Below are 56,735 nucleotides of genomic sequence, written 5' to 3'. Positions count from 1 at the left end.
CCCCCTCACCCAGCAGGAAACGGGGGCTGCCGCCCGGCTTCCATGGAAGCAGCGGGCGGCAGCCGGTGGCGCTAAGGGTTAGGCCTCGGTGGCGAACTCGAAGCTGGCGCCGGGGATCGCCTCAAGCAGGCGTTGCGTGTACTCCTCACGCGGGTTGTCGAAGAGCTCGTCAGTCGTGCCCCGCTCGACGATCTGGCCCTGGCGCATCACGCAGACGTTGTCGGCCACCAGGCGCACAACCGCGAGGTCGTGCGTGATGAACAGGTACGTCAAGCCGAGCTCGTGTTGGAGCTTCGTGAGCAGCTGCAGAATCTGCCCCTGCACGAGCACGTCGAGCGCCGAAACGGCCTCGTCGAGCACGAGTACCTCGGGCTGCAGCGCCAGCGCACGCGCGACGGCGACACGCTGTCGCTGACCGCCCGAAAGCTCGCTCGGGTAGCGGTCGCGGAGCTCGGTCGGCAGCGCCACCTGCTCGAGCAGCTCTTCGACGCGCTCGCGGCGCGACTTCGGAGTGCCGACGCCGTGAATCGCCATCGGCTCGGCAATCGTGTTGCCGACGCTGTACTGCGGGTCGAGCGTGCCGTATGGGTCCTGGAACACCGGCTGCACGCGGCGACGGAACGCGAGCAGCTCCTTGCGGCTCAGTCGCGTCATGTCGCGACCGTCGAACTCGATGCTGCCCGAGGTCAGCGGCTCGAGCTGCAGGAACAGCTTCGCAAGCGTCGATTTGCCCGAACCCGACTCGCCCACGATCGCCGTGGTCGTGCCACGCGCGACGTCGACGCTCACACTGTCAACGGCGCGCACTTCCTTCTTCGCGAGGCCGCGGGTGCGCAGCTTGTAGATCTTCTGCGCATCCTTGATCTGAATCAGCGGCGGCTCGCTCGCGGGCACCTCATCGGCCTGCTCCTCGCGCTCGGCCGCGCGCTCGAGCATGGGGGCCTCGATGGCGCCCGTCGGCGACACGTCAATGTCGTCCTGACGCGCGACCTCGAGCCGCTTCGAGGCGAGGCTCGGCGCAGCGCTCACGAGGCGCTTCGTGTACGGATGCCGCGGGTCGGTGAGAATCTCGCGCGACGGCCCGGACTCGACGACCTGCCCCTTGTACATAACGACGAGGTGCTCGGCACGGTCGGCCGCGAGGCCGAGGTCGTGGGTGATGAACAGCACCGAGGTGCCGTGCGTGGCCGTCAGGCTCTCGAGGTNCCGAGGTCGGCTCGTCGGCGATGAGAAGCTTGGGCCGCGCCGACATGCCAATACCGATCAGCGCGCGCTGGCGCATGCCGCCCGAGAACTCGTGCGGGTACTGGCGAAGGCGAGCCTGCGCATCCGGCAAACCGGCCTCGGTGAGCACCTCGATCGCGCGCTGGCGCACCGCCTTGCGGCCGTGCGCGACGTTGTTCGCGCGAATCGTCTCCTCGACCTGGAACCCGATAGTCCATACCGGGTTGAGGTTCGACATCGGGTCCTGCGGCACGTAGCCGATCTGCTCGCCGCGCAGCTCGGTGATTTCGCGCGAGCTCAGCTTCGTGAGGTCGCGCCCCTCGAAGAGAATCTCACCACCGGTCACGTGACCGGTGCCGGGCAGCAGCTGAATAATCGACTGCGCCGTGGTCGACTTACCCGAGCCCGACTCGCCCACGATCGCGACGGACTGGCCGGGGAAGATCGTGAGGTCGACGCCGCGTACGGCGGGCACCGAGCCCGACTTCGTCTCGAAGTTCACCTGCAAGTTGCGGATCTCGAGCAGCGGCGTCTCGGCCTCGCCCGTCGTCTCTGGCGTAGTTGCTGGGCTGGTGGTCATCGGCGTGCACGCTCCTTCGGGTCGAGCGCGTCGGTGACCACGTCACCGAGCATGAGGAACGAGAGCACCGTGAGCGACAGCGCGGCGGCCGGGAACACGAGCACGAGGGGGTTGGTGTTGAGGGAGGCGCGTGCCTGCGAAATGTCGTTACCCCACGACATCGTGCTCGGCGGCAGACCGATACCGAGGAACGACAGGGTCGACTCGGCCACGATGTAGACACCGAGCGACACCGTCGCGACGGCGATGACGGGGCCGATCGCGTTCGGCAGTACGTGACGCAGCAGGATGCGGAACCGCGAGAGCCCCAGCGCGATCGACGCGGTCACGTAGTCGGACTGCTTTGCGGTCATGACCGAGCCGCGCATGATGCGCGCGATCTGTGGCCACGCGAACAGCGAGATCACGAGGGCGACGAGCAGCGGGGTGCGACCCGAGAGGGCCGACATGAGCACGATGGCGCCGAGGACGGTCGGGATCGCGAAGAAGATGTCGCCCACGCGCGAGATGATCGTGTCGAGCCAGCCGCCGTAGTAGCCGGCGAGCGCGCCAACGACACCGCCGAACAGCACGACGATCAGAGTCGCGAGGAAGCCGACGATCACTGAGGCCTGCGCGCCGTAGAGCACGCGGGCGAAGACGTCACAGCCCTGGCGGGTGTAGCCGAATGGGTGGCCGGCGGTGGGCAAGCCGTCGCTGTTCGCGAGCAGGCAGCCCTGGTTCGGCGACTCGTTCGTGAAGACGCCGGGGAAGAAAGCGACGAACAGGATGATGACGATGAGCACCGCCGAGATCCAGAACATCGGGCGACGGCGCATCGACTCCCAGGCGTCGCCCCAGGTGGTGCGTGGCTTGCCGCTCGTGCGCACGGCATCGACCGCCTGCACCGGAGTCTCGGAGACGGGTGCGACGAAGCGTTCTTGCTGCAGACGAGCGTTATTTGGCATAGCGGATCCTTGGGTCAAGCCACGCGTAGAGCAGGTCGACGAGGAGGTTGGCGAGCATGAAGATCAACACCATGATGGCGACGAACGACACGACAGTCGGCCCCTCACCGAGGGTCACGGCGCGGTAGACCGTGCCGCCGACACCGTTGATGTTGAAGATGCCCTCGGTGACGATCGCGCCGACCATGAGCGCACCGAGGTCGATGCCGAGGAACGTGATCACCGGAATGAGCGAGTTGCGCACGACGTGCACCGTGATGACGCGGCGGCTCGAGAGGCCCTTCGCGGTCGCGGTGCGCACGAAGTCCGCCGACATGTTTTCGGCGACGCTCGAGCGCGTGAGCCGCACGATGTAGGCGAAGGATGCGCTCGCGAGCACGATGGCGGGCAGAATCAGCTCGCCCCAGGGCGCTTCGGCGCTCACGGTAGTTCGCGCCCACCCAAGGTTGATGGCGAAGACGAGCTGCAGCACATAACCGATGACGAACGTCGGCACCGAGATGAGCAGCAGGCTGACGACGAGCACGCTCGCGTCGAAGAGCTTGCCCTTGCGCAGGCCAGCGATGAGGCCGATCAGGATGCCCGCGACAGCTTCGAATGCGAGCGAGAGCAGCGCGAGGCGCAGGGTGATGGGGAAGGCGTGGGCCATCACTTCGGTGACAGGGCGACCCGAGAAGGTCGTGCCCCAGTCACCGCGGACGAGGCCCGAAATGTAATAGAAGTACTGGGCGATGAAGGGTTCATCGAGGTGATACTGCGCCCGGATGGCGTCAATGGCCGCTTGTGACGGCTGACGGTCTCCGAACAGCGCGGCGATCGGGTCGCCGGGCAAAAGAAAGACGAGGCTGTAAATCAGGAATGTTGCCCCGAAGAACACGGGGATGAGTTGCAGCAAGCGTCGGCCGAGATACCAAAGCATCGGCGGCTCCTCCTTGACATGTCACGAACGGCGACGGATCGCATCCCCGTTCGCACGGATGGAACCGGGGTTCGGTTGCCGAGCGCACTGGCTCAGCAACCGAACCCCGGTTCACGAATGGCTATTCCTTGGTGATCTGCTCGTAGAGCGGCACCGAGTCCCACCCGAAGGTGACGTTGCTCACGGTCTCGCCCCAGACACCAACAGCGTTGGAGTACCAGAGCGGGATCGACGGGAGGTCCTCAAGAAGAATCTGCTGGGCCTCGGTGTAGAGCGCGGTCGCTTCCTCAGGCGTTGCGGCCGAGAGTGCTGCCTGCACCTTCTTGTCGAACTCTGGGTTCGAGTAGCCCTCGTAGTTCGACGACGCACCGGTCTGGTACTGACCCGAGAGGAAGTTACCCTGCGACGGGTAGTCACCCTGCCAGCCGGCGCGGGTGGCACCGTCGAGCTTCTGCGCCTCGCGGTCCTCAAGGGCCGCGGCGAAGGTCGGGTACGACTCGCCCTCGGCGGTGATGCCGAGCGTGTTCGAGATGCTGTTCGCGGTTGCGTCGACCCAGGCCTGGTGGCCGCCGTCGGCGTTGTACGAGATGTAGAAGGTGCCCTCGTACGGCGAGATCTCGTCGGCCTGCGCCCAGAGTTCCTTCGCCTTCTCGGGGTCGTAGCTCAGCACATCGTTGCCCTCGAGGTTCTCGTCGTAGCCCTCAACGACCGGCGACGTGAAGTCGGTGGCCGGCGTGCGGGTGCCCTGGAAGATCGTGTCGGTGATCTCCTGGCGGTTGATCGACAGCGAGATGGCCTCACGGCGCAGCTTGCCCTCTTCGTCGTCCTTGAAGTGGTCGAGGTAGAAGGGGATGTTGATGCCCTGGTAGATCGCAGCCGCCTGGTTGACGTTGCGGTCCGGGAAGTCGGTCGTGTAGGTGCTGAACGCGGTGTCAGGCACTGCGTCGAGCACGTCGAGGTTGCCACCCTGCGCGTCGGCGTAGGCGGCCTCGAGACCGGTGTAGAAGACGAACTTCACGCCGCCGTTGACCGGCGTGCGGTTGCCCGAGTAGTCGGGGTTGGTGACGAGCGACATGCTCTCGTCGTGGGCCCAAGCGTCCTCGCCATCCGGCATGTAGGGGCCGTTGCCGATCGGGTTCTCACCGAATGCCTCGATGTCGTCGAATGCGACCGAGGGCAGCGGCATGTAGGCGGTGTAGCCGAGGCGGATCGGGAAGTCGGCCTCCGGCTCCTTCAGCGTGACGGTGAAGGTGGTGTCGTCGGTGGCCTCGATGCCGGTCAGCTCGGTGCTGCCGTCTTCGCTGGCGCCTTCAAAGTTACCGAACCAGTAGGCACCCGAAGGGTCCTGTGCCGCGTGGTTCCAGGTGTCCACGTACGTCTGCGCGGTGATCGCCTCACCGTTGGTGAAGGTCCAGTCCGGCTTGATCGTGATCGTCCAGGTAGTCGCGTCGTCGCTCTCGATCGACTCAGCCATCTCGTTCTGGTACTCGCCGGTGGCGTCATAGCTGACAAGACCGGCGTACATCGCGCTCAGAATCTTGCCGCCACCGGTTTCGGTGGTCGCGTAGGTAATCAGCGGGTTCTGGGGCTCGCTACCGTTGGTGGTGATGATCGCGGATGAGTCGCCAGTGGCGGCCTCGGTCGCACCATCGCCGCTGGTATTGCCGCTGGCGCAGCCAGCCAGCATGAGCGCACCTGCAGCTGCGAGGGCGATGGAGCCCCGCAGGAGTCGTGGTCGTCTCGACATGTTTCCTCAATTCTTGGGTGAGGCCGACTTCGTGGTGATGGGCGTGCAACTCTGCCTGCCCGAAGCCGGATCTTTGGATGAATACTTTAGGTGGTTGTTCACCCATTGCACAGATGTCGTTCAGGAAACCTGAAAATCTTTGCAAGTTTGTTGCACGCGAATGCGTGAGATTACGCAAAAGCGACAATTCTTGGTCGGCGTCTCGGTAATTCTGTGCACCCAACAACGACCCAACCTCGGAGTGAATTAGGGTAGCCTTACCTGAGTCGCGACCGACACGGGCTCGCTCGAATGTCCTCGATCGCGTGACTTTCCCCTGAGGTCCCTACGAAAGGATCCCCCATGCGCGCACGCCGCGTGACCACCGTCGCCACGACTCTTGTCGCATCCTTGGCCCTTGCTGCCTGCTCGAGCACCGCATCCGGCACCGACGGCGCCGCGAGCGGCGAGGCGGGCTACCCCATCACCATCGAGCACGCGCTCGGCACCACCACGATCGACGCGAAGCCGACGAGCGTCGCCGCCGTCGGCTGGGCCAACCAAGACACGGCGCTCGCGCTTGGCGTCTCGCCCGTCGGGTTCGGCGCTCAGACCTGGGGCGTTGAGGATGGCAGCGGCATGATGCCCTGGACGAAGGAGAAGGTGGAGGAGCTCGGCGGCGACCCCGTGCTCTTCGACGAGACCGACGGTATCGACTACGAGGCCCTCGCGAACACCGCTCCCGACGTGATCCTCGCCGCCTACTCGGGCATCACCGAGGAGGAATACGGCACGCTGAGCGACATCGCCGACACTGTCGCCTACCCCGAGACCGCATGGGCCACCACGTGGCGCGACCAGATCAAGTACAACTCCGAGGCAATGGGCCTGGCCACCGAGGGCGAAGCACTCACGACCGAGCTCGAGACGCTGCTCGACGAGAAGGTCGCTGAATACCCGCAGATCGACGGCAAGACCGGCGCGTTCATGTACGCCGGCCTCGGCGACGAGTCGCAGATCGGCTTCTACACGTCACTCGACCCGCGCGCAGGCTACCTCGAGGACCTCGGCCTCTCGGTGCCGCAGTCGGTGGCCGATGCGACCGAAACCGCCGACGGCTTCTACGTCGACATCAGCGCGGAGAACATCGACCAGCTCAACGACGTCGACGTGCTCGTCGTCTACGGCGACCAGGCGCTCCTCGACGAGTGGCAGGCCGACCCGCTCATCAGTCAGATTCCCGCCGTGCAGAACGGCTCGGTCGTGCTGCTCGGCAACGACGGCGCGCTCGCCGCTTCGGCGAACCCGTCGCCCCTGTCGATCCCGTGGGGTGTCGACGAGTACGTGCAGCTGATCGCCGACGCGGCCGACAAGGTCAAGTAGTTCCCCGCGTGCACAGCGTGCGAATCGGCCGCCGCCGGAGACTCCTCGGGCTCCTCCTGCTCGTCGGTCTGCTGGCGGTGGCCGCCGCACTTTCCCTCGCCTTCGGTGCCCGCGTGGTGAGCTGGCAGGAATTCCTGGCCGGCGTCACCGGCAGCGCCGGCCCGAGCGACATCGGTGCAATCGCGGTGCAGGAGCGCATCCCCCGCACCGTGTTCACCCTCGTCGCGGGCGCCGCGCTCGGCGTCTCTGGCGCCCTCATGCAGGCACTCACCCGCAATCCCATCGCCGACCCGGGCATCCTCGGCATCAACACTGGCGCCGCGCTCGGCGTCGTGGTGAGCATGTCGGCCTTCGGCCTCTCCACCCTCCCCCAGTACCTCGCGTTCGCCCTGCTCGGCGGGCTCGTCACCGCCGTCGCCGTCTACGCCATCGCCTCACTCGGCTCGGGCGGCGCGACGCCCGTCAAGCTCGCGCTGGCCGGCGTAGCGACCACCGCCGTGCTCACCTCGCTCGTCAGCGTCGTCACGCTGACGCAGAGCGACGTGCTCGACGTGTGGCGGCACTGGACGGTCGGCTCGGTCGGCCGCGGCAGTTGGGAGTCACTCGCGATCATCTCACCGCTGCTCATCATCGCGGCGGCGCTCGCAGCGTTCTCGCTCGGCCCGCTCAACTCGCTCGCGCTCGGCGACGAGGCCGCGACCGGGCTCGGCGTGAACGTGCTGCGCACACGCATCCTCGTCGCCGTATCGGGCGTGCTGCTTTGTGCCTCCGTCACCGCGGTCGCCGGGCCGATCAGCTTCGTCGGGCTCATGGTGCCCCACATCGTGCGGTTCCTCGTCGGCCCGAACCAGGCCTGGGTCGTACCACTCTCGGCCCTCGGCGGCGCGACCCTGCTGCTGCTCGCCGACGTGATCGGCCGCGTCGTCGTGCGCCCCGGCGAGCTTGCGGTCGGTCTCATCACCGCGTTCGTCTGCGCGCCCATGCTCATCGTCATCGCCCGCCGTTCGAAGGTGCGCGAACTATGACCCTCGACCTCGCCTGCCGCGCCCGCACCCGCCGCTACCACCTCGTGGTCGGCGTGCTCGTCGCGCTCCTCCTCGCCCTCGTCGTCGCGTTCGCGATGATCGGCGACGTCGTCTATCCAATCGGCGATGTACTCGCCGTCGTGGCCGGGCAGGATGTGCCGGGCGCGTCGTTCAACGTCGGCCAGCTGCGCCTGCCCGCGGCCACGCTCGCGGTGCTTGCGGGCGTCGCGTTCGGCGTCAGCGGCTGCGTGTTCCAGAACCTGCTGCGCAACGACCTCGCGAGCCCCGACATCATCGGCATCACCTCGGGCTCGAGCACCGCCGCGGTGTTTGGCCTGCTCGTGCTGGGGTGGAGCGGTCCCGCCGTGTCGGCTCTCTCCGTGGTCGCCGGGCTCGTGGTCGCAGCCATAATTGCGGCGCTCGCGGCCGGCCGCGGCGGCTTCGGCGGCCGACTCATTCTTATCGGCATCGGCGTGAGCGCGATGCTCGTGTCGGTGACAAGCTACCTACTCATGTACGGCAACGTGAACAGCGTGCCCGCGGCCCTGCGCTGGCTCAACGGCAGCCTCAACAATGCGAGCTGGGACGACATCCCCGTGCTGCTTATCGCCCTTGTCGTGTGCGGCGGCGGGGTGCTCGCACTGCAGCGCAACCTGCTGCCCATGGAGCTTGGTGACGAGGCCGCGACGGGGCTCGGTGTACGGGTGCAGCGCTCGCGGCTCACCCTCATGCTGCTCGCCGTCGCCCTCACCTCGTTCGCAACCGCCGCATCCGGCCCGATCTCGTTCGTCGCGTTCCTGTCGGGTCCGATCGCGCTGCGCCTCACCGGCCGCAGTAACCACTCGCCCATCGTGTCCGCGGCGCTCGTCGGCGCGGTGCTCGTGCTCGCGGGCGAGCTCATCGGCCAGCACGCGCTCGGCGTGCGCCTGCCGGTCGGCGTCGTCACCGGGCTCATGGGCGCGCCGTTCTTCTTGTACCTCCTCATCCGCTCCAACCGAAAGGGGGCCCAGTGACGAAGCACGCCCTTGTGCTCGAAGCGTCGGGGCTCGACGCGGGCTACGGCCGCACCGCGATCGTCCATGACGCGACCGTGCGCATCCCGCCCGGCGAAATCACGGTGATCCTCGGCGCCAACGCCTGCGGTAAGTCGACCCTGCTCAAGACCTTCGTGCGCGTACTCAAGCCGCTCGCGGGCAGCGTCGTGCTCGACGGCCGCGACGTCGCCGCGACACCGTCGAAAGAGCTGGCGCGCCAGCTCGGGCTGCTCCCCCAACAGCCGATCGCGCCCGAGGGCATCACGGTCTACGACCTCGTCGCGCGCGGCCGGCACCCACATCACCGGGCGTTTCAGACCCACGCGGCCGACGACGACGCGGTGATCGCCGATGCCCTCGCCGCGACCGGCGTCACCGAGCTCGCGGGGCGGGCCGTCGACGAGCTCTCGGGCGGCCAGCGGCAGCGCGTGTGGATCTCGATGGCCCTCGCGCAGCGCACCGACGTGCTGCTGCTCGACGAGCCGACGACATTCCTCGACGTGACACACCAGTACGAGGTGCTCGACCTGCTCACCGACCTCAACCGCGAGCGCGGCACGACCATCGTCATGGTGCTCCACGACGTGAACCTCGCCGCCCGCTACGCCGACCACCTCATCGCCATGCGCGGCGGCAAGATCGTCGCCACCGGCACCCCGCGCGAGGTCGTCACCGAGGCCACCATGGCCGAGGTGTACGACATGACCTCGCGCGTCATCGACGACCCGGTCTCGGGCGCACCGCTCGTGCTGCCCGTCGGTCGCCACCACATCGACCCCACCGGAGGAAGCCATGCCCGTTAGCACCACCGTCGCCCCGTTCGCCCTGTTCCCGGTGCGCGTCACCGCGGTGCGCGACATCTCGCCCGGATTCCGCCGGGTCACGTTCGTCGACGAGTCGCTCGGTCACTTCGGCGACCCGGGCTGGGACCAGCGCATTAAGCTGCTGTTCTCGACGCCGACCGCGGATGCGCGCACGCTGCTCGGCTCGACCGACTGGTATGGCGACTGGCGCGCGCTGCCCGAGGACGCGCGCCCGCCCATCCGCACCTACACGACGCGCTATGTGCGACCCGAGCTGAACGAAGTCGATCTCGACCTCGTCGTGCACCCGGGCGGCACCGGGCCCGCCTCGCGCTGGCTTGAGGGCGCCGCCGAGGGCGACGAGCTCGTGCTGCTCGGCCCGGATGCGCGCTTCGACGGCGAGCCCGGCGGGGTCGACTTCGTGCCGCCGGCGCGCACCGAGCAGTACCTGCTCATCGGCGACGAGACGGCGGCACCCGCGATCGCGGTGATGCTCGAGCAGCTGCCGGCGGATGCTCGGGGTGTCGCGGTCGTCGAGGTCGAGTCGGCCGCCGACGCCGCGTACTTCCCCGCGCATCCCGGCTTCGAGGTGCGCGCCGTAGCGCGGGCCGGGGCCGAGCACGGTGCGGCGCTCGTCCCCGCCGTCGAGCGCGCCGCGGCCGAGCTCGCTCCCGAGGGCACGCCGCAGACCCTCACCGAGATCAACCTCGACACCGACCTGCTCTGGGAAGTGCCGCGCACCGCAAAGGGCGGCGCCGCGCTCGAGCAGACCTCGCTCTACACCTGGCTTGCGGGCGAGTCGAATGCCGTGAAGACGCTGCGCCGGCACCTCGTCGGCGAGCGTGGCATCGACAAGCGCACCGTCGCCTTCATGGGCTACTGGCGCCTCGGCCGCGCCGAAAACTAGCCGCACCCCTCAACAAGGCAGAGGTCGCGGATGCGCGGGGCCAGTCGCGAGTGCGCCGCCAGCCCTGCGCGAGCGCCTACTTCTTGTAGTTCGGGGCCTCCATGACCATCTGCACGTCGTGGGGGTGGCTCTCTTTGAGGCCCGCCGGGGTGATTCGCACGAAGCGGCCGCGCGACTGCAGGTCGGGGATCGTGCGGGCGCCGACGTAGAACATCGACTGGTGCAGGCCGCCGGTGAGCTGGAACACGTTCTGACGCACCGTGCCGCGGTACTGCACCTTGCCCTCGATGCCCTCGGCGATGAGCTCGTCGTCGCTCGGCACGTCGGCCTGGAAGTACCGGTCGCGCGAGTACGAGGTCTTCTTGCCGCGAGTCTGCATCGCGCCGAGCGAGCCCATGCCGCGATACGACTTGTACTGCTTGCCGTTGACGAAGATGAGGTCGCCGGGCGCCTCGTCGGTGCCCGCGAGCAGCGAGCCGAGCATGACGGCGTTCGCGCCAGCGACGAGCGCCTTCGCGATGTCGCCCGAGAACTGCAGGCCACCGTCGGCGATGACCGGCACGCCGGTGCCACGCGTCGCCTTCGAGGCCTCGTAGATCGCGGTGATCTGGGGCACGCCGACGCCCGCGACGATGCGCGTGGTGCAGATCGANCGGGGCCGACGCCGACCTTGACCGCATCCGCGCCCGCCTCGACGAGCGCCGCGGCGCCCTCGCGGGTCGCAACGTTGCCGCCGATAATGTCGACGTCCTTGAACGCCGGATCGTTCTTGAGCTTGCGGATCATGTCGATCTCGCCGCGCGAGTGGCCGTTCGCGGTGTCGACGACGATGACGTCGACACCGGCGTCGAGCAGCGAGCCCGCGCGCTCCCAGGCGTCGCCGAAGAAGCCGATGGCCGCGCCGACGCGCAGGCGGCTGATCGCATCCTTCGTCGCCAGCGGGTACTTGTCGCGCTTGTCGAAGTCCTTCACCGTCACGAGGCCACGCAGAATGCCGGCCTCGTCGACGAGCGGTAGCTTCTCGATGCGGTGCTGGCCGAGCAGGCGGAACGCGTCGTCGCCACTGATACCGACGGGGCCGGTGATGAGGCCCTCCGACGTCATCACCTCGTGCACCTTCGTGGTCGCCTTCTCGCTCTCGGCAACGAAACGCATGTCGCGGTTCGAGATGATGCCGACGAGCTTGCCGGCCTCGTCGACGACGGGCAGGCCCGAGATGCGGAACTGGCCGCAGATCTCGTCAACGTCGGCGACGGTCGCGTCGGCCGAGGTCGTGATGGGGTTCGTGATCATGCCTGACTCCGACCGCTTCACGCGGTCGACCATGTCGGACTGGTCCTGAATCGAGGCATTGCGGTGGATGATGCCGAGACCACCCTGGCGAGCCATCGCAATCGCGAGCCGTGACTCGGTCACGGTGTCCATGGCCGCCGAGACGAGGGGCACCTTAACCGAGATGTTGCGGGTGAGCTGCGTGGTCGTGTCTACCTCAGACGGAATCACATCGGTTTCTTCCGGAAGCAGCAACACATCGTCATAGGTGAGTCCGGTAAAGCCGAAGGGATCGTGCTCAGTCATGTTGCTCCTGCAAACGCGGTAGTGATCGCCCGCCGAGGACGCGGGCGCGTATCTCCATGGTACGACCCAACGTAGGGGCGGCGCGGGGCATTCCCGGGGTCGGGCCCGGGTGGTGCCGGATGCTCAGACGACGTTGATCTCGCCGGTCGGGTCGGGCTCGACCCTGGTGCGTCGGCGGCCTCGCCCAACATCGATCACGAGGTCGATCGTGAAGAACACGAGGCCGAGCCACACCAGGCCGAAACCGAGCCAGCGCTCGGGCGGCATCGGCTCGTGCAGCAGCACGACGCCGAAGATGAATTGCATGGTCGGCGCGACGTACTGCACGATGCCCACTTCGACGAGGCTCAGGCGCGCGGTGGCCGCAGCGAACAGCAGCAGCGGCACGCTCGTCATGACGCCCGCGAGCAGCAGCATCGTGGTGTGGCTGCCCGACACGCGGCCCATCGTCAGCCCGCTGGTCACCTCGATGAAGATGAGGATGCCGATGCCGACCGGCGCGAGCCAGAGTGTCTCCATCGTGAGCCCGGCGATCGGGTCGACGCTCCGACTCACCTGCTTCTTCAGCAGGCCATAGATCGCGAACGAGCACGCGATCGCGAGCGAAAGCCACGGCGGCTCGCCGTAGGCGACCACCATGACGATGAACGATGCCGTCGCGAGCGCGGCCGCGACCCACTGCAGCGGCCGCAGCCGCTCGCGCAGAAACACCATGCCGAGCAGCATCGAGATGAGCGGATTGAGGTAGTACCCGAGCGAGCCCTCGAGCGAGCGCCCGACCTCGACCGTGAGCACGTAGAGCGTCCAGTTCGCGAACACGGCGAGGCTCGCGAGGCCGAGGAAGAGCATCGAACGCCAGTTCTTAACGATGCGCATGAACGCACCCCAGCGGCGTGCAACCAGCAGCACCGCGAAGCAGAAGACGACCGAGAGGACAATGCGCCACGCGATGATCTCAAAGGTGCTCGTCGGCTTCACCGTCTGCAGGTAGAGCGGCAGCAGGCCCCACACTGCGAACGACGAGATGCCGAGAACCAGGCCGGTCGTCTGCGTCGACCCCGATCGCTCCGGTGCGGATGCGGGGCTGGCGGCAGAGTTCGTCACCTCCGCAGCTTACGCCGAAGCAACAACAAAGGCGGGCCCCCGGTATTCCGGGAGCCCGCCTGGTCGTTACGCGAGTAGCCTAGGCGATCTTCGCGAGCACGTCGCGAGCCGAAAGGATGAGGTAGTCCTCACCGGCGTACTTCACCTCGGTGCCACCGTACTTCGAGTAGATGACCTTGTCGCCAACGGCGACATCCATGGGGATGCGCTCGCCGTCTTCGTCGAAGCGGCCGGGGCCGACGGCAACAACCTCACCCTCCTGCGGCTTCTCCTTGGCGGTGTCAGGAATCACGAGACCCGACGCGGTGGTCTGCTCGGCCTGAACCTGCTGGATGACAATGCGATCTTCGAGCGGCTGAATGTTCACCGACACGGCAATCCTCTTTCTCTTGACGAGCTGTGCAAGTTTGAAGTTAGCACTCTCACCCTGAGGGTGCTAACTCGAGTGTATTGGGTGCTCCCTGATGGTGCCACCCAGCCGCCCGAGCGTACGCCCAGAGCGAATGCGCCCGCCTGCAAGTACGGTAGGCAGGGTGAATCGCGACGACCTGGAAGTGCTGCTCACCCCCAAGGCACTGCGCTTGCTCGATGAGTACGCCGAGCTTGACACTGTGAGCGACGCCGTCGGCGCGGTGATGACCCTGCGCAAGGCCGGCGTGGATGCGCACATGAGCTCCGTCGTGCTCACGCAGTTGCAATTGCGGCGGCGGGCACGCGCGAAGTTCGGCAAGTTCGCCACGAACATGCTGTTCACGGATGCCGGGCTCGCGCAGGCGACCCGGCTGCAGGTCGCGGCGCGGCACGCCGACCGGTTTCGCCGGGCCGAGGTGCGCACCCTCGCCGACCTCGGCTGCGGCATCGGCGCCGACTCGCTCGCGTTCGCATCGCTCGGCTTCGACCTGCTCTCGGTCGACACCGACGAGCTGACCGCCGCCATCGCGAGCTTCAACCTCGCGCCGTTCTCGAACGCGCGCGTCGAGCATTCGACGGCCGAGGCCACGAACCTCGATGGCGTCGAGGGCGTGTTCCTCGACCCCGCCCGCCGCACCGAGTCGCGCGGCGGCACCCGGCGCCTCGCTGACCCCGACGACTGGCGCCCGTCGCTCGGCTTCGCCTTCGATGTCGCCGCGAACGGCCGGGCGGCCGGCGTGAAACTCGGCCCCGCGATGCCCCACGAACTGCTCCCGCCGAGCACCGCGTCGAGGCCCGTGGAGACGCAGTGGCTGTCGGTCGAAGGCGAACTCGTCGAGTGCGCGGTATGGCTCGGCGCCACGGCGCGCGCCGGCGTACGCCGCAGCGCGCTCGTCCTGCGCGACGGCGCCCACGAACTCACGTCAGCCGGCGCAGCGAGCGAGGATGCGCCCGTCGGCGAGCTCGACGAGTTTCTCTACGAGCCCGACCCGGCGCTCATCCGCGGCCGGTTCATCGGCGAATTGGCGGGCCTCCTTGGTGGGCACATGATCTCGCCCGAGATCGCCTGGGTGACCGCGCCCGAGTTGCGCGAGACTCCCTTCGCGCAGGTGTTTCGCGTGCGCGAGGTGCTGCCGCTCCACGCGAGCTCGCTGAAGAAGCGGCTGCGCGAGCTCGGCATCGGCCGGCTCGAGATCAAGAAGCGTGGCGTCGACCTCGACCCGGCAAAGTTCCGCAAGGAGCTGCAGCCTCGCGGCGACAACGCCGCGACGCTGATCTGCACGCGCGTCGACGAGCGCCGCGTCGCGATCCTCGCCGACCGCGCCTAGCCCCGCGGGCTAGTTACATCGCGACAACGATCGCGGTCGCGATCGCAATCGCAATCGCAATCGCACTGCCCGCAATGCCGATGCCGGCGAGCGCCTTGCCGTTCGGCTCGCGACTCATCGCAACAACCGACATGACCAGGCCGATGACGCCGAGCGCACCCGCGATGATCCACAGAATGCCGGGGAAGCAAAGCAGAATCAGCGCGATGAGCGCGAGCGCGAGGCCGACGTACGAGAACGTGGGCCGCGCAGCCCCGGCCGCGGGCGCGCCGAACTGCGTCGGCGCAAACTCCTGCTCGCGCGGCTGGCCGTAGCCTTGCTGCTGGGTCGGCGGAGCGCCGTACCCACCCGGCTGCGGCTGGGCCTGCTGGCCCTGCTGGTGCTGGGCCTGCTGCGACACCGGCTGACCGGCGAGTGGCGGCTGCCCACCAGCGTAGTCGCCGTATTCGCGGTGCTCGAGGTGCTGCACCCGGTCGGTGTACTCGTCGTTCGTGAGGCCATCGACGTCGAGGGTGTCGCTGTCGTCGGCCTCACCGTTGTCGCCCGTCTCGCGCGGGTGAATCGGGCCCCGGCCGAAGTCAGAGCGGTCGTCGGTGACGCCAAACGTGCCGCCCGCGGCCGGCACAACCTGTTCTTCCTCACCGTGTGGCCGCTGCGTGTTTGCGCCCCCGCTGTCGGTCATCGACATGCTCCCTTCGCCATCGCGATCATCCTAAATTGTCAGGCTCGAAGATTCCGTGAGTTGTGCCTGGGTCATCGGCAACGTCGAGTCGGCAGCGAAGTCGACCGGCGACGGCGCGTGCCCTGCGGCCACAAGCTGGGCACCGAGCACGGCGATCATGGCGCCGTTGTCGGTGCAGAGCGACAGCGGTGGGATGTGCAGCTGCACGCCCGCCTCGGCGCTCCGCTCTGCGGTGAGCTCGCGCACCCGCGCGTTCGCGGCGACGCCGCCGCCGAGCAGCAACCGCGGAATGCCGAGGTCGCGGCACGCCGCGAGCGCCTTAGTCACGAGCACGTCGGCGACGGCCTCGCGGAACGACGCGGCGATGTCGGCGACGGGCACCTGCTCCCCCGCATCCTCGAAACGCTCGACCTCGCGCGCGACGGCCGTCTTCAGCCCCGAGAACGAGAAGCCGTAGCGGTGCCGCTCGAGGTCGGATGCGCGCGACAGTCCGCGGGGGAAGCGGAACGCCTTCGGGTTGCCCTCGGCCGCGACGCGGTCGATCTGCGGGCCACCGGGGTACGGCAGGCCGAGCACGCGGGCGACCTTGTCAAAGGCCTCGCCGGCGGCGTCGTCGATCGTCTCGCCGAGCAGCTCGGAGTCGCCCGTGAGCGAGTCGACGCGGATCAGCGAAGTGTGGCNCGCCCGAGACGAGCAGCGCGATGGTTGGAAACTCGACGGGGTCGCCGCCCTCGCGCAGCAGGTCGGCCGCGACATGGCCGACGAGGTGGTTCACGCCGTAGAGCGGCTTGCCGGTCGCAACCGCGAGCGCCTTCGCTGCGCCGACGCCGACCATGAGTGCGCCAGCGAGGCCGGGCCCCGCGGTCACGGCGATGGCGTCGAGCTCGTCGAGGGTCACGCCGGCCTCGTCGAGGGCCTGCTGCAGCACGTGCACCATCGAGTCGGCGTGGGCGCGCGCCGCGACCTCGGGCACGACGCCGCCGAACTTCGCGTGCTCGTCCATCGACGAGGCGACCGAGTTCGTGAGCAGCGTCGTGCCGCGCACGATGCCGACGCCGGTTTCGTCGCAGCTCGTCTCGATGCCGAGCACGAGCGGCTCGCGCGCCGGTTCGAGGCGCGCGTCGGCCGCGCTGAGCGCCGTGTCGATGTCGGCTCGCATCACGATCGCGGCCTCCCGTTCCTTGCGGTAGTAGTTGTCGCGCCGCCCGATTTCGGTGAAGCCGAGGGCGGCGTAGAGGGCGCGCGCGGGAGCGCCCGATTCGCGCACTTCCAGAAAGACGCGCTGTGCGCCGCGCGAGCGGGCCCAGGCGAGCAGTTCGCGCAGTAGGCGTGTGCCCCAGCCACCGCGGCGTAGCTCCGGGCGCACGGCGATCGTCTGCACATCCGCCTCGCCCGCCCCTTGCGCGGCGAGCACGCCAGCGGCGCCGACGAGCGCGCCGTCGCGTTCGAGCACGACGTAGTGCGTGTGCTCGCTGCGGAGCTCGTCGTGCATGCCCGACGCGCTCCAGTGGTCGAGCGGAAACATCTCGAGGTCGAGCGCGACCATCCCGTCGAGGTCGTCGACGGTCGCCTCCCGCAGCCGCACGCTCACGCGGTCACCCGCTTCGGCACGGCGCCGGGCTTCGCGTCGGGCGCGCGCAGGTAGAGAATCTCGTCGGCGTCGGCCGGCACACCTTGCTCCTGCCGCGCGAGCCACGCGAGGGCGAGGTACGCGGCCGAGACCTGGCGCGCATCCGCCCTGGCCTCGGCCTCAGGCACGGCGTCGGGCGCGACGAGTTGGAAGCCGCCGTCTGCGAGCACCGAACCCGCCGGGTAGTGGCTCAGGGCGAGCTCGCGGCGGCGGGCATCGGTCGTGACGAGCAGTGAGCCCGTGTTGGCGGGGTGCTCGTGGCGCCACTCGTGAGCGATCGCGTCGTGGCTCGGCATCGGATGCAGGGGCAGGCTGCGCGCGAACGCGAAGGTGCGCGCCGCGGCCACGCCGACGCGCAGGCCGGTGAAGGGGCCTGGGCCCATGCCGCAGACGACGTCGGTAATCTCGGCCGCTGTGATGCCGGCTGTCTCGAGCGCCGTCGCGATTGCCGCGCCGATGACCTCGGCGTGGTGGCGCGAGCTCGGCTCGCGGAACTCACCGATGACGCGGCCCTGGTCACTCACGACGGCGACGTCGGTTCCGGCAGAGGTGTCGATGGCGAGCAGCATGGCGCCAAGTCTACGCGGGCGACGCGGCCCCGCCGTCGGTGAGGAGTGCCTCGACCGAGAGGCCCGCGAAGCGGTCGCCGACCGCGCGCACCGCGACCTCGCGGGGTTCCTCGACCGCCGCATCCGGGTCGTTCGACGCGCCGGGGGCCGGGTCGGTCTGCCCAGCGCGGGGCCGCTCGAGTTCGAGCTCGAGCCACTCGTCGGTGATCGCGCCGACGACCTCCCTGCCCCACTCGATCACCGTGACGGCCGAGNTCGAGGTCGAGGTCGAGGTCGTCGAGTTCGAGCGCCGAGGCGAGGCGGTACGCGTCGACGTGAATGAGCGCGGGGCCGTCGCCGAGCGAGGGATGCGTGCGAGCGATCACGAACGTCGGGCTCGCGACCGCGCCGCGCACGCCGAGCGCCTCGCCGAGGCCGCGCACNAGCGTCGTCTTGCCGGCGCCGAGCGGCCCGTTGAGCACGAGGACGTCGCCGCGGCGCAGCACACTCGCGAGCGCGGCGCCGAGGCGTTCCATGTCGTCGGAGGTCTCGATTCGCGTCATGCCCGCACCCTACACAGCCTCGTTGTCGCGGGCCGAGCGGCGTTGCACGCGCGTGCCGAGGCCGGCGACGAGCCCCTCGACGCACAGGCCGGTCCAGCCGGCCCAATCCTGCAGGCTGAAGTCGCTCGGGCGTGGGCCCCACAGGCGCACCGGTTCGCCCGGGGCGCCGTCGCGGTCGCCGAGGTTCACCACCACTTGGTCCATCGCGACGCGGCCGACGAGCGGCGCGGGTGTCTCGCGCACGAGCAATTCAGCGCGGTGCGCTGCCGAGCGGGGAATCGCATCCGCGTAGCCCACCGGCACGAGGCCGATCGTCGTCGTCTCGCTCGCGTGCCACTCGTAGCCGTAGCTCACGCCCTGGCCCGCGTGCACGCGCTTGATCTGCGCGAGCTCGCTGCGCAGCACGGCGGGCGCACGGGAGTCGTCGGCCAGCCCGTAGGCGGCCCGGGTTGCCGCGGGCGCGAACGGCTCGACCGTCGCCGAGACGCCGAAGTCGCGCAGCGCGGCGAGGTCGTGCGGGCGGCGCACGAGGTACTTGAGACGCAGGCCAGCCGCGAGGCCGAGCACGCGCTCGAGGCCGAAGCCGTAGGCGTCGGCGGTGAGGTCGAGCGCCGTGCCCGCCTCGGCGAGCTGCCGCAACCGGTCGGCGAGCTCGGCGTCGTCGATCACGAACTCGGGCAGCGGCGACGCCGATGCGGGCCGCTCGGGTGTGCGGAGGCGCCGGCCCGAGTGGCTCGGATGCTCGGCCGCCCCGCCCTGGTAGTCGCGGGCGATGCGGCCGCTGAGCCGCGTCGTCACCTCGTAGTTGATGGTGCCCGAGGCAGCCGCCCAGTCATCGGCGCTCGCGGTGCCGCCGATAACGGTGACGCGGCGGTGCGCGCTGCGTTCGACGTCGCCGAGCGGCGTGACCACGCAGTGGCAGGCGTCGACGCGTTCGAGGCGCCAGCGATCCCCCGCCTCGTCCTGCAGCAACAGCTCGCCTTCGGCCACCGGCAGCAGCCCGTCGACCTGGCCGACGTCGAGCAGCCAGCGGGGCATGTCGTCAACGTCGTAGCGGCGCACGTGCGCCGTCAGCGTCAACGCCGGGCGCAGTTCGAGGCCGCAGCGGGCGTCGGGCGCGATCGGGTCGAGGCCGTAGAGCGCGATGCCGAGTCGCGTCGCGTCGTAGCGCGCCTCGGGGAATTTCAGCGCGCCGGCGGTCGCCGCGAGGTGGCGCAGGCTCGGCTGCAGGCCGAACCCCTCGGCGAGGGCGGCGGCGCGGTCGAAGGCGGCGATCTGCTCGGCGTCGTCGGCGTCGCTCGTACCCGAAAAGTGGCTCATGAGTCCGCGCACCTCGAGGTAACCGCGCGCCTCGTAGTCGCTCGCGAGCGTGAACATGGCCGGCCAGTCGGGCTCGCGCACGCCGTTGCGGCCGAGGCCCGTGTCGAGCTTGATGTGCACCCGCACGGGGCCGTCGACGCGGCCCTCGCGCTCGATCCAGTCGGCGAGCATCGCGAGGTGCTGCGGGCTCGAGAACCNAGCTCGACGCCGGCCTCGACGGCCGCCCCGAAGTCGATGCTCGGGGTGTCGAGCCACGCGATGACGGGCGCCGTGATGCCGGCGGCGCGCAGCGCGAGCGCTTCGTCGACGTCGGCGACGCCGAGCGCGCTCGCCCCTGCCGCGAGCGCAGCGCGGCCGACCTCGACCATGCCGTGCCCGTACGCGTTTGCCTTGACGATGGCAATCACGGGCACCTGCACCGCGTGAGAAAAGGCCTGCAGGTTATGGCGCACCGCGTCGAGGTCGACGTGGATACGCGGGGCCGGGGCGCGCTGGGTCACGACGCTGCTCCTTCCGCGACGACAAAAGCCGTCGACACGTCGCGATCGTGCGAGATAGAGAGGTGGAGGCGCCCCACCCCGAGACGAGCGAGGACACCGTCAAGCTTGTCGCCGCCGACGAACGAGGGCGCGCCAAGGTGCGTCCGCCGCACCTCGAGTTCGCGCAGGGTGAGTCCGTGCAAGCCGCCGAGCGCCTTCACCGCCGCCTCGCGCGCCGCCCAGCGAGCGGAAATGCTCGTGAGCGGCAGCGCGAGTTCGGCCTCGGCAAAGATGCGTTCGGCGAAGCGCGGCACGCCCAGCGCGCGCTCGACGCGAACGTGCTCGACGGTGTCGACGCCAATTCCGAAAATCAGCGACATGCGGGCGCCGCTATTCGACGGTGACCGACTTGGCGAGGTTGCGCGGCTGGTCGACGTCGAGGCCCTTCGCGGTCGAGAGCTCAAGCGCGAAGATCTGCAGCGGCAGCACGCGCAGGAACGGCTCGAAGAAGTGCTCGGTCAGCGGCATCGCAAACACCTCGTCGGCGAACGGCAGCACCGCGGCGTCGCCCTCTTCGGCCACCGCGAGCACGCGGGCGCCGCGGGCGCGGATCTCCTGAATGTTCGAGACGACCTTCGGGTGCAGGGTGTTGTCGTGGCGCGGGCTCGGCACGATGACGAACACCGGCTGGCCGGGCTCGATCAGCGCGATCGGGCCGTGCTTCAGCTCGCCGGCGGCGAAGCCCTCGGCGTGAATGTAGGCGATCTCCTTGAGCTTGAGCGCGCCCTCAAGCGCGATCGGGTAGCCCGTCGAGCGGCCGAGGAAGAGCACCGAGCGGGTGTCAGCCATCCAGTTCGCGAGCTCGCGGATGCGGTCGTGCTGCTCGAGCACGTGCTGCATCTTCTCGGGCAGCTGGCGGAACTCCTCGAGGTGGCCCGCGACCTCCTCCTTCGAGAGGGTCTCGCGCGCGCCGGCGACATAGAGGCCGAGCAGGTAGATGGCAGCGACCTGCGCCGTGAACGCCTTCGTCGAGGCCACGGCGACCTCGGGGCCCGCGTGGGTGTAGACGACCGAGTCGGACTCGCGCGGAATCGAGGCGCCCTGCGTGTTGCAGATCGAGATGGTCTTCGCGCCGAGCTCGCGGGCGTAGCGCACGGCCATGAGGGTGTCCATGGTCTCGCCCGACTGCGAGAGCGACACAACGAGGGTGCGCTCGGTGACGACGGGGTTGCGGTAGCGGAACTCGTGGGCGAGTTCGACCGTCACGGGCACGCGGGTCCACTGCTCGAGCGCGTACTGGCCGGTGAGGCCCGAGTAGTACGCGGTGCCGCAGGCGATGAGCAGGATGCGGTCGATCTCGCGGAAGTAGTCGGCGCCGAGCCCCTCGAGGTCGGGCAGCTTGACGTGGTCGNGTCTTCTCGATCGCCTCGGGGTTCTCGGCGATCTCCTTCGCCATGTACGACGGCCAACCGCCCTTGTCGGCGGCCGACGCATCCCAGCTCACCTCGAACTCGTCGCCCGACGCGGGCTCGCCGTCGAAGGTCGTGATCTCGACCGACTCCTTGCGCACGACGACGATCTGTTCCTGGCCCACCGCGATCGCGCGGTCGGTGTGCTCGACGAACGCCGCGACATCAGAGCCGAGGAAGTTCTCGCCGTCGCCGAGGCCGATCACGAGCGGCGAGTTGAGGCGCGCGCCGACGATGACGTCGGGCTGGCTCGCGTGAATCGCGAGCAGCGTGAACGCGCCCTCGAGGCGGGGCACGACGTTGCGGAACGTCTGCACGAGGTCACCCGTCTTCGCGTACTCGCGGCCGAGCAGTTGCGCGGCAACCTCGGTGTCGGTCTCGGAGAGGAACTCGACGCCGTCGGCCTTGAGCTCTTCGCGCAGCTCGTGGAAGTTCTCGATGATGCCGTTGTGAATGACGGCGAGCTTGCCGCCATCCGACAGGTGCGGGTGCGCATTGCTGTCGTTCGCGGGGCCGTGCGTGGCCCAGCGGGTGTGGCCGATGCCGATGTGGCCATCTGCCATGGGGGTCTGCTCGAGGTCATCGAGCAGCGTCTGCAGCTTGCCGGCGCGCTTGCGGGTGTTCAGCGCACCGTGCTCGTCGACCACGGCGATGCCCGCCGAGTCGTAGCCGCGGTATTCGAGTCGGGCCAGACCCGACAAGAGGACCTGCTGACTGGTTTTGTCACCGACGTATCCAACGATTCCACACATAGGGGTAATTCTGCCCCATCCCTCCGACGCGCGCGTTCATCCGCGCGCACGCGTCGGGGGCGTGGGCCGGGCTAGTTCTGCTGCACGCGGGTCACGACCGCCACGAGTTCGTCGAAAAGCTGCTCGCCTGGTTGCACACCCATCACCTCGGGCACGAGGTGGGCGGCCGGGCGTGTCTCGAGCAGCTCGCCGAGCTCGTGCGACTGCTCGTCGTCGTCGCTGCGGAACTGCAGCGCCGCGCCGATCGCCGCGAGCAGCCCGCCGTGTTCGAGGCCGCGCGCCGCGAGGTCCACCGCCGGCTCGACGAACCGCTCGTGCCGGCTCAGCTTGCGCAGCGGCTGGCGGCCGATGCGCGTCGGGGTGTCGGGCAGCTCGGGGTTTTGGAAGCGCTGAATCGTACGCGCGACGTAGGCGGCATGCTCGTCGTGCCCGAAGCCGAACTGCGCGATAAGCAGCTCGCTCGTCTCGCCGAGCACCGTGTCGACGTGCTCGCGCACCTGCGGGTTCGCGAGGGCCGACGCGATCGAGGCCTCGCCGAGCAGCGAGCCCCAGTACGCGGCCGTCGCGTGGCCGGTGTTCACCGTGAACAGCTTGCGGCGGATGTACGGGGCGAGGTCGTCGACGAAATGGGCATCGGGGATGCTCGGCTCGGCGCCGTCGAACGGGCCTCGCTCGATCGCCCACTCGCTGAAGTCCTCGACCACGACGTCGACGCCGTCGGCGTGCACCGCCGGAATGATGCGGTCGACGGCGGTGTTCGCGAAGATCGCGCGGTCGGCGAGCTCCTCGGCGCCCTCGAGCACGAAGTCACGCAGCGTGTCGGTCGCGTTGATCGCGTTCTCGCAGGCGAGCACGACGAGCTTCGGCGCATCCACCGCCCGCTGGCGCAGGCCCTCGCGAATGACGGGCGCGATGAACTTGAGCACGCCCGCGCCGACCGCGCAGGTCGCGATCTCGGCCCCGGCCACGGCCGCCTGCGCGGAGGCCGGGTCGGAGGCCGAGTTCACGGCGCTGAAGCGGTCGACGGTGTGGGTGCGGGCGTTCGCGCCCACCTCGCGCACCTCGTAGCTATCGGCGGCGTTGAGGGTGTCGACGAGCTCGGCGTTGACGTCCGAGAACACGAGGTCGTAGCCCGCCTCGTGCAGGGCGAGGCCGATGAAGCCGCGCCCGATGTTGCCGGCGCCGAAATGTACTGCGGTCTTGGCCATTAGTCGTTTACTCCGCTCAGCAGTTCGTAGAGTTCTTCGTCGGTCTGCGCCGCGAGCAGGCGGTCAACCTGGCTCTGGTCGGCGAAGATCTGGGCGATCTTGGCGAGGATCTCGAGGTGCCCGCCGTCCTTGCCGGCGATGCCGATCACGAAGCGCACCTCGTTGCCATCCCAGTCAACCGGCTGCGGGTAGCGCGCAACCGAAAGCCCCGATGCGAGCACCGCCTGCTTGGCGTCGTTCGTGCCGTGCGGGATCGCGAGGAAGCTGCCCATGAAGGTCGAGACCTCGGCCTCGCGGGCGAACATCGCGTCGACGTAGTCAGGCGTGACCGAGCCGCGGGCGACGAGTCGTTCCCCCGCCTCTCGGATCGCCTCATCACGCGTCGTCGCGGTCGGCGCCGTCGTGATGCTCTCGAGCGTGAGCACGTCGGGGTCGGCCGCCGGGGTGGCCGGTGCGGTCGCGGTGGCCGTTGCCGCGGCAGGGGCGGCGGCCGGGGCCGGCGCATCCGTGCCGTCGCTCGGCGTGTAGGGCGAGGACNTCGGCCGGAGCCGCCTCGGCGGTCGCCGCCGTGAGCTCGCCATCCTGGCGCTGCTTCAGCAGGTCCACGACCTCGTCGTACTTCGGCGAGTTCATGAACTGGCCGACGGACACGTGGATCGCGTCGGGGCGGCGCTGGCGCGCGCGGGGTGTGAGCTCTTCCTGCGTGATGATGAGGTCGGCCGTGCTGTCGAGGTTCGCGATGGCCGCGTTCGTCACGGTCACGCCGGTGATGCCCGCATCCTTCACCTTTTTGCGCATGACGCTCGCACCCATCGCGCTCGAGCCCATCCCCGCATCGCAGGCGAACACGACGCTCGTGATCTCGCGGTTCGGGTTGGCGACCTCGTCGCGCAGCGAACCGGCGGATGCCTGACCGGCGAGGCTCGAGAGCGCCGCCGAGTCCTTGCCCTTGTTGCGCTGGGTCTTCGCGACGGCCGCACTCATGCCGTCCTCGCCGCGCTCAAGCGCCTCAAGGTCACGCTTGCGCGAGGCCCGCAGAATCACCGCGGCGACGACGAAGGTGACGGTGGCCGAGATGACAACCGACAGGATCACGCCGAGGTAGCTGTCACTCGCGGTTTGCAGCAGCACCGCAATGATCGAGCCCGGCGCCGCGGGCGCCCGCAGGCCCGAGTCGAAAATCATGTTCGTGAACACGCCACTCATGCCACCCGCGATCACCGCAAGCAGCAGTGCCGGCTTCATGAGCACGTACGGGAAATAGATCTCGTGGATGCCGCCGAGGAAGTGGATGATCGCGGCGCCCGGTGCCGAGGCCCGGGCCATGCCGACGCCGAAGACCGAGAACGCGAGCAGGATGCCGAGACCGGGGCCCGGGTTCGCCTCGAGCAGGAACAGGATCGACTTGCCGTCGACCGACGCCATCTGCGTGCCGAGCGGCGTCAGCACGCCGTGGTTGATGGCGTTGTTGAGGAAGAAAACCTTCGCGGGCTCGATCAAGATGCTCGTCAACGGCAGCAGGCCGTTGTTGATGAGCCAGCCGACCGCGTTCCCGAGCGCCGTCATGAGGCCGTTAACGACCGGCGCGAGCAAGTAGAAGCCTGCGATCGCCATGATGAACGAGAAGATGCCGGCCGAGAACAGGTTGACGAGCATCTCGAAGCCGGCGCGGATCTTGCCGTCCCAGAGCTTGTCGAGCTGTTTCATGAGCCAGGCCGCGATCGGCGCCATGATCATCGCTCCGATGAACATGTGCACCTGGCCGAGCTCGCTCGCGCCCTCGGGCAGCGAGGCATTGAACTGGTTGACGATGTAGTCGCTACCGACGATGACGCCCATGGTCGCGACCGTGGCGACGACGCCACCGCGCTCCTTGTAGACCATGCGGCCGGCCGTGTTCGCGATGAGCAGCGGCATCAGGTAGTGGATGGTCGGGCCGACGAGCTCCGAGAGGCTCGCGTTCGGCGTCCATCCCTTTTCGATGAAGAACGCCGTGAACAGACCCCACGCGATGAGTGCGGGGATGTTCGGCATGATCATTCCCGAGAGGAATGTGCCGAACTTCTGGACTCCGACGCTGAACTTGTTCTTGCCGCCTGACGCTGAGTCGGTCGACGGCGCGGTAGTTGCGGACACCACTGCCTCCAGATGCTCGTGAGATACGGGCGGAACCGCGACACCGCGGTTCATCCTTTACTAAGCCTACTCTGCGGCTTGTCCCAGGAATACGGCCATCACGGCCAAGCGTTCCGCACTGCCCTACCTGCCAGTAAGCTGGCTTGATGCTCACCACCGCACGGCGCCCGGCCACCGCGAAGTGGTCGACGCCGTTCGATGAGATCGATCGCGCCGACTGGGCCGAGCTCGCCCCGTCGACGCCGCTGACGATCGACGAGGACGACGTCGCGCGCCTGCGCAGCCTCGGCGACCCGATCGACATCGATGAGGTGCGCGAGGTCTATCTGCCGCTCACCCGGCTGCTGAACATCCACGTGAACAACGCGCGCCAGCTGCGCCGCGCCCAGAACTCGTTTCTCGGCGACCGCGGCGACGGCACGCCCTTCGTCATCGGCGTCGCGGGCTCGGTCGCCGTGGGCAAGTCGACGGTGGCACGACTCCTGCGAGAGCTGCTGCGGCGGTGGGAGGACACCCCTCGCGTCGAGCTCATCACGACCGACGGGTTCCTCTACCCGAACGCCGAGCTCGAGCGCCGCGGCCTGATGTCGCGCAAGGGATTCCCGGAGTCGTACGACCGCCGCGCCCTGCTGCGCTTCGTCACGCAGGTGAAGTCGGGCGCTCCCGAAGTGCGCGCGCCGTTCTACTCGCACGTTGTCTACGACATCGTGCGCGACGCCGAGATCGTCGTGAACGCCCCCGACGTGCTCATCGTCGAGGGCCTCAACGTCCTGCAGCCGCCGTCGCGCGGCGGCGGGCTCGCGGTGAGCGACATGTTTGACTTCTCGATCTTCGTGGATGCGCGCACCTCCGACATCGAGAAGTGGTACCTCGACCGCTTTCTGCAACTGCAGCGCGGCGCATTCGCGAACCCGTCCTCGTACTTCCGCAAGTACGCTGACCTCTCCCCGACCGAGGCCGTTGCCACCGCATCCGATATCTGGAACTCGATCAACCTGCCGAACCTCGAGCAGAACGTGCTGCCGACGCGCTCACGCGCGAAGCTCATCCTGCGCAAATCTGCGAACCACGCGATCTCGAAGGTCCTCCTCCGCAAGTCCTAGCGGCGGGTGCCTGGGTGCAGTTTTCTAGGATCGCTGCGGTTACCGCCGCATCTCTCGTAGAAAACCGCATCGGATGCGCGGGCACCGTCGCGAGCGGATGCGCGGGCCGAGCGGATGCGCCAGTCACGACCCCGCACCGGGCGCAAAATATCAGCGACTCGCTATTTGATAACGATTCTTATTAGCAGATAGTCTCGTGCGGTGCCGTTCCGGCGGCATCGAATTTGCTGATCCTTTAGGAAGGACCCGCCTCTATGGCACCGATCCTGTCCCGTCGAGCGCCGCTGCTCGCCTCTGCCGCATCCCTCGCGATTGCCGCGCTCGCCCTCACGGGCTGCGCCGCCGGCTCGCAGCCCGGGAGCACCACATCAACGGAGGCCGACCACGACCACGAAGACGGTCACGAACACGAACACGAGGCGACGGAGTCGTCGGGCCCGCAGCCCCGCCTCGCGCTCACCTACGACGGCGGCATCCTGGTCGTCGACGCGAACTCGCTCGAGGTCATCGCCGATCTGCCCATCGATGGCTTCAACCGCCTCAGCCCCGGCGGTGACAACCGCAACGTGTTCGTCTCGACGACGGGCGGCTGGGCCGTGCTCGACGCCGGCACCTACACCCAGCCACACGGCGACCACACCCACTCGTACGTCTCCGAGCCCGTGCTCAGCGACGTCGTCGCGAGCGCCGAGACACCCGGTCATGTCGTGCACCACGACGGCCAGACCGCACTCTTCGACGACGGCACCGGCGAGGTCACGATCTTCGCCACGGCGACGCTCGAGGAGCAGGTTGACGCCGGCAGCATCACGCCGACCGCGAGCTACGAGTCGGCCGACGCGCACCACGGCGTCGCCGTGCCGCTCGCCGACGGCCAGCTGTTCGTGACGGTGGGCAACGAGTCGGAGCGCAACGGCGCCCAGGTCGTTGACACCGACGGCAACGTCATCGCCGAATCCGACGAGTGCCCCGGCATCCATGGTGAGACCACCGTCGGCGACGACCTTGTTCTCGCCGGCTGCGAGGACGGCGTGCTGCTCTCGCACGGCGACCACTTCCACAAGATCGACGCGCCCGACGACTTCGGCCGCACCGGCAACGCGTTCGCCGACGATGATTCGACCGTCGTGCTCGGCGACTACAAGACCGACCCCGAGGGCGGCATCGACCTGACCCAGATTGCCCTCATTGACACCGTCGACGAGTCGATCAACGTCGTCGACACCGGCAGCCACTACACCTGGCATGGCCTCGCCCGCGGCGAGGACGGCGAGGCCCTCGTCTTTGGCACCGACGGCACCCTGCGCGTCTTCGACCCCGGGTCGGGCGAACTCGTCAACGAGATCGCCGTCACCGACGAGTGGACCGTGCCTGACGAGTGGCAGACCAGCCACCCGGCCATCGTGCAGGACCGCGGCTACGTCTACATCAGCGACCCGAACACCTCGACCATGTACGTGGTCGACTACCTCGGCGGGGAGGTCACCGAGTCGGCCCAACTGCCCCACGAGGTCAACGAGCTGGCCCTCGCCTCGGGCCAGCGCGCAGAGGCCTAATCGGCAGCGCGAACCCTCCAAAAACGGCTGCGGCCCCGACCAGATTCTGGTTGGGGCCGCGGCCGATTGACGTGAAAATTACGCGAGCGCGAGCTCGGCTTTCACGACTTCGGCGAGCGCGTCGGCATGCAGGCGCGCGGCGTCGTCGGTCTCGGCCTCGACCATCACGCGCACGACCGGCTCGGTGCCGGATGGGCGCAGCAGCACGCGGCCAGTGTTGCCGAGCGCGAGTGTCACTTTCTCGACCGCGGCCTGGACGGCCTCGTTCGAAGTGCACTCGTCCTGGCGCACGCCGCGCACGTTGACGAGCACCTGTGGGTAGACCTTCATGACCTGCTTGAGTTCACTGAGGGGCTTGCCCTCGGATGCGACAACGCAGGCGAGCAGCAGGCCGGTGAGCACGCCGTCGCCGGTGGTCGCGTGGCGAGTGACGATGACGTGTCCCGACTGCTCGCCACCGATGGTGAGCTCGCGGCGGTTGAGCTCGGCGAGCACGTAGCGGTCGCCCACCTTCGTTTCGACGAGGGTGATGCCATGCTCGCGCATCGCGATGCGCAGGCCAAGGTTCGACATGACCGTCGCGACGAGCGTGTCGTCCTTGAGCATCCCGCGGCCCTTGAGCCACAGGGCGAGGATCGCGAGGATTTGGTCGCCGTCGATAACTTCGCCGTTCGAGTCGACCGCGAGGCAGCGGTCGGCATCGCCATCGTGCGCGACGCCGAGGTCGGCGCCGAGCGACACGACGGTCTCACGCAACTTGTCGAGGTGCGTCGAGCCGACGCCCTCGTTGATGTTGAGGCCATCGGGCTCGCCACCGATGACGGTGACGTCGGCGCCCGCGTCGGCGAACACCTCGGGCGAAACGCCCGCGGCTGCGCCGTTGGCGCCATCGATGACGATGCGCATGCCGTCGAGCGGCGGGCGGCCGTCGTCGTAGACGACCGGCAGCGACGAGAGCAGGTGCAGCGTGTAGCGATCTTCGGCATCAGCAAAACGCTCGATGCGGCCGACCCCGTCGCCAGTGGGACGAAGCTGCTCAGCGTCAAGCTGGGCCTCGATCTCGTCTTCGAGTTCGTCGGCCAGCTTCCTCCCGCCGCGGGCAAAGAACTTGATGCCGTTGTCGGGAGCAGGGTTGTGAGACGCCGAGATCATGACGCCAAAGTCGGCGTCAACGTCGGCGGTCAGGAACGCCGCTGCGGGCGTAGGGATCACGCCGGCGTCGAAGACATCGACGCCCGCGGAGGCGAGTCCGGCGGCGACTGCCGCGCTGATGAACTGGCCGGAGATACGCGGATCCCGGGCGAGAACCGCGACCGGCCGCTCGCCGCGCTCGCGCGCTTCACGCGCGAGCACGGCGGCGGCCGATTGAGCCAGGCCGACTGCGAGTTCTACGGTCAGGCGTTCGTTGGCGAGGCCACGAACACCATCCGTTCCAAAAAGTCGACCCACGTTGGCCCTTCCGATTAGCGCTTCGAGTACTGCGGAGCCTTGCGGGCCTTCTTGAGACCGGCCTTCTTGCGTTCCTTGACTCGCGGGTCGCGGGTAAGGAAGCCGGCCTTCTTCAGCTCGGGACGGTTGTGCTCTCGGTCAATCTCGTTGAGCGCACGCGCAATGCCGAGGCGAAGCGCGCCAGCCTGACCCGAAGGTCCGCCGCCGTGAATCTTTGCGATTACGTCGTAAGCACCGTTCAACGTCAGCAGGGTGAACGGATCGTTAATGAGCTGCTGGTGCAGCTTGTTGGGGAAGTACTCGTCAAGGGCGCGGCCATTGACGGTGATCTTGCCGGTACCGGGGACAACGCGCACGCGGGCAACAGCCTGCTTGCGACGGCCCACGGCCTGACCCGACACGGTGAGTGCGGGGCGCGGGGTGGTTTCGACAGCTTCCGAGGCCGGGGTCTCGGTGCTGAAGTTGGTGAGCTGCTCCGCGGTGGAGTCTTCGATGGTCGCCACTATCTCAGTCCTTCGTTCTTCGTGCCGCTACTGGGCAACCTGGTCAAAGGTGTAGGGCTTGGGCTGCTGTGCAGCGTGCGGGTGCTCAGGACCCGCGTACACCTTGAGCTTCTTGAGCTGGTCACGGCCGAGCGAGTTCTTCGGCAGCATGCCCCGGATCGCCTTTTCAACGGCGCGCTCCGGGCGCTTCTCGAGGAGCTCGGTGTAGCTCTCGGCGCGGAGGCCACCCGGGTAACCCGAGTGACGGTAGGCCTTCTTCTGCTCCAGCTTCGCACCCGTGAGCGCGACCTTGTCGGCGTTCACGACGACGACGAAGTCGCCGGTGTCGACGTGGGGAGCGAAGATGGCCTTGTGCTTACCGCGCAGGATGGCGGCAGCGTGCGAGGCGAGACGACCCAGGACGATGTCGGTTGCGTCAATGACGAACCATTCGCGGGTGATTTCACCTGCCTTGGGCGTGTAAGTACGCATAGCAATGCATCTTTCGTTCGAAGGGAATGGTCGTGAGTCCCGCTCGGTCGTCGTGTTGGCCCGCCGAATGACGGGTGAACGCGACAGTTGAGGGTCCACTTCGATGCCCGGGTAAGCGGGCAACCTGAATATGTTACTTCACGGCGTGGCAGCGGCGCAATGGTCTGCGGCGGATGCAGCGGCTTAGAAGAGCTGGCGGAAGTTCGCCCGCGCGAGATCGAGCAGTTCGTCGCCACGACCCGAGAGCACGGTGCGGATCGCGTAGAGCGAGAAGCCCTTCACCTGCTCGGCCGTGATCGCCGGGGGCATCGAGAGCTCCTGGCGCTCAACCACGACGTCGACGAGTGCCGGGCCGGGATGCGCGAGGGCCTCGGCGATGGTCGACTCGACGTCCCTTGATTCCTCGACGCGCCAGCCGCGGATGCCCACGGCCTCGGCCACCTTCGCAAAGTTCGGGTTCTCGAGATCAGTCGCGAACGTGACGAAGCCGGCCGCCTTCATCTCAAGCTCGACGAAGTTGAGTGACGAGTTGTTCAGCACGATGAGTTTCACCGGGAGCTGGTTCTGCGTCACGGTGAGCAGCTCCCCCATGAGCATCGACAGGCCTCCGTCGCCTGCGAGCGCGACGATCTGGCGGTCGGGGAACGCCGACTGGGCGCCGATCGCGTGAGGCAGCGCGTTCGCCATTGAGCCGTGGCTGAACGAGCCGATGAGACGTCGGCCGCCGCCGAGGTGCAGGTACCGGGCCGCGTAGACGACGGGCGACCCCACGTCAGGGATAAACACCGCGTCGTCGTCGGCCAGTTCGTCGAGCACGCTGGCGACGTACTGCGGATGGATGGGCCGCTTGCCGCGAGACGGTACGGCGAGTTCGTCGAGGCGCTTGCGCGTGCGCTCGTAGTGCTTCACCGAGTCGTTGAGGTGCGCCCGTTTGCGGTTGCGCTTGAGCAACGGCAGCAGGGCGCGCACGGTGTCGCCGACGTCGCCGACGAGGCCAAGGTCGAGGGGTGTGCGGCGACCGAGCTGCTCGCCGCGAATATCCACCTGCGCGACCTTCGCATCCTTCGGGTAGAACTGCTGATAGGGGAAGTCGGTGCCGAGCATCAGCAGCACGTCGGAATTTTCCATGGCGCGGTAGCCCGAGTTGAAGCCGAGCAGTCCGGTCATGCCGACGTCGAACGGGTTGTCGTGCTCGATGTGCTCCTTGCCGCGCAGCGCGTGCACGATCGGCGCGCCGAGCACGTCGGCGAGTTCGACGACGTCATCGTGTGCGCCCGCGACGCCGGCACCGGCAAGGATGGTGGGGCTCGACGCACCCGCAAGCAGCTTGGCGAGCTCCTGCAGCTCGGCCTCGGACGGCAGCACGCGCGGCTGTGCGGCCCGCACGACGTGTTCACCCTCGTGGCTGGCTTGCTGCAGCGCGACGTCACCGGGCAGCACGACGACGGCGACGCCGCGCCGCTCGATGGCCGCGCGCATCGCGATCTCGAGCACGCGGGGCATCTGTTCGGCAGACGAGACGAGCTCGGTGTAGACACTGCACTCGCGAAAGAGCTCCTGCGGATGCGTCTCTTGGAAGTAGTTCGAGCCGATTTCCTCGCTCGGGATGTGCGCTGCAATCGCGAGCACGGGCACGCGCGAGCGCTGTGCGTCGAAGAGCCCGTTGATGAGGTGCAGGTTGCCCGGGCCACAGCTGCCGGCACAGACCGCCAGCTCGCCGGTGAGCTCGGCATCGGCCGCAGCCGCGAACGCCGCCGCCTCCTCGTGGCGCACGTGCACCCACTCGACCTGCTCGTCTTTGCGAATCGCATCGGTGAAGCCGTTGAGCGAGTCGCCCGGCACCCCATACACGCGGCGCACGCCGTTCACTCGAAGGTTGTCGACCAGATTCTGCGCCACTGTGACCATGGACTGCTCCTTGCCTCGCGTTTAGTACGGCCAGTCTTGCACTTGCGTACGAGAAGTTCTCGAACGCGGCACGGGCAACGGCGACCCCGATCCATATCGAATCTGGGCCGCCGCCGGACTTTCACTGCCGCGAGTCGCTAGCAGCAGCGCGCCGAAGGGTTCGCATCCTCGTCGCGCGCCTTCTGCCGCCAGAACTCACGCTCGGTCATCGGCGTGGCGTCGGGGTGCTCCCGGCGCAGGTGATTCACGTACCGCTCGTACGCGTGCCCGCCCATCATGCCGTTGAGGTACCAGCTCGCGGTCGCGAACCAGGCCCTGATGTGCCCTGGCTTGTTCGAGTGCGTGGGCGCGGTCATTATTCGAGCGTCCGATCGCGCTTGTCCTCGGGCAGCTGCGCCCACTTCTCCATGAGCTCCTTCTCGGGTTGGGTCGCCGAGATACCCGCCGGAGCGAAGGTCAGCGATGGCACCGGCTTCGGCTCCGACGTCGGCAGACCATCGTGCTTCCACGCCTGGATGATCTTCACGAAGGCCGCGCCAACAACGACGAGCGTGAGGATCGCGAACAGTACCGAGAGCGAGCCCTGCACCGCGGTGTTGCGCACGGTGGCCTCGAGCTTCGTAACGTCGGCGTTCGGATCGGCCGCGAGCGCCGTGTCGATGTCGGCGCGGGTGGCGAAGTGGTTGGCCCAGTAACCGACGTTGCGCACCGGCGAGAAAATCTTGTGCCAGGAGCCGACCATCGTGACGACAAGGTCGAACACGAGTGGAACGCCGGGAATCCAGAGGTACTTGAACATCCGGCGTCCGCGCTTCGCGAGGATCGCCGTGACGACCGCGAGCGCGACCGCCGCGAGCAACTGGTTCGCGATACCAAACAACGGGAAGAACGTGTTGATGCCGCCGAGTGGATCGGTGACGCCGAGCAGCAGGATGTAGCCCCAGCCCGCGACCATGAGGGCGGTCGTCAACCACACGCCGAGCCGCCAGTTGTTGTCTTTGATGCGCGGCCAGAAGTTGCCGAGCGCCTCCTGCAGCTGGAAGCGTGCCACGCGGGTACCAGCGTCCACCGCGGTGAGGATGAACAGCGCCTCAAACATGATCGCGAAGTGGTACCAGAAGCCCATGAGGCCCGGCGTGATGTTGTGCATGATGTGCGCGATACCCATGGCGAGCGTTGGCGCACCACCCGTGCGGGAGACGATCGACTCCTCCCCCACCTCATCGGCCATCTGCTGCAGGAACGAACCGTCAACGTGCACGCCGTTGAGGCCGAGCGAGTTCACGAACATCGCCGCGCCCTCGACCGTGCCGCCCGTGGCCGCGACGGACGCGTTCATGGCGAAGTAGAGGCCACGGTCGATCGACACGGCGGCGACGAGCGCCATAATCGCGACGAACGACTCCATGAGCATGCCGCCGTAACCGATGAACTTTGTCTGGCGCTCCTTGTGCACCATCTTTGGAGTCGTGCCCGACGAGATGAGCGCGTGGAAGCCCGAGAGCGCGCCACACGCGATGGTGACGAAGAGGAACGGGAACAGCGCGCCGCTGAACACGGGGCCGTCTGACCGGCTCGCAAACTCGCTGAACGCGGGCGCCGTGATCTCGGGGCGCACGATGACGATCGCCACCGCGAGCACAACGATGACGCCGATCTTCATGAACGTCGACAGGTAGTCGCGGGGCGTGAGCAGCAGCCACACCGGCAGCACGGCCGCGACGAAGCCGTAGATGATGATCGCCCACGCGATGGTCGTGTGGTCGAGCAGGAAGAACGACGAGCCCCACTCGGTCGCGGCGATCTGGCCGCCGCCGATGATCGCGGCCATCAGCAAGATGAAGCCGATCACCGAGACCTCGAGGATCTTGCCAGGGCGCAGATACCGCAGGTAGATGCCCATGAACAACGCGATCGGAATTGTCATGCCGACCGAGAAGACACCCCAGGGGCTCTCGCCGAGCGAGTTCACGACGACGAGCGCGAGGATCGCCACGATGATGATCATGATCGTGAGGGTCGCGAGAATTGCGGCGATGCCGCCGACGCGCCCGAGGTCATCCCGCGCCATCTGGCCGAGCGAGCGGCCGCGGCGACGCGTCGAGATGAAGAGCACGAGGTAGTCCTGTACCGCGCCCGCGAGCACGACGCCGACGATGATCCAGATCGTGCCGGGCAAGTAGCCCATCTGCGCGGCGAGCACGGGGCCGACGAGCGGGCCGGCGCCGGCGATCGCGGCGAAGTGGTGGCCGAACAGCACGCGGCGGTCGGTCGCGACGAAGTCCTTGCCGTTCGCCATGTACTCGGCCGGGGTGGCGCGGTGGTCGTTCGGGCGCAGCAGGTGCTTCTCGATGTAGTTCGCGTAGAAGCGGTAGGCGATGAGGTAGGTGCACACCGCGGCGAACACGAACCAGATGCCGTTGACCGATTCGCCGCGCACGAACGCGAGCATGGTCCAGGCCACGCCACCGAGCAGCGCAATGGCCACCCACGTGATGATCTTGCCGGGCGTCCACTTCCGCGCTCGGTCGAGCGCCTTGGCGTCGGCGCCGGCGACCGGGTACCCCTCGGGGGTGTTGAGCTGGGACTCATCCCATTCGACGGGCGGATTCGCGGCGTCGTCGGCGCGCGATTCGTCGATCTTGGTCATTCTTTCTCGCTCTCACTGGTTCAGCTCTGCGTTGAGTTGACGCGCGCCGTGCGGGTGCGGCGCGTGGCTAAGCATAGTGGCTTTCAGCAAATTGGCGAGATTCTTACAGCTTGGAGGCCTCGCGACGTGGTAGCTCAACGACATTGTCTGGCCGCTTCGCGCGGGTTGCGAGCTGGCGGGATGCGAGGTCGGCGTCGTCGGGGTAGCCCACCTCGGTGAGGGTGAGGCCCTTCGCCGCAAGCACCGTGAACGCGTTCGAGCGGCTGCGCACCTCGAGCAGCTCGGGCACGCGCGCGAGCGGCAGCCTGCCCTGCCCGACCGCGGCGCACATCCCCACGAGCGAGCGCACCATCGAGTGGCAGAACGCGTCGGCGCGCACGTGCGCGCGAAAGACGCCCCGTTCGAGTTCCTCCCAGCGGAACTCCTGCAGGGTGCGAATCGTCGTCGCGCCCTCGCGCGGCTTGCAGAAGCCCGCGAAGTCGTGCAGCCCGACGAGCACCTCGGCGGATGCGTTCATCGCGTCGAGGTCGAGGGCTCGGCGCACGACGGTGGTGCGGTGGCGCTCGAGCGGGTTCGCGACCGAGGTTGAGTCGGCGAGGCGATATTCGTAGCTACGCCAGAGCGCCGAGAAGCGGGCGTCGAACTCCGGGCCGACCTCGCGCGCGCCGGTGATGACGACGTCCGAGTCGGCTCCGAGAATGCCCGCACAGCGGCGCACCAGCGCGGCCGCGGGTTCGTCGTCGGCGCGCCCACGCACGGTCGACGCCCACACCTCGTCGTCGAGGTCGAGGTGCGCGACCTGGCCGGTGGCATGGACGCCAGCATCCGTTCGTCCAGCGACCGTGAGCAGCGGGCCGCTGTCGGGCAGCGGTCGGTACAGGATGCGCAGCGCATCCTCGAGCGTGCCCTGCACGGTGCGCAGCTCGGGCTGCGCGGCCCAGCCGCTGAAGGCCGTGCCGTCGTAGGCGATGTCGAAGCGCACGCGGACATTCATGGCGACCATCTTGCCGTATCCCTGCGCCTGCCGGGCCGAGGCGCTCGCAAGGAAACGAGGAAGGCCCCCACCGATTGGCAGGGGCCTTGCTCTTGGTGCGAGGAGACTACTTGGTTTCTTCCTCGGCAGCGTCGTCGGCAGCAACCTCGTCGGTCGCCTCGGCGGCGGCCTCGTCGGGCTCGACCTCGGCGGCAGCCTCGGCTGCCTCGGTCTCGACGGCGGCCTCGGCCTCAACGTCCTCGGTCACCACGTCGTCCTCGACAACCGGCGCCTCAGCGACGGGGGTCTCGGCAGCGGTGTTCTTCACCTTCGGCGTGACGGGCTCGAGTACGAGCTCAATCACGGCCATCGGCGCGTTGTCACCCTTGCGGTAACCGGTCTTGATGACGCGGGTGTAGCCGCCCGGGCGCTCCGCGACGAGCGGCGCGATCTCGGTGAAGAGCTCGTGCACGACACCGCGGTCGGTGATCGTCTCAAGCACCTTGCGGCGGTTGTGCAGGTCGCCACGCTTGGCCTGCGTGATGAGGCGCTCGGCGACGGGCTGGAGGCGCTTCGCGCGGGTCTCGGTGGTCTGGATGCGCTTGTGCGTGAACAGCTGCGCGGCCATCTGGCCAAGAATCATGCGCTCGTGGGTGGGGCCGGCGCCGATGCGAGGACCCTTTGTAGGCTTAGGCATTCTCGTGATCTCTTTCTGAAACTAGGTATCCGCGTCTGCGCGGTTTAGATGTACTCGCCGCTGTCTTCGCCAGCACCGTAGAAGTGGGTGCCTTCGAAACCGGGCACCGAATCCTTGAGGCTCAGGCCCATGCTCGACAGCTTGTCGCGCACCTCATCTACCGACTTCTGACCGAAGTTGCGGATGTTCATCAGCTGCGTCTCGCTCAGCGCAACGAGCTGCGACACCGTGGTGATGCCCTCGCGCATGAGGCAGTTGTACGAACGAACCGACAGGTCGAGGTCGTTAATGCTCATCGACAGTTCTTCGTTGATGACCTGGTCAACCGGCGCGGGGCCGATCTCGATACCTTCAGCCTCAACGTTGAGCTCGCGTGCAAGCCCGAACAGCTCAACCAGCGTACCGCCAGCCGACGCAACCGCGTCGCGCGGCGACATCGACTGCTTGGTCTCGACGTCGACCACGAGGCGGTCGAAGTCGGTGCGCTCACCCGCACGGGTGGCCTCGACGCGGTAGGTGACCTTGAGCACCGGCGAGTAGATCGAGTCGACCGGAATCTGGCCGGCCTCGGAGTACTCGTTACGGTTCTGCTGGGCCGAAACATAGCCGCGGCCACGCTCGACCGTCAGCTCAAGCTCGAACTTCGCGTCGTCGTTCAGCGTCGCGATGACGAGGTTCGGGTTGTGAATCTCCACACCGGCGGGGGCGGAGATGTCAGCGGCAGTCACTTCACCGGCGCCGGTCTTGCGCAGGTACGCGGTGATCGGCTCGTCGTGCTCGCTCGAAACAACGAGCTGCTTGATGTTGAGGATGATTTCGGTGACATCCTCTTTCACGCCCGAAATGGTCGTGAACTCGTGCTGCACGTTGTCGAGACGAATGCTCGTAACGGCCGCGCCGGGGATCGAGCTGAGCAGGGTGCGACGCAGCGAGTTGCCGAGCGTGTAGCCGAAGCCAGGCTCGAGCGGCTCGATGACGAAGCGCGAACGGTACTCGGAGACGTGCTCCTCGGTGAGGGTGGGGCGCTGTGCAATGAGCACTGTGTGGTTCCTTTCGGCAAAGCGTCCGCTATATGACGCTTGGCGTGTGCGTGAGGGGCGATCTCACGTGAGGTAGGTAGTGGTGCGAAAGACAGGCGGTCCGGCGGGTGCCGGAAAGTCGCCCAACCCTCGAGGTGAGGGCCGGGCGACTGGGGGCGTTAGACGCGACGACGCTTCGGCGGACGAGCACCGTTGTGCGCCTGCGGGGTGACGTCGGTGATCGAACCGACCTCGAGGCCCGCGGCCTGCAGCGAACGGATGGCGGTCTCGCGACCCGAACCGGGGCCCTTCACGAAGACGTCAACCTTCTTCATGCCGTGCTCCTGCGCCTGGCGAGCAGCCGACTCCGCGGCGAGCTGCGCGGCGAACGGGGTCGACTTACGCGAACCCTTGTAGCCAACAGCGCCCGACGAGGCCCAGCTGATCACAGCACCGGTGGTGTCAGTGATCGAAACGATCGTGTTGTTGAACGTCGACTTGATGTGCGCCTGGCCGACGGCGACGTTCTTGTTGCTCTTGCGGCGCGGCTTGCGCGCGGCGGTCTTGGGGGTAGCCAATTCTTCTCTCCTACGAAATTCGGTTCACTCACATCCGCAATGCGGATGGGTTACTTCGCCTTCTTCTTACCGGCGACGGTGCGCTTCGGGCCCTTACGCGAACGCGCGTTGGTCTTGGTGCGCTGACCGTGCACGGGAAGACCGCGACGGTGGCGGATGCCCTGGTAGCTACCGATTTCGACCTTGCGGCGGATGTCGGCTGCGACCTCACGGCGAAGGTCACCTTCAACCTGGTAGGTGCCTTCGATGTGGTCGCGGAGGGCAACGAGCTGCTCGTCGCTGAGGTCCTTGACTCGGGTGTTGCCGTCGACGCCGGTAGCCTCGATCGCCTCGAGGGCGCGGGTGCGGCCGATGCCGTAAATGTAGGTGAGTGCAACCTCGACGCGCTTTTCGCGCGGGAGGTCAACGCCTGCTAGACGTGCCATTGGAGTGTGCTCCTAGATGGTGAGAGGTGTGGTGCAGCAGTTGGGCCCCGGCCTCGTGCCCGGAGGTGTCCCCGACCTTGGTGCGATCGGCTCTTACCGCTGCGATTGCAATATTGAGTTGTGCGCCGCCGAGGCGGCAGATGCGCGTCGGGCGCGGGGCCCGCCAACCGCAACTAGCCCTGGCGCTGCTTGTGACGCGGGTTGTCGCAGATGACCATGACGCGGCCGTGACGACGGATCACGCGGCACTTGTCGCACATCTTCTTAACCGAAGGCTTGACCTTCATGAGTGTTCTTCTTTCTTCGCTGGCCTCGTGCTGACGCGGGTGCGCCAGCCGTTCCTTATCCGGCCGAAACGAACTGCAAGCTACTTGTAGCGGTAGACGATTCGGCCACGCGTGAGGTCGTAGGGGCTGAGCTCTACGATCACTCGGTCTTCGGGAAGGATGCGGATGTAGTGCTGCCGCATCTTGCCGGAGATGTGTGCGAGGACCTTGTGTCCATTGGAAAGTTCGACACGGAACATTGCGTTCGGCAATGCTTCGATGACCGTGCCCTCGATCTCGATGACGCCGTCTTTTTTGGCCATAGCCTCACTGTCGCTTGCTGTAGTTCGCCGCATGCCGGTCATGCGGAAATCGACTTCTCGCAGACATGCCAAAGCAGGCACGACAAGCCGACTTTCAACTATAGGCTGGCGCGCTCGCGAAATGCAAGGGGGAGTTCCGTTCAGATCCCACGGAACTCAGACAGCCCGAGCCTAACAGCCTTGCGTGCAGAACACACTCATCGCTGGCGGTGGGTTTCGGGCGCGCGCCCTTGGGCATGTCGGAGGGTCGTGGTGTTCTTGGTGCAGGTGGACGAGCTGCCGTCGGCGGCGCGGAGGAAATGTCGGAGGCTCATGGTCCACTCCTAGTACCGGTAACGCGACCCAGCAAAAGCGATAGAGGAGGCGAGGCACAATGACCAACACGGAACCCGAGTTCGACGATGACCACGCCGACGAGTCGCTGCGCCTCGCGCTCGAGCAGTTCCACGCCGACCTGCGCGCGCGTGCCGCGGTCGATGCCTCCGACTTCCGCACCTACGCCACCATCTACAACACTGCCGAGACCTATACCGCGCGCGATTGCGGGCCGGCAGTTTCGGCCACGAAGCGCGCCGAGACGTTCCAGTGGCATCTGCGCTCGGTCGCGGGCGAGTTCGCGTGCGACTCGCAGCTCACCGACAACGCGCTGATGAACCGCGCGCGCAACGCGCACAACCTGTTCACGAAGTTCCCGTACTGGCACGACGCGCTCGCCGAGGCGTCGGTGCAGGCGGGGCACGTGGGCGCGATGCTGCGGTACCACTCCCCTGTTCCGGCGCACCACTACGACGCCTACGGCAACGGCGTGCTTCGGTACGCCAAGGCCCACACGGTGCCTCAGACCGAGACCTACGCCAAGAAGCTCGCGGCGAAGCTCGCGAGCGAGGAGTTCGAGGAGGCCCACAAGCAGGCATTCGAACAGCGCCGCGTCATCGTCAACCACGACGACTTTGGCATGGCCTACCTCACTGCCTTTATCCCGTCTGTCATCGCGGCCGCCATCGACGAGCGTCTGTCGCGCGACGCCGAGGCGATGATCGACGCGGCCAAGCAGGAGGGTAAGGACCGTCGGGACGAGCCCGAGTTCGAGGCCGATCTGCGCACGCGCGACCAGCACCGCGCCGATGCCCTCTCCGACACCCTGCTCACGGCAACAGCACAGACGATCCTCGAGGGCCCTGCCGAGGGCGCCGCCCGCGTCAAGGCCACGGTCAGCATCGTCACGCCGGTGCTCGCACTACGTGACCCAAAGTTCGCCGAGGACTTCGCTCAGGCGGGTGGCTCCGACACCAGCGCCGGGGTGGCGATGCTCAACGGCATCCAGCCCATGAGCGCCGACGAGGCCCGGCAGTGGGCGGCCGACGGCGAGCTCGAGCGCATCCTCACGCACCCCATCACAGGGCACGTGATCACCGCCGACACCTACGCGCCGACCGCCTCGCTGCGCCGGTATCTCCGGGCCCGCGACGTCGTCTGCCGCTTCCCAGGTTGTCGCCGACCGGCGCACCGCAGCGAGCTCGACCACACGGTCGCGTGGCAGAACGGCGGCAAGACGCACCCGGGCAATCTCGGGCATCTCTGCCGGGCGCACCACACACAGAAGCACGTGCAGCCTTGGCAGGTTGTCAACCTCGGCGGCGGAGAACTGGCCTGGATCACACCCGTGGGGCGCACCATTCACGTTTCACCCGAACCGCCGGGGCCCCGCTTTGTCGAGGTGCACGATCCGCCACCCTTCTGAGGGTGCGGTCTGCCGACGAACGGGCCAACGCACCCCAGCACCCCAGCGCATCCACAGAGCCCATCAGGGTCACACCGCTCGTCACATCGAGAGCGGTACTCGGGATGCGCTGGGGCGCTTTTGCGCTACGGCACAGGAACGGGAACGACCCCAAGCGGCGCCAGACCCGCAGCCCCACCGTCGGCGGCGGTGGAGACCCAGATACCTTCTTTATGGCGAAGCACGGTGTGCTCCCAGTGGGCGCTCGGAGTGCCGTCGATGGCGCGCACGGCCCAGTGGTCGGGGTCGGTGCGCACGTCGGGGATGCCGGCGGTAAGCATGGGCTCGATGCAGATCGCGAGACCGGCCTTGACGACGGGTCCGCGGCGGCGCACGCGGTAGTTGAAGACCGTCGGCTCCTCGTGCATGTCGCGGCCGATGCCGTGGCCGGTGTAGCCCTCAAGGTTNCCGAGCGGGCCCTCGTCGAGGTGCATATCAATCTCGTCCTCGATGGCGCCGCCGACGTCGTTGAGGTGGCGAGCAGACGCGACCGCGGCGATGCCGGCCCACATGGCGGCCTGCGCCGCGGCGCTCGTGCGGTGCGCATCCAGCAGCCACTGCTCGGCGTTCTCGCGCTGCGGCTCACCCTGCACGATGAACGTGCGGGCCGAGTCGCCGTTCCAGCCGTTGAGCTGGGCGCCGCAGTCGATCGACACGATGTCGCCGGGTTGCAGCGGCGTCTCGTTTGGGATCCCGTGCACGACCACGTCGTTCACCGACGCGCAGACGGTGTGGGCGTAATCCTCTACGAGTTGGAAGTTCGACTCGCCACCGCCGTCGAGAATCACGCGCTCGGCGATGGCGTCGAGTTCAAGGGTCGAAATGCCGGGCCGGATGGCCGCCTCGACCGCATCCAGCGCCTGCGAGGTGAGCAGGCCGGCGGGCACCATGAGGCGTAGCTCCTCGGGGGATTTGTAGATCGACCGCATGGCACCGAGCCTACTCGGCACACCGCGTATCACGGGCGAGTAAAGAGGTATCGCTCAAGCTGTACGTTCCGTGCTAACTTGCTGGAAACTTCACGACGGCATCCGCGCCATACAACGACGGTAGGAACCACGCATGTCCGCCAGCCCAACAACGCTCGAAGATCGCGACCCACCGGAACCAACAGGGCTGAAGCGCACGCTCGGGGTCTGGAGCACCCTCACTCTCGGCGTCGGCGCCATGGTCGGCTTCGGCTGGGTGACGCTCGTCGGAGGATGGATCGAAAGCGCCGGCTCGCTCGGCGCCACCCTCGCGTTCGTCGTCGGTGGCTTCATGATGGCGATCGTGTCGCTGGTCTACGCCGAGCTCGTCGCCGCGATGCCGAAGGCGGGCGGCGAGCACAACTACATCATCCGTGCGATGGGCCCGCGCTGGTCCTTCATCGGTTCGTGGGCGATCACGGGTGGCTATGCCACGGTGGTCGCATTCGAGGCGGTCGCGCTCCCCCGAGCCATCGACTATGTCGTCGACCTCGAGCAGATCCACCTTTGGACGGTCAGCGGCTCCGAGGTCTTCCTCGTCTGGGCCCTCGTCGGCTCGGTCGTCGCGGTGCTCATCACGATCATCAACATCCTCGGCGTCAAGGTCGCGGGTGGCGTGCAGATGTTCGTCGTCATCTTCCTCTTCGCCATCGGCGCGCTGCAGATCTTCGGCTCGGTCACGGGCGGCTCTGGCGCAAACTTCGAGCCCTTCTTCACGGGCGGCTCCGCGGGCTTCTTCGCGGTGCTCATCGTCGTGCCGTTCCTCTTCGTTGGCTTCGATGTGATCCCCCAGGCCGCCGAAGAGGTGGACATCCCGCCGCGCAAGGTGGGCAACATCTCGTTCATCTCGGTGCTCATCGCCGCGGCCTGGTACATCATGATCGTGCTCACGGTCTCGTCGGCGCTCACGCACGAGCAGATGGCGGGCTCGAGCCTGCCGGCGGCGGATGCGATGGGCGCGCTGTTCGGCAACCAGTTCTTCGCGAACCTCATGGTCGCGGCAGGCGTCGCCGGCATCATCACGTCGTGGAACTCGCTGCAGCTCGGTGCCTCGCGCCTCATGTTCTCGCTCGCCCGCGGCGGCATGCTGCCCGCGTGGCTCGGCAAGCTGCACCCGAAGTACGGCACGCCCGCGAACGCGCTCATCGTGCTCGGCGCCATCGCGACGATCGCCCCGTTCTTCGGCGCCTCCGCACTCGGCTGGATCGTCGACGCGGGTTCCCCGATGATCGTCACCGCCTACCTGCTCGTGTCGATCTCGTTCGTGATCCTCCGCGTGCGCGAGCCTCGCATGGAGCGCCCGCTGCGCATCGGCGGCATAGGCAAGTTCGGCGTCGTCATCGGCGGCCTCTCGATCGCGATCACCGCGTTCCTCTGCTCGCTCTACCTGCCCGGCATGCCCGCCGGCATCGGCATCGAGTCGTGGCTCATCTTCGGCGTCTGGTGGATCGTCGGCGCCGTGTTCTTCGTGGCGATCCCGGGCGGCGTGAAGCCGGGCCCGGACGCCGAACAGGAGCTCTACGAAAAGGTGCTGCAGAAGTTCCCGAACCGGCGCGGCTAGCGANGCCCCGGCTCGCGCCCGCACCTGTCGCACGAACTCCCCGAAGAGCACGCGCCGATCGTCAAGATTCGCCGCGAGCTCTTCGGGATGCCACTGCACCCCGAGAATCCAGGTGTTGCCGACGCGCTCGGTCGCCTCGGTGATGCCGTCGCCGGCACGCGCCGCGACGCGCAGCCCCTCGCCGACCCGGTCGACGGCCTGGTGATGCCCGTTGCGCACCGTCAGGCTCGACGATCCATACAGCTCACGAAGGCGACTGCCCTCGACGAGCTCGACCACCTCATCCACGAAGAGCGGGTCGCCCGGCGCACCCTTGTGCAGCTCGAACGGATCGAGATCGGGCACGAGCGAACCCCCGCACGCGACGTTGAGCAACTGCGAGCCACGGCACAGGTGCAGCATGATCGCGTCGTCGGCGATGCCGGCACGAATGAGCTCGAGCTCGCGGTCGTCGGCGCGACGATCCTTGCCGTACTCGTTCGGCACGGGGTCGGTGTGCCCGTACAGCGTCGCGTCGACGTCGCCACCGCCGAGCACGAGGATGCCGTCGGCGCCGCGAATCGCCTCGGCATCGGGCGGCGTCTCGTCGGCCACGTCGTGCAGGCTCGCGCGGGCGCCGGCATCATGCAGCGCGGCCACGGCGACCTGAATCAGATCGCGATTCAACCCGCGCGAGAACGACGACTGCCCCGGCGTATTCAGCTGCACGACGACTGCGATCTCGACGTCGGCATCGGGATGCGCCGAGGTCGTCACCGCCTCGTCCCACGTCAGCGGCGTCACGCCGCGTTCTGTTCGCTCGAGCGTGCGCGGGCCTGGGCCACGACCCAGTCGAACAGCGCCTGATCGCTCGCGACCGAGTCGCTGCGATCCTCGGGATGCCACTGCACCGCAACGATGTTCAGCTCCGGGTCCTCGAGTGCCTCGACAGCGCCGTCGGCGGCCCGCGCCGTGACGCGCATGCCCTCGCCAACGCGCCCAACGGCTTGATGGTGATAACTCGACACCGAGACGACGCCCGCGGCCGCCTCCCCCAGCGCCCCCGCGAGCGCGCTGCCCGGCGCAACCTCGACGTCGTGAATGGTGTCGACATGTTCCTGCGGCTGCTGCGGCCAGTGCTGCACAAGGTCGCCCCCGCGCTCGACGTTCCACAGCTGCATCCCGCGACAGATCAGCAGGGCGGGGATGCCGTGCTCGGCCGCCGCCGCGATGGCCGCCGCGTCGGCGTCATCCTGCCCGTCGTACGAGCACCCGGCGTAGCTTGCCTCGGCGAGCTGACCGTAGCGGAACGGGTCAATGTCGGGCCCGCCCGGCAGCACGAGCCCGTCGACGAGGCCCCAGAACCGAGAGTCGGGGTTCGCCCAGTCGACGAGCGGGCTCAGGACGACCGGGTCGCCGCCCGCGCGCTGGATCGCGCGCAGGACGGCGTTAGCGGCCACCGAGGCATCAAAGCGCAGGCCCTGAATCTTGGCCGAGCTCAGCCCCGGCACGCCGATGATCGGTCGCAAGGCTAGGCGCCCTCCCCGCGCAGGGTCTCACCCGGGAAAGGCAGGTGCGGCATCCATTTGACCCAGACTGCTTCGAGCCGGCCGTCATCGAGCACGCGGCCGATCTCGCCGTTGAGTTCCTCGAGCAGCTCCGTGTTGCCCTTGCGCACCCCGACGCCCCACTTGTTGCGGGTCTGCGCGGTGAACGCGAGGTCGAACTCGGGCTCGTCGCCGAGCGGCACCGTCACCACGTCGTCGTCGATCATCGCGTCGACGAAGCCGCTGCGCACCGCCTCGAGCATGTCGGCGAAGACGTCATCGCTCGCGCCAAACGGCACGAGCTCGGCCTCGGGGAACGTCTCAGCGAGCTTCATGTTCGTCGAGCCGGCGATTGCACCCACGCGGTAGCCGCGCATATCCTCGGGAGCCCGCGCCGGGTCGCCGGCACGCACGAGCACCGACTCGTTGAACACGGTGTAGGGGCGGGTGAAGTCGACGAGCTCCTGACGCGAAGGGATGATGCCCTGGCCGCACCAGACGGCGTCGGCGCGGCCATCCTGCACCGCGGGAATCATGTCGTCCCAGGGCAGAATGACCCACTCGACCTCGGCGCCGAGCTCGCCGGCGACCAGCACCGCGACATCCGGTTCGAAGCCCGGGCGGGTCTTGCCGCCGTCGGTCGAAAGGTCAAAGAGCGGCGGTGCCGCCGAATCGATACATGCAAGTTTGATGGTGCGCATTACGGAATCGCCTGCCAATACTGATTGAATTCCCACTCGGTCACGGCCCCGCAGTAGCGGGCCCATTCGTCCGACTTCATCTCCAAATAGATGCGACGAAGATCCTCAGGCAGGTTCGCCTGATTCCAGTCGGACGACTTGAATGCCTCGATCGCCTCACCGAGCGTCATCGGCAGCTCGGCGCCGCCCGAGCCAGCGGCGGGCGGTTCGATCTCGTTGCCGATGCCGTCGGCCATTGCCGACACGAGCAGTGAGTGCGAGAGGTAGGGGTTGACGGAGGCGTCGGGCACGCGCACCTCGGCGCGTCCGTTCGCCGAGATGCGCACCATCGAGGCGCGGTCGTCGAGGCCCCAGTCGGCGCTGGCGGGCGCGAACTGGCCCGGGTCCCAGAACCGCTTGTACGAGTTGACGGTGCTCGCCATAACGAGCATCATCGACGGCGCGTGTTTGAGCACGCCGCCGATGGCCCAGCGCCCCAGTTGCGACATGTGCAGCTCGGTGACGCCCGGAGTGACGAAGGTGTTCGTGCCTTCGTCGTCCCAGAGCGACAGGTTATGGTGGCAGCCGTTGCCCATCGAGCCGAGGTATGGCTTCGGCATGAACGACGCCTGCACCCCGAACTCACGCGCGACCTGCGAGCAAATCTGGCGGTAGGTGACGAGCCGATCAGCCGTGCGCTCAATGTCGTCAAACATCCAGTTGAGCTCGATCTGGCCCTTGTCCTCGTAGTCGCCCTCGATCATGTCGAAGTCGAGCGCGGTCGCGTATTCCTCGAGCCGCTTATAGATAGGACGCATGACCTCGAGGTTCTCGACCTGGTAGGCGGGGCTGTGCCCTGGGATGAGCGTGGGCTCGATCGAGTCGCCGGTCCAGGTCATCTCGGGCTCAGTCCCCGACTTCATCGTGAGGCTGAAGACATCCTTGAGCAGCTGGTGCGTGCGCTGCATGTTCGCGCGCGAGTCGATCGCGAGCGGGCGGCCGCCGACGCCGGGGAGATGCTCGGGCTCGTAGGCCGCGCAGAAGATCCGGCCGATCTCGCCGTCCCACGGCAACTGCTGGAACGACTCGGGCTCGGGTAGACCGACGAATTCCTTCGCCTCGATGCCGCCGCCGATGAGGTTGCCGAAGATGTCCGACTGGAGATCGCTCAGCGCCGTGCGGTGAAAAGCGATGCCCTTTTCGAGGTTGCGCACGATGTGCTTCGCCGGCACCNATCTTCGCGACGGTGCGCGCGCCGAGCGTCGGCAGCATGTAATAGAGGTACTTCACGCCCGAGCGCTCGATCTTCTCGACGATCTCGGCGACGGTGTCGTCCTCGAGGTTCTGCTCCTGGTGGTGCCCAAACGCGCCGTTGTCGTTGAGCGCCGCCTCGACGCTCTCGCGATAGAAGTCGCCGAGGTTGCGCCCGAGCTCGACCGCCGCGGTCTGGAGTTTCTCGACGTGCGGCTCAACCGTCGTCGTGCTGTGGTTGGTCATTGCCTTGCCTTCCGTGCGCGTGGGCCTAGGCCCGCGCCGTGAACGAGATGGGGAATCGCACCGGGCCGGTATTGCCGGAGTCCGGCAGCCACTCGTCCCCACCCGTCGAGCGGATGTTGGTGAGATTGCGCGCGAGCACCGGCAGTGCCTGGCTCATGTCCGCGCGCGCGATGTAGTGGCCGAGGCAGTGATGCACGCCGCCGCCGAAGGTGAAGTGCGGCTTGCGCTCCTCAGCCGTGATGTCGACCTCGGGGTCGGGATACGCGACCGGGTCGGTGCCCGAGGTCGCCGTGAACAAGTGCACGGTCGTGCCCTTCGCGATCCGCACGCCCTCGTACTCGAAATCGTCGATCGCCTCGCGCGTGACCCAGCGCGTCGTCGGGTTGACGCGCAGCGCCTCCTCGAGCGCGGCGCTCGCGAGCGACTCGTCGGCGGCGAGCTTCTCCCACTCCGCGGCGTTGTGGATGTACGTCTGCAGCGCGAGCCCGAGCTGGTTGCGCGTCGTGTCCATCCCGCCGAAGAGCATGAGCACGAGGGCGTTGCGAAGCTCTTCGCCCGAGAGCTTGTCACCGTCGTCGCTGAACTGCACGAGCCGCGACACGACGTCCTCGCCAGGGTTCGCCTTGCGCTCTTCGATGAGCTGCTCAACGAAGTCATAGAGCTCGTGCACGGCCTCGTCGATCTGCTCGATGTCGTCCTTGATGCTCACGCTGAGCGCGTAGCCAACCGTGTTCGCGCGGCTCGCGATGAACTGCCAGTGCTTGTGGTCGAGGCCCATCATGATGCACAGGGCGCGGGTCGCGAACGGCTCGGCGAAGTCGGCGACAAACTCGCACTCGCCGCGGTCCTTGAAGCTCGTGACGAGCTCCTCCGCCAGCGTGGTGAATTGGGGCTCGAGCCGACGCGCCATCGAGGGCGAGAAGGCGGGGTTGAGCAGGCGGCGGATGCGGTGGTGTTCGTCGCCCTCGAGCACGAGCAGGTTCTTGCTCCACCACTCGTAGAAGAGGCCGGAGTGCACCCCGTTGAGCTCGGGCCAGCGCGCCGACCCCTGCGAGAGCTTCGGATGCTTGAGCAGTTCGGCCACCTCGGCGTACCGCAGCACCGCGTAGCCGTAGTTGGTCTTCGCGATCCACGAGCGTTCGCGCGCATCGCGCACCGCCTCAGACTGCATCGTAAACTTCGGGTCTGCGATGTCGAAATATGGCAGATCGTCGATCACTTGGGTGTGACTCATGACGTTCCCTTCTTGCAAATCTTCGTCGATTTCCGGGGATTCAGGCGATTAAACCTTCATTGGTGAATGAATAGAACCACAGGCCCCGTGGAAGCACAAGAGGGCAATTTCGCCCGATTCTCTGAATGTGTACGGGGTTTGCGCGAACCACTTGCCGGAAGCTCGCGGAGCGGGTAATGATTGAAAACCAGATTTTTATGGAGGACCCAATGTCCGAGATCCTCACAACGGATCACGCAGCGCCGCGCCATATCGCCATCGTCGGCAGTGGCCCGAGCGGCTGCTTTACCGCCCAAGCACTCCACCGCAAGTGGCCGGATGCTGAGGTCACGGTCTTCGACCGGCTCGCCGTGCCGTACGGGCTGATTCGCTACGGCGTCGCCGCCGACCACCAGCACACGAAGGCGATCACGCGGCAGTTCGACCGAAGCTTCGCCGACGGCGGCGTGCGCTTCGCCGGCAACATGGAAGTCGGCACCGACCTCGGCCTCGACCAGTTGCGCCAGAACTACGACATCGTCGTGCTCGCCTCGGGGCGGTGGCGTGACCGCGCGCTCTCGATTCCAGGCGGCAAACTCCCCGGCGTCGTCGTATCGGGCGACATCGTCAACGCGTTCAACGCCGTGCCGCGACCGGCGATCCCCATGCCCCACATCGGCCGCCGAGTCGTCGTGGTCGGCGCGGGCAACGTCGCGCTCGACATGGTGAGGTTTCTCATCAAGACCGATGCCGACTACGAGGGCAGCGACGTCGCTTCCGCCGCGCTGCGGCAGTACCTCGAGGCACCCGCAACCGAGATCACCGTCTTGAGCCGCTCCCCCATCGCCGCCGCCAAGGCCGACGTCGCGATGGTGCGGGAGCTCGGCAAGATCGACGGCGTCAAGTTCAGCTACGCCAACACGAGCCCGGCGACCGACGACAACGCACTCGGCCGCAAGCGCGAGGAGGCCTTCGCCCAGCTCGCCGCGCTGGACGTCGACGCGTGGCGGGCGCGCGTGCACTTCATCTTCGGCNGCCGAGCCCGGGCGCATCCGCGGCACCGAGCACGTCGAGGCCCTGCACCTGCAGGCGGCGCCCGCGGGCGAGCCGAGCGTGCTCGAGTGCGACACCGTCATCAGCGCAATCGGCTTCGACGTGAACGCCCCCGGCCAGTGGCACTACGCCCAGCACCTCGACTTCACGCCCGACGACACCACGGGGCGCATCGAAGACGGGCTCTACCGCGTTGGCTGGCTCAAGCGCGGCCCCCACGGCGCGATCCCCGCGAACCGCGCCGACGCGAACGAGGTGGCGAAGGAGATCATCGCCGACGTCGAGGCGGGTCGATTCCATGCGCACGAAGAGGCGCGGGGTTACGAGGGCCTGCCCGAGCGTGCCCGCGCGAACGCCGTCAGCTTCGACGACTGGCGTCACATCGACGAGGCCGAGGTGCGCGCGNGCCGAGCCCGGGCGCATCCGCCACAAAATCACCGACCACGACACGATGCTCGCAACGGTGCGAGCCGCAACCACTAAGTGAGGACACTCATGACCATCACCGTGCTCTACGGCACCGAGTCGGGCAACTCCGAGCTCATCGCGCAGGACATCAACGGTCGCCTGCAGCAGGACGGCCACGAGTCGGAGGTGTTCGACCTGCAGGACTTCGAGCCCGAGTCGATCACCGCCGACAACGTTTACATCATCGTCTGCTCGACGCACGGCGAGGGCGAGCTGCCGAACACCGCCCTGCCATTCTTCGAGAAGTTCAAGGACTTCGCGGGCGACCTCACCGGCGTGCGCTACGCCATGTTCGGCCTCGGCGACACCTTCTACGAGGAGACCTACAGCCAGGGCAGCGAGCACCTCGACCGCCGCTTCGCCGAGCTCGGCGCGACCCGGGTCGGCGACTACGGGCGCCACGACGCCTCGTCCTGGGACCTCCCGAGCGATGTCGCGCTCGAATGGTTGCCCGGAGTGCTGGGCGCCGAGGCGAAAGGTTCCTAGACTGACACCAAGATGAACACCGCGTCGCTCTTCAGTCCCGTCCGGCCCCGACTGCCGGCGTCGCTGACGTCTGGCGACGAGCTCGCCGACACGATCACCGCCGCGATCTCGCTCGGCTCCATCGCCGTCGGAGATCGCCTCCCCGCCGAGATCGACCTCGCCGCGGAGTTCGGTGTCGCGGTCGCCACCCTGCGCAAGAGCCTCGCAGTGCTGCGCTCGCAACAGGTCGTCGAGACCCGGCGCGGGCGCGACGGCGGCACGTTCGTCATGCGCGTGCCGTTCCCGAGCGACTCGCAGGTGCGCGAGTACCTGCGCTCGCTCAGCATCATCGACCTGCGCGACTACAGCGATGAACACACGGCCGTCGCCGGCGGCATCGCCCGCCTCGTGAGCCAGCGCGCCCTGGATCAAGACCTCGAGGCGCTCGCCGAGCAGGCGCAGCAGCAGGCTGAGAGCGCCGATCTCACGGCGCAGGTCAGCCTCGACAACCGCTTCTACGTGCAGCTCGGCGCCGAGTCGCAGTCGCAGCGGCTCATGCGCGCGCAGATGCGCCTCCAGAGCGAGGTCTCGACGCTGAAATGGTCGCCGGCCGCCGCCGCCACCAGCCCCGAGGCCGCAAAGTATGCGCGCATCCAGGTCGCCGACGCGCTGCGCGCGCGCGACCCGGAACTCGCCGAGTCGACCATCGGCAACCTCATTCGACAAACCACGTACCGGATCATCGACGTCAAGCTCACGCTCGACCGCCCCGACTCCGAAGGGAACGCAGCTTCATGACGACCCCTGCCACCGCCGTCACCGAAATCGCCGACTGGTTCGAGTGCTACTTCCTCGACATCGAGCAACTCCGTGACGAGATCACGGCCGAACTCGCCGCGACATTCACGGATGGGCGGCCCGTGGTCATCACGCCGCCGGTGAGCGAGCGCATCCGTCAGATCTCGGTGGCCTTTCTCGAGCGACACCCGCGCAGCGACGGCGCTGGCATCGTCTTCGAGCTCGCACAACTCGACCCGGCTCGGGCCCGTCTCGAGTGGTGGCTGCGGGACGGCGAGAAGTTTCAGCGCAACAACTTCGTCCTCGACCCGCGCTCGGAGCGCTTCTACGACTACGAGAAGCTCGACTGGTTTCGCAGCGGATTTCACCACGAGTCACGCACGATCGCCGGGCCATACATCGACCACCTCGGCGTCGACTACTACATCAGCACGCTCACGGTGCCGGCGTTCGTCGGCGAGCGCAAGGTTGGCATCGTCGGCTCGGATGTGCGTATGGATGATCTCGAGCGGGTACTGATTCCGATGCTCGCGCCACTTCCCCGCGGGGCCGCGGTGTTGAGCCGGCACAATCAGGTGCTCGTCGGTAACTCGGGCGAGTTCAGCACCGGCGTGCTCGTCGCGGCCGTGCCCCAGGGGTTTTCGTGCGTGAGCATCCCAACCCCTGGGCTCGGCCTACGACTGCTGTATCGCGACTAGCCCCGCGCGTCGTCGCCCGGGCCACGCTCGGGATAGACGTGCGGCTTCTTGCCACTAAGCCGCATAGCGAGGTCTACGGCCTCCTCGGACTGCGCGATCGGCGTCGCGTAGCTGAGGTCGACGACGCCGGTGCCCGCGAGCTGCGCCGGGGCGTTGAGGTGCGGCTTCGCGATGAACAGGTAGAGCAGGCCCACGACGACCACGAGCGTGCCGACAATCAGCACCATCCACGACTGGAACCAGTTCACGTCGGGCACGGGCTGGACGAGCGTGTAGACCGCGAAGGCCTGGTAGATCAACGCGGCGATCGCGACGACCCAGCCCATGTTGCCCATCGTGAATTCGCCCTTCGGCTTCCACCCCCTTGCCCGGGCACGGATCGACGCGATGACGACGCTCGCGAAGGCGAGGTAAATGCCGAAGGCCGCGAACGAGATGATGGCGATGAGCGCGTCGGCGCTGAGCAGCGAGATGACCAGCACGATCGCGGGCAGCAGCGCTGCGCCGAGGAGCGCGTACGGCGGCACCGCGCGCTTGCGGTTGAACTTCGCGAGCGCCTTCGACAGCGGCAGCTGCTTGTCGCGTCCCATCGAGTACATGAGGCGTGAGGCCGCGGCTTGCAACGAGATCGTGCACGAGAGGAACGAGACGAGCACGATGATCATCACAAAGCGGAAGCCGACCGGGCCGAAGGTCGCGAGGAAGATTTCGCTCACGGGGTCGGTCGCCGTACCGTCCATCACCGCGGTGAAGTCGGGCACGGCGAGGATCAGGCCGAGCGCAATGAACATCGAGGCGACACCGCCAACATAGATCGTCATGCGCATGGCGCGCGGGATCACGCGGCCCGGGTTCTTCACCTCTTCGGCGACGTCACCGTTCGCCTCGAAGCCGTAGTAGAGGTAGATGCCGAAGATCGCCGAGCCGATGAAGGCCGCGAGGAACGGCGTCGCCTCCTGCATCTCGGGGGTGCGGAAGTCGGTGAACAGCGCGCTGAGGTCGTGGTGGCGCGAGGCGATGAGCAGCCAGGCGCCGATGAACACCGTCGCGACGATCTCAACCACGAAGCCGATGAACGCGACGTTCGCGAGGAACTTCGTGCCGCCAAAGTTCACGAGGGTCGCGAGCACGAGCAGGAACAGCGCGAGCAGCACGTTGGCGGTCGCGTTCATCTCGATACCGAAGAGGGCGCCGAGGAACGGGCCGGCACCGTAGGCGACGGATGCGATGGTCGCGTTGATCGCGATCATGTAGATCCAGCCCGAGATCCAGCCCCACTTGGGGCCCCAGAGGCGTCGGTTCCAAGGGTAAATGCCGCCAGCGACCGGGTACTGCGAGACGACCTCGCCGAACACGCAGGCGACGAGCAGCTGCCCGAGGCCCGCGATCACGAGCATCCAGAACGCTGGCGGGCCGGCGATCGCGATCGACGCGGCGAAGGTGGTGTAGACGCCGACGACCGGCGAGAGATAGGTAAAGCCGAGGGCAAGGTTGCCCCAGAACCCCATATCGCGCTTGAACTCGCTCTCGATGTGAAGTTCGTCCTCGGCGGTGGGCGGTTGGTTGTGCGTTGAAGTCTCCATGGAGGGCTCCGACCTCTCTGAGCAGGTGATTCAGTTCACTTTTAGAGGTTTAAGCCGTCGTGGCCGCCTCGTGCGTGACGAATCAGATCTTGGGACTAACCCCGGCCGACTACAGTGTCGCCCGGATGCGGGCAATACTAGCAATCCTGCAGGTTTCGACAAGGGGGATGGGGAGAGCAGTTTTCACCTCCTGGGGCGATCTTCCTTGACAGACGTCGTTGGAAGCTCCGAGATTCGCCGTTAATTTGCCAGATATTGCACGTATTGCAAACATACATCTTCGAATCGCATCCGACCACTGCAGATTAAACGAATGAGTTTCAGTTGAGGATTGGAACTGACCCGGTCGAACTGCCTACGATGACAACGGGGATCGCGCGCAACGATGCGCGGCCCCGGGGAGCAATATGACGACACCACAGCAGCCGGCCGGACCCCTCGCGGGCCTGCGCGTGCTTGATCTTTCGCGGATTCTCGCCGGCCCGATGGCCGCAATGACGCTCGCCGACCTCGGCGCCGAGGTGGTCAAGGTCGAGCGCGCGGGCGCGGGCGACGACACCCGCACCTGGGGCCCTCCCTACGCCGAGGACGGCACGGCCACCTACTTCCAGACGGCGAACCGCAATAAACAATCGGTTGCGCTGGATTTCACGAACGAGGACGACCTGCGCGTCGTGCGCGGGCTCATCCGCGACGCCGACATCGCCGTCGACAACTTCCTGCCGGGCGCGCTCGACCGCCTCGGCATCGGCCACGACGCGATGCGCGAACTCAACCCCCGCATAGTCACCGCCACGATCTCGGGCTTCGGCTCGGCCGGCGGCGCGAGCCGCCCCGGCTACGACTTCGTCGTGCAGGCACTCAGCGGCCTCATGCACGTCACCGGCGAGCGCGACGGCGCGGCCATGAAGGTCGGCGTCGCGCTCGTCGACATCCTCGCCGCGAAGGATCTCACCATCGGCGTGCTCGCGGCACTCCGGCACCGCGACGCGACCGGCACGGGCCTGCACGTCGAGGTCAATCTGCTCTCGAGCATCCAGCAGGCCCTCGCCAACCAGTCGCAGGCCGTCGTCGGCGCCGGCGCCTCGCCCACCCGCCTGGGGAACATGCATCCGTCGATCTGCCCCTACGAGTCGCTGCCGTGTGCTGAGGGCGAGCTCGCCGTGGCGGTCGGCAACGATAAGCAGTTCCGTGTGTTCGCGCGCGAGCTCGGCGTGCCGCACCTCGCCGACGACGAGCGCTTTGCGACGAACCCGCTGCGCGTCGAGCACCGCGAAGCGCTGCGACCGCTGCTCAGCGAGGCCCTCGCCGCGAAGCCGGCGGCCGAGTGGCAAGACCAGCTCGTGCCCGCGGGCCTCGCCGTCGGCAAGGTGAACACGATCGCCGAGGGCATCGCCCTCGCGCAGGAGCTCGGCATCGACCCCGTCGTGCCGCTCGAGCGCGACGGCGTTGCGTCGAGCGGCCTGCGCCACCCCATCCGCTACACCCCCGAGTTCCCCCTGCCCCTCGTCGGCCCGCCCGCCCTCGACGCCGACGGCGACGAGATCCGCGCGCGCTACTGACACACTGACGCACCGACCACCGAAAGGCCCAACATTGTCTGAACTGACCGACCTGCTCAACCTCGACGCCGAGTTCACCGAAGAGGAGCTCGCGCTGCGCGGCCGCGTCCGCGAGTTTGTCGACCGCCGCATCCGCCCGAACATCGAGCAGTGGTACGAGGACGCGGTGTTCCCGACCGAGATCATCCCCGAGATGGCCGAACTCGGCCTGCTCGGCATGCACATCAAGGGCTATGGTTGCGCGGGCCGCAGCGCGACCGAGTACGGCATCGCGATGCAGGAGCTCGAGGCGGGCGACTCGGGTCTGCGCACCTTCGTGTCGGTGCAGGGCTCGCTCGCGATGAGCGCAATCGCGAAGCACGGCTCTGAGGAGCAGAAGCAGCACTGGCTGCCCGAGATGGCCGCCGGCCGTGTCGTCGGTTGCTTCGCCCTCACCGAGCCCGAGGCCGGCAGCGACCCGGCCGGGATGCAGACGACCGCCGTGCGCGACGGCGACGGTTGGGTGCTCAACGGCTCGAAGCGCTGGATCGGCCTCGGCACGATCGCGCAGATCGCCATCGTCTGGGCAAAGACCGACGAGGGCGTGCGCGGCTTCATCGTGCCGACCGACGCCGAGGGCTTCTCCGCGAAGGCGCTCGAGCCGAAGCTGTCGATGCGCGCGTCGATTCAGACCGAGCTCACGTTCGACAACATCCGCCTCACCGAGGCCGACCGCCTGCCGGGCGCGACGAGCCTGCGCGCGCCGTTCGAGTGCCTCAACGAGGCGCGCTACGGCATCGTCTGGGGCGCGATGGGCGCGGCCCGCGACGCCTTCGAGAAGGCCGCGAGCTACGCCGGCGAGCGCCACCAGTTCAACCGACCGCTCTCGTCGTTCCAGCTCACGCAGAAGAAGCTCACCGACATGGCGCTCGAGATCGTCAAGGGCCAGCTGCTCTCGCTGCGCATCGGCCGCCTCAAGGACGCCGGCAAGCTCGAGCGCCACATGATCTCGGTCGGCAAGCTCAACAACTGCCGCGCCGCGATCGAGATCTGCCGTGAGGCCCGCACGATCCTCGGCGGCAACGGCATCCTGCTCGAGAACTCGGTGCTGCGCCACGCGAACAACCTCGAGTCGGTGCGCACCTACGAGGGCACCGACGAGGTCCACACCCTCATCATCGGCCAGCACCTCACGGGCCAAAACGCCTTCACCAACTAACCCTTCTG

47 protein-coding genes and 9 pseudogenes are annotated in these 56,735 nt (G+C 67.7%); 16 read left to right on the top strand and 40 right to left on the bottom strand.

The features are described from left to right. Positions 1-78: 78 nt before the first annotated feature. From ID132_RS06180 to ID132_RS06165, 4 genes and pseudogenes are all read right to left on the bottom strand, one after another. Positions 79-1,804: pseudogene (locus tag ID132_RS06180) on the bottom strand (dipeptide ABC transporter ATP-binding protein). After that, positions 1,801-2,751 (bottom strand): ABC transporter permease, encoded by a 951-nt coding sequence (locus ID132_RS06175; protein ID WP_125107038.1) that lies wholly within the window; start codon positions 2,749-2,751, stop codon positions 1,801-1,803. Before ID132_RS06175 ends, ID132_RS06180 begins: the two are co-directional and overlap by 4 nt. Continuing rightward, positions 2,741-3,670: an ABC transporter permease gene (locus tag ID132_RS06170; RefSeq protein ID WP_125107037.1), complete on the bottom strand. Its 930-nt coding sequence runs from the start codon at positions 3,668-3,670 to the stop codon at positions 2,741-2,743. Before ID132_RS06170 ends, ID132_RS06175 begins: the two co-directional genes overlap by 11 nt. 121 nt (positions 3,671-3,791) lie before the next feature. Then, the gene (locus ID132_RS06165; protein WP_125107036.1) at positions 3,792-5,417 is read right to left on the bottom strand and encodes a peptide ABC transporter substrate-binding protein; all 1,626 of its coding nucleotides are present in this window, start codon (positions 5,415-5,417) and stop codon (positions 3,792-3,794) included. Between the two features lie 342 nt (positions 5,418-5,759). Between ID132_RS06165 and ID132_RS06160 the strand changes: the two genes are divergently transcribed. The 5 genes from ID132_RS06160 to ID132_RS06140 are packed head-to-tail and all read left to right on the top strand — an operon-like array spanning position 5,760 to position 10,548. Next, entirely contained in the window at positions 5,760-6,779 is a 1,020-nt protein-coding gene (locus tag ID132_RS06160; protein ID WP_125107035.1) for an iron-siderophore ABC transporter substrate-binding protein, read from the top strand. An 8-nt stretch (positions 6,780-6,787) separates the two neighbouring features. Continuing rightward, on the top strand, positions 6,788-7,804 hold the full coding sequence (locus tag ID132_RS06155; protein WP_328743699.1) for a FecCD family ABC transporter permease: 1,017 nt from the start codon (positions 6,788-6,790) through the stop codon (positions 7,802-7,804). Continuing rightward, entirely contained in the window at positions 7,801-8,817 is a 1,017-nt protein-coding gene (locus ID132_RS06150; protein ID WP_193128125.1) for a FecCD family ABC transporter permease, read from the top strand. The genes ID132_RS06155 and ID132_RS06150 overlap by 4 nt, the downstream gene beginning before the upstream one ends. Next, entirely contained in the window at positions 8,814-9,641 is an 828-nt protein-coding gene (locus ID132_RS06145) for an ABC transporter ATP-binding protein (protein WP_125107033.1), read from the top strand. The genes ID132_RS06150 and ID132_RS06145 overlap by 4 nt, the downstream gene beginning before the upstream one ends. Next, on the top strand, positions 9,631-10,548 hold the full coding sequence (locus tag ID132_RS06140) for a siderophore-interacting protein (RefSeq protein ID WP_193128124.1): 918 nt from the start codon (positions 9,631-9,633) through the stop codon (positions 10,546-10,548). Before ID132_RS06145 ends, ID132_RS06140 begins: the two co-directional genes overlap by 11 nt. Before the next feature lie 76 nt (positions 10,549-10,624). Here ID132_RS06140 and guaB read toward each other — a convergent pair. From guaB to groES, 3 genes and pseudogenes are all read right to left on the bottom strand, one after another. Next, positions 10,625-12,126: pseudogene (guaB, locus tag ID132_RS06135) on the bottom strand (IMP dehydrogenase). A gap of 123 nt (positions 12,127-12,249) precedes the next feature. Then, entirely contained in the window at positions 12,250-13,230 is a 981-nt protein-coding gene (gene rarD, locus ID132_RS06130) for an EamA family transporter RarD (RefSeq protein ID WP_125107030.1), read from the bottom strand. 79 nt (positions 13,231-13,309) lie between these two features. After that, a complete protein-coding gene (gene groES / locus ID132_RS06125; protein ID WP_125107029.1) occupies positions 13,310-13,603 on the bottom strand; it encodes a co-chaperone GroES in 294 nt (97 codons plus the stop codon). Positions 13,604-13,763: 160 nt separating this feature from the next. On the opposite strand from groES, the gene ID132_RS06120 reads away from it, so the two are divergent. Continuing rightward, positions 13,764-14,969, top strand: a complete 1,206-nt coding sequence (locus ID132_RS06120) for a THUMP-like domain-containing protein (protein ID WP_193128123.1) — start codon at positions 13,764-13,766, stop codon at positions 14,967-14,969. Positions 14,970-14,982: 13 nt separating this feature from the next. Here the strand turns inward: ID132_RS06120 and ID132_RS06115 are convergent, their stop codons facing one another. The 13 genes and pseudogenes from ID132_RS06115 to ID132_RS06065 all read right to left on the bottom strand — a co-directional run bounded on the left by ID132_RS06115 (position 14,983) and on the right by ID132_RS06065 (position 25,654). After that, the gene (locus ID132_RS06115) at positions 14,983-15,651 is read right to left on the bottom strand and encodes a hypothetical protein (protein WP_193128122.1); all 669 of its coding nucleotides are present in this window, start codon (positions 15,649-15,651) and stop codon (positions 14,983-14,985) included. Positions 15,652-15,681: 30 nt separating this feature from the next. After that, a pseudogene (gene tsaD, locus ID132_RS06110) lies at positions 15,682-16,810 on the bottom strand (tRNA (adenosine(37)-N6)-threonylcarbamoyltransferase complex transferase subunit TsaD). A 57-nt stretch (positions 16,811-16,867) separates the two neighbouring features. After that, positions 16,868-17,176 (bottom strand): annotated as a pseudogene (locus ID132_RS13750) (GNAT family N-acetyltransferase); the annotation flags it as partial. Positions 17,177-17,238: 62 nt separating this feature from the next. After that, positions 17,239-17,850 carry a tRNA (adenosine(37)-N6)-threonylcarbamoyltransferase complex dimerization subunit type 1 TsaB gene (gene tsaB, locus ID132_RS06105; RefSeq protein ID WP_125107026.1) on the bottom strand — a complete coding sequence of 204 codons (612 nt, stop codon included), beginning with the start codon at positions 17,848-17,850 and terminating at the stop codon, positions 17,239-17,241. 10 nt (positions 17,851-17,860) lie between these two features. After that, positions 17,861-18,091: a hypothetical protein gene (locus tag ID132_RS14755; RefSeq protein WP_328743718.1), complete on the bottom strand. Its 231-nt coding sequence runs from the start codon at positions 18,089-18,091 to the stop codon at positions 17,861-17,863. A 76-nt stretch (positions 18,092-18,167) separates the two neighbouring features. Then, positions 18,168-18,365: pseudogene (gene tsaE / locus ID132_RS14750) on the bottom strand (tRNA (adenosine(37)-N6)-threonylcarbamoyltransferase complex ATPase subunit type 1 TsaE); the annotation flags it as partial. A 36-nt stretch (positions 18,366-18,401) separates the two neighbouring features. Further along, positions 18,402-19,883 (bottom strand): alanine racemase C-terminal domain-containing protein, encoded by a 1,482-nt coding sequence (locus ID132_RS06095; RefSeq protein WP_193128121.1) that lies wholly within the window; start codon positions 19,881-19,883, stop codon positions 18,402-18,404. Positions 19,884-19,924: 41 nt separating this feature from the next. Then, positions 19,925-20,212, bottom strand: a pseudogene (locus ID132_RS15200) (alanine racemase); the annotation flags it as partial. Further along, entirely contained in the window at positions 20,209-20,571 is a 363-nt protein-coding gene (locus tag ID132_RS06085; protein WP_193128120.1) for a holo-ACP synthase, read from the bottom strand. The gene ID132_RS06085 and the pseudogene ID132_RS15200, both read right to left, overlap by 4 nt. A gap of 10 nt (positions 20,572-20,581) precedes the next feature. Next, positions 20,582-22,412: pseudogene (gene glmS / locus ID132_RS06080) on the bottom strand (glutamine--fructose-6-phosphate transaminase (isomerizing)). A 71-nt stretch (positions 22,413-22,483) separates the two neighbouring features. Next, positions 22,484-23,620 carry a mannitol-1-phosphate 5-dehydrogenase gene (locus tag ID132_RS06075; RefSeq protein ID WP_193128119.1) on the bottom strand — a complete coding sequence of 379 codons (1,137 nt, stop codon included), beginning with the start codon at positions 23,618-23,620 and terminating at the stop codon, positions 22,484-22,486. Beyond that, positions 23,620-24,045 carry a PTS sugar transporter subunit IIA gene (locus ID132_RS14745; RefSeq protein ID WP_193128118.1) on the bottom strand — a complete coding sequence of 142 codons (426 nt, stop codon included), beginning with the start codon at positions 24,043-24,045 and terminating at the stop codon, positions 23,620-23,622. Before ID132_RS14745 ends, ID132_RS06075 begins: the two co-directional genes overlap by 1 nt. After that, positions 23,996-25,654 (bottom strand): PTS mannitol transporter subunit IICB, encoded by a 1,659-nt coding sequence (locus tag ID132_RS06065; protein WP_459562451.1) that lies wholly within the window; start codon positions 25,652-25,654, stop codon positions 23,996-23,998. The genes ID132_RS14745 and ID132_RS06065 overlap by 50 nt, the downstream gene beginning before the upstream one ends. Positions 25,655-25,902: 248 nt before the next feature. Between ID132_RS06065 and coaA the strand changes: the two genes are divergently transcribed. Both coaA and ID132_RS06055 read left to right on the top strand, forming a co-directional pair. Next, positions 25,903-26,859 carry a type I pantothenate kinase gene (gene coaA, locus ID132_RS06060; protein ID WP_193128116.1) on the top strand — a complete coding sequence of 319 codons (957 nt, stop codon included), beginning with the start codon at positions 25,903-25,905 and terminating at the stop codon, positions 26,857-26,859. A gap of 254 nt (positions 26,860-27,113) precedes the next feature. Beyond that, positions 27,114-28,415, top strand: coding sequence for a hypothetical protein (locus ID132_RS06055; RefSeq protein ID WP_193128115.1), 1,302 nt, complete (start codon positions 27,114-27,116; stop codon positions 28,413-28,415). A gap of 78 nt (positions 28,416-28,493) precedes the next feature. On the opposite strand, the gene glmM is transcribed toward ID132_RS06055, so the two are convergent. The 13 genes from glmM to infA form a co-directional block, all read right to left on the bottom strand. Beyond that, on the bottom strand, positions 28,494-29,864 hold the full coding sequence (glmM, locus tag ID132_RS06050) for a phosphoglucosamine mutase (RefSeq protein ID WP_125107018.1): 1,371 nt from the start codon (positions 29,862-29,864) through the stop codon (positions 28,494-28,496). A 14-nt stretch (positions 29,865-29,878) separates the two neighbouring features. Continuing rightward, entirely contained in the window at positions 29,879-30,367 is a 489-nt protein-coding gene (gene rpsI, locus ID132_RS06045) for a 30S ribosomal protein S9 (protein ID WP_125107017.1), read from the bottom strand. A 27-nt stretch (positions 30,368-30,394) separates the two neighbouring features. Beyond that, a complete protein-coding gene (rplM, locus tag ID132_RS06040; protein ID WP_125107016.1) occupies positions 30,395-30,838 on the bottom strand; it encodes a 50S ribosomal protein L13 in 444 nt (147 codons plus the stop codon). Positions 30,839-31,021: 183 nt separating this feature from the next. Next, positions 31,022-32,746, bottom strand: coding sequence for a ubiquinone-dependent pyruvate dehydrogenase (poxB, locus tag ID132_RS06035; RefSeq protein WP_125107015.1), 1,725 nt, complete (start codon positions 32,744-32,746; stop codon positions 31,022-31,024). A 137-nt stretch (positions 32,747-32,883) separates the two neighbouring features. Beyond that, positions 32,884-33,102: a YbdD/YjiX family protein gene (locus ID132_RS06030; RefSeq protein WP_125107014.1), complete on the bottom strand. Its 219-nt coding sequence runs from the start codon at positions 33,100-33,102 to the stop codon at positions 32,884-32,886. Beyond that, positions 33,102-35,396 carry a carbon starvation CstA family protein gene (locus ID132_RS06025; RefSeq protein ID WP_125107013.1) on the bottom strand — a complete coding sequence of 765 codons (2,295 nt, stop codon included), beginning with the start codon at positions 35,394-35,396 and terminating at the stop codon, positions 33,102-33,104. The genes ID132_RS06030 and ID132_RS06025 overlap by 1 nt, the downstream gene beginning before the upstream one ends. Positions 35,397-35,499: 103 nt before the next feature. Next, positions 35,500-36,390: a tRNA pseudouridine(38-40) synthase TruA gene (truA, locus tag ID132_RS06020; protein WP_193128174.1), complete on the bottom strand. Its 891-nt coding sequence runs from the start codon at positions 36,388-36,390 to the stop codon at positions 35,500-35,502. 106 nt (positions 36,391-36,496) lie between these two features. Continuing rightward, the gene (gene rplQ, locus ID132_RS06015) at positions 36,497-37,066 is read right to left on the bottom strand and encodes a 50S ribosomal protein L17 (RefSeq protein ID WP_125107011.1); all 570 of its coding nucleotides are present in this window, start codon (positions 37,064-37,066) and stop codon (positions 36,497-36,499) included. A 44-nt stretch (positions 37,067-37,110) separates the two neighbouring features. After that, on the bottom strand, positions 37,111-38,106 hold the full coding sequence (locus ID132_RS06010; protein WP_125107010.1) for a DNA-directed RNA polymerase subunit alpha: 996 nt from the start codon (positions 38,104-38,106) through the stop codon (positions 37,111-37,113). A gap of 158 nt (positions 38,107-38,264) precedes the next feature. Beyond that, positions 38,265-38,663: a 30S ribosomal protein S11 gene (gene rpsK / locus ID132_RS06005; RefSeq protein ID WP_125107009.1), complete on the bottom strand. Its 399-nt coding sequence runs from the start codon at positions 38,661-38,663 to the stop codon at positions 38,265-38,267. 50 nt (positions 38,664-38,713) lie between these two features. Further along, positions 38,714-39,088 (bottom strand): 30S ribosomal protein S13, encoded by a 375-nt coding sequence (rpsM, locus tag ID132_RS06000; protein WP_125107008.1) that lies wholly within the window; start codon positions 39,086-39,088, stop codon positions 38,714-38,716. Between the two features lie 173 nt (positions 39,089-39,261). Then, a complete protein-coding gene (rpmJ, locus tag ID132_RS05995; RefSeq protein ID WP_019619036.1) occupies positions 39,262-39,375 on the bottom strand; it encodes a 50S ribosomal protein L36 in 114 nt (37 codons plus the stop codon). Between the two features lie 80 nt (positions 39,376-39,455). Next, positions 39,456-39,677 (bottom strand): translation initiation factor IF-1, encoded by a 222-nt coding sequence (gene infA / locus ID132_RS05990; protein ID WP_019619037.1) that lies wholly within the window; start codon positions 39,675-39,677, stop codon positions 39,456-39,458. Positions 39,678-40,050: 373 nt separating this feature from the next. Here infA and ID132_RS05985 point away from each other — a divergent pair, with 373 nt between their 5' ends. Beyond that, positions 40,051-41,418, top strand: coding sequence for an HNH endonuclease signature motif containing protein (locus ID132_RS05985; protein ID WP_125107007.1), 1,368 nt, complete (start codon positions 40,051-40,053; stop codon positions 41,416-41,418). A 125-nt stretch (positions 41,419-41,543) separates the two neighbouring features. On the opposite strand, the gene map is transcribed toward ID132_RS05985, so the two are convergent. Next, positions 41,544-42,386 (bottom strand): type I methionyl aminopeptidase, encoded by an 843-nt coding sequence (map, locus tag ID132_RS05980; protein ID WP_125107006.1) that lies wholly within the window; start codon positions 42,384-42,386, stop codon positions 41,544-41,546. A gap of 133 nt (positions 42,387-42,519) precedes the next feature. Between map and ID132_RS05975 the strand changes: the two genes are divergently transcribed. Further along, positions 42,520-43,986: an APC family permease gene (locus tag ID132_RS05975; RefSeq protein ID WP_125107005.1), complete on the top strand. Its 1,467-nt coding sequence runs from the start codon at positions 42,520-42,522 to the stop codon at positions 43,984-43,986. 93 nt (positions 43,987-44,079) lie between these two features. On the opposite strand, the pseudogene ID132_RS05970 reads toward ID132_RS05975, so the two are convergent. The 5 genes and pseudogenes from ID132_RS05970 to ID132_RS05950 form a co-directional block, all read right to left on the bottom strand. After that, positions 44,080-44,580, bottom strand: a pseudogene (locus tag ID132_RS05970) (gamma-glutamyl-gamma-aminobutyrate hydrolase family protein); the annotation flags it as partial. 185 nt (positions 44,581-44,765) lie between these two features. Further along, on the bottom strand, positions 44,766-45,494 hold the full coding sequence (locus ID132_RS05965) for a gamma-glutamyl-gamma-aminobutyrate hydrolase family protein (RefSeq protein WP_125107004.1): 729 nt from the start codon (positions 45,492-45,494) through the stop codon (positions 44,766-44,768). 2 nt (positions 45,495-45,496) lie between these two features. After that, on the bottom strand, positions 45,497-46,213 hold the full coding sequence (locus ID132_RS05960) for an ABC transporter substrate-binding protein (RefSeq protein ID WP_125107003.1): 717 nt from the start codon (positions 46,211-46,213) through the stop codon (positions 45,497-45,499). Continuing rightward, entirely contained in the window at positions 46,213-47,406 is a 1,194-nt protein-coding gene (locus ID132_RS13740) for a glutamine synthetase family protein (protein WP_328743697.1), read from the bottom strand. The genes ID132_RS05960 and ID132_RS13740 overlap by 1 nt, the downstream gene beginning before the upstream one ends. Positions 47,407-47,714: 308 nt before the next feature. After that, positions 47,715-48,923 carry a cytochrome P450 gene (locus ID132_RS05950; protein ID WP_193128114.1) on the bottom strand — a complete coding sequence of 403 codons (1,209 nt, stop codon included), beginning with the start codon at positions 48,921-48,923 and terminating at the stop codon, positions 47,715-47,717. A gap of 125 nt (positions 48,924-49,048) precedes the next feature. Here ID132_RS05950 and ID132_RS15195 point away from each other — a divergent pair. The 4 genes and pseudogenes from ID132_RS15195 to ID132_RS05925 form a co-directional block, all read left to right on the top strand. Then, positions 49,049-49,690 (top strand): annotated as a pseudogene (locus ID132_RS15195) (FAD-dependent oxidoreductase); the annotation flags it as partial. Between the two features lie 760 nt (positions 49,691-50,450). Beyond that, complete coding sequence (locus ID132_RS05935) at positions 50,451-50,909, top strand: flavodoxin domain-containing protein (RefSeq protein WP_125106999.1); 459 nt, start codon at positions 50,451-50,453, stop codon at positions 50,907-50,909. Between the two features lie 12 nt (positions 50,910-50,921). Next, entirely contained in the window at positions 50,922-51,686 is a 765-nt protein-coding gene (locus tag ID132_RS05930; protein WP_125106998.1) for a FadR/GntR family transcriptional regulator, read from the top strand. Further along, the gene (locus tag ID132_RS05925; RefSeq protein WP_125106997.1) at positions 51,683-52,384 is read left to right on the top strand and encodes a cache domain-containing protein; all 702 of its coding nucleotides are present in this window, start codon (positions 51,683-51,685) and stop codon (positions 52,382-52,384) included. The genes ID132_RS05930 and ID132_RS05925 overlap by 4 nt, the downstream gene beginning before the upstream one ends. Here the strand turns inward: ID132_RS05925 and ID132_RS05920 are convergent. After that, positions 52,381-53,967, bottom strand: coding sequence for an APC family permease (locus ID132_RS05920; RefSeq protein ID WP_193128112.1), 1,587 nt, complete (start codon positions 53,965-53,967; stop codon positions 52,381-52,383). The two genes, ID132_RS05925 and ID132_RS05920, sit on opposite strands and share 4 nt — an antisense overlap. 407 nt (positions 53,968-54,374) lie before the next feature. Here ID132_RS05920 and ID132_RS05915 point away from each other — a divergent pair, with 407 nt between their 5' ends. Both ID132_RS05915 and ID132_RS05910 read left to right on the top strand, forming a co-directional pair. Beyond that, entirely contained in the window at positions 54,375-55,529 is a 1,155-nt protein-coding gene (locus tag ID132_RS05915; protein WP_211198293.1) for a CaiB/BaiF CoA transferase family protein, read from the top strand. A gap of 34 nt (positions 55,530-55,563) precedes the next feature. Then, positions 55,564-56,727: an acyl-CoA dehydrogenase family protein gene (locus ID132_RS05910; protein ID WP_193128111.1), complete on the top strand. Its 1,164-nt coding sequence runs from the start codon at positions 55,564-55,566 to the stop codon at positions 56,725-56,727. Positions 56,728-56,735: the final 8 nt, after the last annotated feature.

This window comes from Gulosibacter sediminis, assembly GCF_014904065.1.
Classification (GTDB): Bacteria; Actinomycetota; Actinomycetes; order Actinomycetales; family Microbacteriaceae; genus Gulosibacter; species Gulosibacter sediminis.
Note: the sequence above shows the minus strand (reverse complement) of the source record. Positions and strands in the feature narration are given on the sequence as shown.

Bases quoted from the DNA above. Each gene is read 5' to 3' on its own strand.
- ID132_RS06175 (WP_125107038.1), bottom strand. From the start codon at position 2,751: ATGCCAAATAACGCTCGTCTGCAGCAAGAACGCTTCGTCGCACCCGTC.
- ID132_RS06170 (WP_125107037.1), bottom strand. From the start codon at position 3,670: ATGCTTTGGTATCTCGGCCGACGCTTGCTGCAACTCATCCCCGTGTTC.
- ID132_RS06165 (WP_125107036.1), bottom strand. From the start codon at position 5,417: ATGTCGAGACGACCACGACTCCTGCGGGGCTCCATCGCCCTCGCAGCT.
- ID132_RS06160 (WP_125107035.1), top strand. From the start codon at position 5,760: ATGCGCGCACGCCGCGTGACCACCGTCGCCACGACTCTTGTCGCATCC.
- ID132_RS06150 (WP_193128125.1), top strand. From the start codon at position 7,801: ATGACCCTCGACCTCGCCTGCCGCGCCCGCACCCGCCGCTACCACCTC.
- ID132_RS06140 (WP_193128124.1), top strand. From the start codon at position 9,631: ATGCCCGTTAGCACCACCGTCGCCCCGTTCGCCCTGTTCCCGGTGCGC.
- ID132_RS06115 (WP_193128122.1), bottom strand. From the start codon at position 15,651: ATGACCGACAGCGGGGGCGCAAACACGCAGCGGCCACACGGTGAGGAA.
- tsaB (WP_125107026.1), bottom strand. From the start codon at position 17,850: ATGCTGCTCGCCATCGACACCTCTGCCGGAACCGACGTCGCCGTCGTG.
- ID132_RS06095 (WP_193128121.1), bottom strand. From the start codon at position 19,883: ATGCTCGCCGACTGGATCGAGCGCGAGGGCCGCGTCGACGGCCCCGTG.
- ID132_RS06085 (WP_193128120.1), bottom strand. From the start codon at position 20,571: ATGTCGCTGATTTTCGGAATTGGCGTCGACACCGTCGAGCACGTTCGC.
- ID132_RS06075 (WP_193128119.1), bottom strand. From the start codon at position 23,620: ATGGCCAAGACCGCAGTACATTTCGGCGCCGGCAACATCGGGCGCGGC.
- coaA (WP_193128116.1), top strand. From the start codon at position 25,903: ATGCTCACCACCGCACGGCGCCCGGCCACCGCGAAGTGGTCGACGCCG.
- ID132_RS06055 (WP_193128115.1), top strand. From the start codon at position 27,114: ATGGCACCGATCCTGTCCCGTCGAGCGCCGCTGCTCGCCTCTGCCGCA.
- rplM (WP_125107016.1), bottom strand. From the start codon at position 30,838: ATGCGTACTTACACGCCCAAGGCAGGTGAAATCACCCGCGAATGGTTC.
- poxB (WP_125107015.1), bottom strand. From the start codon at position 32,746: ATGGTCACAGTGGCGCAGAATCTGGTCGACAACCTTCGAGTGAACGGC.
- ID132_RS06030 (WP_125107014.1), bottom strand. From the start codon at position 33,102: ATGACCGCGCCCACGCACTCGAACAAGCCAGGGCACATCAGGGCCTGG.
- ID132_RS06025 (WP_125107013.1), bottom strand. From the start codon at position 35,396: ATGACCAAGATCGACGAATCGCGCGCCGACGACGCCGCGAATCCGCCC.
- truA (WP_193128174.1), bottom strand. From the start codon at position 36,390: ATGAATGTCCGCGTGCGCTTCGACATCGCCTACGACGGCACGGCCTTC.
- rplQ (WP_125107011.1), bottom strand. From the start codon at position 37,066: ATGCCTAAGCCTACAAAGGGTCCTCGCATCGGCGCCGGCCCCACCCAC.
- rpsM (WP_125107008.1), bottom strand. From the start codon at position 39,088: ATGGCACGTCTAGCAGGCGTTGACCTCCCGCGCGAAAAGCGCGTCGAG.
- rpmJ (WP_019619036.1), bottom strand. From the start codon at position 39,375: ATGAAGGTCAAGCCTTCGGTTAAGAAGATGTGCGACAAGTGCCGCGTG.
- infA (WP_019619037.1), bottom strand. From the start codon at position 39,677: ATGGCCAAAAAAGACGGCGTCATCGAGATCGAGGGCACGGTCATCGAA.
- ID132_RS05985 (WP_125107007.1), top strand. From the start codon at position 40,051: ATGACCAACACGGAACCCGAGTTCGACGATGACCACGCCGACGAGTCG.
- ID132_RS05975 (WP_125107005.1), top strand. From the start codon at position 42,520: ATGTCCGCCAGCCCAACAACGCTCGAAGATCGCGACCCACCGGAACCA.
- ID132_RS05960 (WP_125107003.1), bottom strand. From the start codon at position 46,213: ATGCGCACCATCAAACTTGCATGTATCGATTCGGCGGCACCGCCGCTC.
- ID132_RS05950 (WP_193128114.1), bottom strand. From the start codon at position 48,923: ATGAGTCACACCCAAGTGATCGACGATCTGCCATATTTCGACATCGCA.
- ID132_RS05935 (WP_125106999.1), top strand. From the start codon at position 50,451: ATGACCATCACCGTGCTCTACGGCACCGAGTCGGGCAACTCCGAGCTC.
- ID132_RS05930 (WP_125106998.1), top strand. From the start codon at position 50,922: ATGAACACCGCGTCGCTCTTCAGTCCCGTCCGGCCCCGACTGCCGGCG.
- ID132_RS05925 (WP_125106997.1), top strand. From the start codon at position 51,683: ATGACGACCCCTGCCACCGCCGTCACCGAAATCGCCGACTGGTTCGAG.
- ID132_RS05920 (WP_193128112.1), bottom strand. From the start codon at position 53,967: ATGGAGACTTCAACGCACAACCAACCGCCCACCGCCGAGGACGAACTT.
- ID132_RS05915 (WP_211198293.1), top strand. From the start codon at position 54,375: ATGACGACACCACAGCAGCCGGCCGGACCCCTCGCGGGCCTGCGCGTG.